Origin of the sequence: Bifidobacterium stellenboschense (genome assembly GCF_000741785.1) — a bacterium.
Classification (GTDB): Bacteria; Actinomycetota; Actinomycetes; order Actinomycetales; family Bifidobacteriaceae; genus Bifidobacterium; species Bifidobacterium stellenboschense.
This window is the reverse complement of record NZ_JGZP01000028.1, coordinates 1-50,310: the sequence shown is the minus strand read 5'-3', so window position 1 is coordinate 50,310 and position 50,310 is coordinate 1. Positions and strand designations below refer to the sequence as shown.

The following is a 50,310-nucleotide window of genomic DNA, read 5'->3' as shown; positions in this document are numbered from 1 at the left end:
GCCAGTCGCGGATCGGAAGCCAGTCGCGGACCGGCGGCCAGTCACGGACGGGAGGCCAGACGTGGACGGGAAGCCAGACGCAGACCGGAAGCCAGTCGCGGACGGGAGACCAGTCGCCGCCGGGAGGCCAGTCGCACACCGGCAGCCAGCCACGGACGGGAGGCCAGTCTCGGACCGGCGGCATTGCCGGCCCAACCCGGCAATGCGGCCCTCCCCCTGTGACGCCAACCTACCCGGCGATGCGGGTGCTACATGCGCAGGATGTTGTCGCGCGCATAGTAGACCGCGCCCGGCCGCGGGTATTCGCCGGTCAGCTCGGGAATGGTGACGAACTCATACCCTCGGGCGCGCAGCTCGTCCAACAGCTCAGGCAATACGGCTGCGGTATGCGGCTGGATGTCATGCAGAAGGACGATCGAGCCGGGCCGCACCTGAGCGAGCACCTTCTCCTTGACGGTATGCGCGTTCGCGCCGACGCTCCAATCGTAGGAGTCGACGTCGTACAAGGCGAGCCCCGCACCCATTCCCTCCGCATACGCGCGGCTCGGCTCGTCAAGCGCCCCATGCGGCGGACGAATCAGGTTCACCGGACGTCCGGACGCCTGCGCGATCACGGCGGAGGCATCGTCGAGCTCATGATGCTGCGCGCCGGAGGCCATGATCTGCGGCAGATCCACATGCGACCACGTATGGCTCCCGTATGGGAAGCCGTCTTTGTTCGCGCGGGCAAGAAGCTGACGGGTGTCTTGGGTGACGGAGCCACCCACCGCGAAGAACGTGGCACGCGCGCCGCGGCCTTGCCGCCCCTGATACCCCTGTTCGCGACGCCCCTGTTCATGACTCCCCTGCGCGGCTACGGCACGCTCCAACGCATCGAGTACCTGCGGCGTGGTCACGGCGTTGGGCCCGTCATCAAAGGTCAGGGCGATGCAACGCGAGGAGGCGGCCTCGCAATCGATGCCACGCGCCCGATTGGCCGCCTTCACGGCCGTGTCCGCGGCGTCGAGCAGCGCTTCACGCGCGCGACGATAGTCGGCGAGCGCGGACCGCGGGGCATCGGAGATATCGGACGGCATAGTGCCGGACGAACCGGTGCTGGACGGACCGGTGCTGGACGAACCGGTGCCGGACGAACCGGTGCCGGACGAACCAGCGCTGGGCGAACCAGCGCTGGGCGAACCGCCGGCGAGAAGCGCCCGCGCCTCATCCAACGCCGTCTTCGTGGTGGCGTCATGCAGCGCCTCGACGCCCGCAACAAGCGCCGACAGCTGCGCGCGGGCCGCGGCGATCGCCTGCGGATAGCGCGCGAGACGCTCGTCCATCAACGCATCGGACGCCTTGTGGACGGCGGCGATACGCGCTTCGGAACGCGACGTCAACGCGCGGAACCGTTCGGCCTTGTCGTGCAACGCACCGGGCCATTGCCTCGCGGCACAACCGGACGCGCCGAACAATGCGGGCGTCCGCGCGGCGTCCGCGTCAACCTCCGCGCGCAACCGCGGCACGACCGAAGGCACATCGTCCTTGATCACCTTCGTGGCCTCGTCCGCAAGGCCGCGGAACCGCTGGACGCTCAACGCGTACGAGTTCGACCATTCGATGCAGTCCGCAATCGCCCTGCGGTAATAGTCGTACGCCGGCCGATACGCGGCGGCGACAGCACCCACCAACAACAGCACGATCACCGCGCACACGCCGAAGACGCGCAACCGCCGGACATTCCGGACGCGTCCCGCATCTCTCGCATCCTCCGCGCCTGCGAAATGGCCGCCGTCGCGCGCGTGCGCCTGGTTCCAGGCACCGGTCGCATCCTCCGCGCCTGCGGAATGACCATCGGTCCCCACAACGTTCCCGGCGGTCTCCTCACGAGGACCATCGCCGTCTGATGGCAGACCGGCACGGACGGTGCGGGCGGCCTCCCCCGGCCTGTTCGGTTCCTCGCGCCGATCTGGCATATGTCGTCTCCGTTCACGAGTGCTCGAATCACTGCTGCCGATGATATATGACCAACGCAAGCACCCATGCACGCGGACCCAAGCCCTCAGCAACCGTTCATGCACCGTTCATGCCAACCGGCACACGGCGGACCGGGGGCAAGCGGCGTCCCCATCCCATTCCCCTCCTCGCGCCGGCATGCCATGCTGCGTCCCCATTCACGATGCCGCAATTGCTGCCGCCGATGACATATGACAGAAACGAGCATCGATGCGCGTAAAGCCAAGCCCTCGGGAATCGTTCATACGGCGTTCACGATGCGGCACACGGCGGTTCCGTCCGAGACTATACAGTAGGACGAGCGCAACCGCCGGCTGTTCCACAGCGCCACACAGCACCATGAGGAAGTCGAAGAGAACATCGATGACCACACCCGCACGAACCGCGACCACCCAAGCCGCTGCCGCTCGAACCACCGACGAGTCACGGACCTCATCCGGCCTTCCCGAAACCAAGACCCCTGCATCACGGGCGCTGCAACGACTGCTGCCACTGCTGGTCGCCATCGCCACCCTGATCATCGGTGGAGCGTTCATGGCGGCAACCACACCCGGGCATACCCCGGACATATGGGCGCACGTATACCGGATCGATGGAATACTCAACGGAGACGTACTCGCCAGACCGGTGACGTCATTGAGCAAGCTCCACAACAGCCGTGAAAACGTGGGCGGGCACGTCGACTGGGAGTGGATCGACTACTCGCACAAGCAGGACGACGGCTACGACCCCAACGCGGTGCTGGTCGACACCATCACCGCATCGGACGGCAACGGCGCGGACGTCCCGTACAACAACACGGCGATCAACTCGCCGATCGCGTATCTGCCCCAACTCGCCGCGTTCGCGCTCGGCAAGCTGGCAGGCATCCCCGCGCAACCCACCTACTACCTCGCCGAAGCATTCATGCTGGCGGTCTACGCATGCTGCACCGCCGTCGCGGTGGCGTTGCTGCCCAAATGGCGCATCTTCGCCGCGCTGATCATGCTCAGCCAGCTCATGCTGTACCGCTACCCCTTCGCCATCTCCGCCGATTCGATGACGCAGGCGATCGCCATCCTGCTGTCCTGCATGCTGATGCGGGCGTTATACCGCCGCGCGACGCCCCGGTATTACACGGCGCTCGCGGCGGTGTGCCTGCTGCTGGCGATGTGCAAGTTCGTCTACGCGCCGCTGATACTGCTCGCACCGCTGATTCCATGGATACAACAAGGGCACGGAAACCCGGCTCAGGCAAAGGGAGGCATGTGGATTCCGGCGGTCGGCGATCTGATGGCACTCGGCTGTTCGGCATTCTGGATGAAGGCGAACAGCTGGTTCGTCACCACCCCGATGATGGTCTCCTATGACGAGATGGCCGGACGCAAGCACGCGCTGCTCACCGATGCTCCGTTCATGTGGCGCACCATCAAGGCGATATGCCTATCCGCCGTCACAGGGCACGCGAACCTGAACGTCAGATCCGACACACTGATCATCCGATGCGGTTGGATCGCGATGCTGCTGATGGGCGCCATGCTGCTCGCCGCAACCATCGCCGCAACCGTCAGGCATACCCTGCGGAAACGTGAGACCGTGTTCTGGTGGTGCGCGTGCATCATAATCATCGGCATCATCCTGCTCACCTATCTGGCATTGTGGCTGCAATACACGCCGTCGGGCTCCGCCATGGTCGAAGGCATGCAATACCGCTACTTCCTGCCGATGACGGTGCTGGGAGGATTATGCTTCGCGCAAAGCGCATCCACGGTCTTCGGCGCCCACGTTCAGCCCGCACAGCCGAAGCGGTAGAGCGCCCAGCCCTTGGCGTACCCGGCCCTGTCCGAATAGTCCCGCACCTTGACGAGCGTGCCGTCGGACACATATTCGGCGACGAGGTCCTCGCGGTGGAACGGGTCATACTGCTGACGGAACGTGAACATCTCCAGGCTCGGAGCCTGCCCGCCCATCACGAGGAAGTACTCGGGCTTGCCTTGTTCGATCGGGCAGACCGTATCCAGTACGGTCGTCTTGTCGCCGGAGCCGAACGCACGCTCGACCGCGCCGAAGATCGCGCCGTTCTTCTCGACCATCGGGTTGTAGATCGGGTAGAGCATGTTCACGTCGAACGCGGCCTTGCCGTACATGGAACCGTTGAGCGGATCGGAGATGACGGCGGCGCCGGGCTCCACCGTGCGCGAGACATCCTCCAGAATGGCGTACTTCGTGGTCGTGAGCTGTTCCTCGGGCTGGTCGTCGCGTTCCGGCGTCATGGCCTTGACTTTGCCGGAGGCGATGATGCGACGGCCGAAGAAGTGTCCGATGAAGTAGTTGCACTGGTCGCCGATGATCGGCGCGCACCACACGACCGGCAGCAGGTACTGCAGCGGCAATGCCACCTTGCCGGTGGCCGCGTCGGGCGCGGCGAACACGCCGGCGGCGAACAGCAGCGAATCGCCCGGCAGGAACGGGAAGAACACGACGCCGGTCTCGATGAAGACGATGAGGAAGATGAAGCCGAGCGTCGGCGCCACGCCCATCGCGATCCATCCGGCGATGGCGGCGCGCGGATCCTTCAGCAGTTCGACGATAAAGTGAATGAAGCCCATATGAGTGTGAGTCCTATAAGTCCTGATACCTTACGGAAATACCTTACGAATCGGCCTGCCGGGTTGCCGTGCGCGGTGTTGCCGCCCGCATCGCAGGCCACCGACGCATCGGATGATCGCCCGGCAGACACGCATCCGAAAACCGTCAATCACCCTACCAGTAGCCCGGTAAGAAGACGCTTAGGAAGCGCACTATGCGCTACGGCGACTATGGCGATCACGCCGCGAGACGGCGACGCACGTAGCTGTCGATCACGTCCACGGTGATGCCCGCGTAGCCGTCGATCGAATCGAACTGGCCGAGGCCGGTCGTGTCGGTGCGGATCGTGCAGGTCTGCGCGATCACGGTCGCACCGGAGGCGACGCCGGCGGCGATGCCGACGGGCGTGTCCTCGAACACGACGCAATGATCCATGTCTTCGCGCGCGATGCCGAGTTTCGACGCGGCGAGCAGGTAAGGCGCCGGATCCGGCTTGTGCTTGGCGTCGTCGTCGCCGCACACGTACCCGGCGAACAGGCCGTCAGACTGCTTCATGATGTTGTCGGCCATGCGGCGCGGCGACGTGGTGACGAGCATCGAGGGGACGCCCGCGTCCTTAAGCGAGCGCAGCACGTCGAGTACGCCGTCGATCCACGGCAGGTGCGCGATTTCGGCGTTGAACACGTAGTCCTTGAGCTGCTTGTCGATCTCCTCGACGCTCAGCGTGCAACCGTGTTCGATCATCTTGCGCGCCACGTCGGGTACGGGCGTGCCGGAGCACTGCCAGCCGAGGTCTTCGCTCCAATGGCCGCCGTTGGCTTCGGCGAGTTCGAACTCGCCCGCATGCCACAGCGGCTCCGAATCGATGAGCGTGCCGTCGAGATCCCAGAACACGGCTTTGAGCTGCATATTTCCTCCGTCCGGTCGACCTGTCGGCGGCTGCCGGCGACAGGTGCGCGCCGACGGCCGTTCCGCTTCCCATCTCACCAAATCAGCGCGACAGGCACGACACGGATCGTTGCGGAATCATTCGGAGGACCGCCGGAATCGTGCAATCCGCGAGTCCGAGCGGCCTCAGGCTCCGAAACCGTACAGCACGACGGACTTCGAGTCCGGGTCGATTCCGGTGCGGCGCGGCGCACGCCCCGGCAATGCGCGCGTCTGCGTGCGGATCGCGCGACGCCACATGCGCGCGGAGTTCGACCGTTGCATTTCGACGATGTCGCCGTCGCGGCCGGCGGTGAACACGCTCTCCTCGCCGGCCGCCTGCAGACGCCGAATCTGCCGGCGCAGCTGCCGGTTCTCCTCCTGCAGATTCAGGATGCGCGTGACGCCGGCAAGGTTGATGCCTTCCGACTGGCTGAGCCGTTGCGCCTGCACGAGACGGTCGATGTCGCGCAGGCAGTAGCGCCGCGCGCCGCCTTCCGTGCGTTGCGGCGTGACGAGACCGACCCGGTCGTACTGCCGGAGCGTCTGCGGGTGGATGTCGGCGATGTCGGCGGCCTGCCCGACGGTGAACACGGGCAGTTCGAGGTCGAAGCCGGCTTCGTCGGCGCCGTCGAGGTCGGCGCGGCCGAGTACGAGCGCCGCCGCGCACATCGCGTACAACTGGCGTATCTCACGTGCGATTCTCGCCATCATTCACCTCCTGAACCTGTGTATATGTGTATACCTGTGCCGTTGCCGGCCCGTCAGCGTTCGACGTAGTCGCCGGCGGCCTTGTCGAACTCCTTGGCGGCATGCCTGACGACCAGTCCCGGCTTGGCGGGCACCTGGATCATCACGCGGCCGACGAGGTCGCCGGGCGTATTGCCGGCCTGCACGCCCTTGCCGGAGACGCGCACTTCGGTGCCGCTGGACGAGCCTGCGGGCACCTTGAACGTGACGGTCTCGCCGTCGATGTCCTTCGCTTCGACCTTCGCGCCGGCGACGGCCTCGGCCACGCTCACGGGCAGGTCCACGACGAGGTCGTGGCCGCGCATCGTGAAGCGGTCGTCGGGCTTGACGTTGACCTGCAGATACAGGTCGCCGTGCTTGCCGCCGTTGACGCCCGCGTGACCCTTGCCGGCGAGACGGATCTTCTGGCCGTCCTTGACTCCGGCGGGGATGTGGGTCTTGAACTTGGAGCCGCCCACGGACAGCGACACAGTCGCGCCCTTGGCGGCCTGACGCAGGGTCAGGGCGATCTTCGAGTTGCGGTCCTTGCCGCGTTCGGGCCGAGGGGCCTCCTCGTAGCCGCCGGCATCGCCGTACGCGCCGTAGGGTGAACCGGCCCCGGCGCCCGCGCCGCCGAACATCGAGAAGATGTCGTTGAGGTTCGGGTTGCCGCCGCCGGACGTGGAGAAGCGGATGCGCGAGCCGTTGCCGCCCATGCCGCCGGTACCGGCGCCCGCGCCGAACATCGAACCGAAGATGTCGGAGAATCCGGAGGCGTCGAAACCGCCTTGGCCGGAACCGCCGGCGAAGCGGGCCCCGCCCATGCCGAACTGGCGAATCGCATCGTACTTCTGGCGGTTGCCCTTGTTGCTCAGCACGTCGTAGGCTTCGGAGATGTCCTTGAACTTCTCCTCCGCCTCCTTCGTCTTGTTGAGGTCGGGGTGGTATTTGCGGGCCAGCTTGCGGTAGGCCTTGGTGATTTCGGCGTCGGTGGCGTCCTTGGAGACACCAAGGACCTTGTAGAAGTCTTTGTTCAGCCATTCGTTCTCAGCCATTCATGTCTCCTTTCGTGAGTCGTATGAGTCGTATGTCGTATGAGTCTTATGAGCCGTATCTCGTATGAAATGGCTCCCCTCTGTTGCGAGGGGAGCCGAATGGTCAGTTGCTCGGGGAGGCGACGACGACGCGGGCGGCGCGGATCACGCGGTCGCCGATGCGGTAGCCTGCCTCCACGACCGTGTCGACGGTTTCCTTCTCGGCGGACGCGTCCGGCTTGTGCAGGATCGCGTCGTGGCGGGTCGGGTCGAAGTCCTCGCCGGCCTCGCCGAACTTCTCGACGCCGAACTTCTCGAACGCCTTGTCGATCTTCGCGGCGACGGCCTTGAAGGAGTCGTCCATCTCGCTGTTGGCGCGGATGCGGTCGATGTCGTCGAGCGCGGGCAGCAGCGCGGTGAGCACGTCGATGATGCCGTGCTGGCGGAAGCGTTCCTGCTCCTTCTTGGCGCGATTGCGGTAGTTGATGAACTCCGCACGCTCGCGCTGCAGCGCCTCGAGGTAGTCGGCGGCCTCCTTCTTGGCCTGCCCCAGCGGGGTCAGGGTGTTGTCGGAGTCGTCGCCCTTGTCCTCGGCCTTGGTTTCGCCTTCGGCCTTGTCGGATTCGGCGGCATCGGCCTTCGTATCGCCCTTGGCGGCGGCCGCGTCGGCGGAAGCGTCGGCGGCACCGTTCGCGGCGGCGGCCGCGTCGGCGGGGGTGTCGGCCGGGGCCGACGACGCGGAGGCGTCCTTCGCGTCGTCGGCGTTCGGCAGGTCGTTCAGGTAGTCGTCCTTGTTGAACTCAGCCATCGGACGGGACCTTACTTGTTGTCCTTGTCGTCGTCGTCCACGACCTCGGCGTCCACCACGTCGTCGTCACCGCCGTTGGAGGCGGGACCGGCGCCCGCGGCACCGGCAGCGCCGGCCGCACCGGCGGCATCCGCCGCGCCCTGCTGGGCGTAGAGGGCCTGGCCGATCTTCTGGGCGGAGGTCATCAGCTCGGTCTGAGCGGTCTTGACCTTCTCGATGTCGTCGCCCTTGAGGGCTTCCTTGAGGGCGTTGACCTTCTCGGTGACCTCGTTCGCGACCTCATCGGAGAGCTTGTCCTTGTTGTCGGCGACGAGCTTCTCGGTCTGGTAGGCGAACGACTCGGCCTGGTTGCGGGTCTCGGCGTCCTCCTTGCGCTTCTTGTCCTCGGCCTCGTGGGCTTCGGCCTCCTTGACCATGCGGTCGATCTCGTCCTTCGGCAGGCCGGAACCGCCGGTGATGGTCATCGACTGCTCCTTGCCGGTGCCCTTGTCCTTGGCGGACACGTGCACGATGCCGTTGGCGTCGATATCGAAGGTGACCTCGATCTGCGGGACGCCACGCGGGGCCGGAGCGATGCCGGTCAGCTCGAAGGTGCCGAGCGGCTTGTTGTCGCGCGCGAACTCACGCTCGCCCTGGTAGACCTGGATCAGCACGGACGGCTGGTTGTCCTCGGCGGTGGAGAACACCTCGGAACGCTTGGTCGGGATGGCGGTGTTGCGGTCGATGAGCTTGGTCATGATGCCGCCCTTGGTCTCGATGCCGAGGGAGAGCGGGGTCACGTCGATGAGCAGGACGTCCTTGCGGTCGCCCTTGATGACGCCGGACTGCACGGCGGCGCCGACGGCGACGACCTCATCCGGGTTGACGGACTGGTTCGCTTCCTTGCCGCCGGTGAGCTCCTTGACGAGCTCCTTGACGGCCGGCATACGGGTGGAACCGCCGACGAGCACCACATGGTCGATCTGGCCGACGGAGATGTTCGCGTCGCGCAGCACGTTGTTGAACGGCGTGCGGCAGCGGCCGAGCAGGTCGGAGGTCATTTCCTCGAAGTGCGCACGGGTCAGGGTCTCGTCCAGGTGGACCGGGGTACCGTCGGGCGTCATGGCCAGGTACTGCATGGAGATGGAGGTGGAGGTCGAGGAGGAGAGTTCCTTCTTGGCCTGCTCCGCGGCTTCCTTCAGACGCTGCAGGGCGATCTTGTCCTTGCTCAGGTCGATGCCGTACTTGTTCTTGACTTCGGTGACGAGCCAGTCGATGATCTTCTGATCCCAGTCGTCGCCGCCGAGGTGGTTGTCGCCGTTGGTGGCCTGCACCTGGATGGTGGAGAAGCCGTCCTCGTCCTTGCCGATCTCCAGCAGGGAGACATCGAAGGTGCCGCCGCCGAGGTCGAAGACCAGGATGCGCTCGTCCTCCTTGCCCTTCTCGAGGCCGTAGGCCAGCGCGGCCGCGGTCGGCTCGTTGATGATGCGCAGGACGTTCAGGCCGGCGATCTTGCCGGCGTCCTTGGTGGCCTGACGCTGGGCGTCGTTGAAGTACGCCGGGCAGGTGATGACGGCGTCGGTGACGGGCTCGCCGAGGTAGGCTTCAGCGTCCCTCTTCAGCTTCATCAGGATCTGCGCGGAGATCTCCTGCGGGGTCCACTTCTTGCCGTCGATCTCGACGGTCCAGTCGGTGCCCATGTGACGCTTGACGGAGGAGATGGTGCGGTCGACGTTGGTCACGGCCTGACGCTTGGCGACCTCGCCGACGAGGATCTCGCCGGACTTGGAGAACGCGACCACGGACGGCGTGGTGCGCGCGCCTTCGGCGTTGACGATGACCGTGGGCTCGCCGCCTTCGAGGGTGGCGATGCAGGAATTCGTGGTGCCCAGATCGATACCAACTGCACGTGCCATAATGTGTGCTCCTTTGTTCTTGTGTTCGTTCTTACGTTCTTCGCTCAAGTTCCGGATGCGATCGGTGCGGCCCGACCGCCCGGCCCTTTGCCGTTCCAAAACTTGAGCCTACACCACTCAACTTCCACTCCGCAAGTTTTATTCCCACTTTCAACACAAAAACCTGAGCGAAGTCCGCTCAGGTTTGTGAAAAGAGGTTTCGGTGACACGTATGCCGCCGCAAGTGCGGTCGATACGTCTCCATTCACCCCCATCGAGTGCATACGTTTGCAACAATGTGCAGTACTTACTGCATCACGCTCGGTATGGCGACCCGCGACGTTTCGCAAACGTTTGCAGCGTATGATGGTCATGTCATCCGACGACACACCGAAGTATCATCGCCCACAGGTACGGGCGGCACGGACGGGACGACACGGCGCAACCGCACGCGCCGGCAGACGCGACCACGCACCCGCACGCACCGCACGGCAAGGAGGAGCACCATGGCCAAGTCAGACATCCACGAGGTGGCGAAGGAAGCCGGCGTCTCCATCTCCACGGTGTCCCGCGCCTTCACCCGCCCGGAGCTCGTCTCCGCGAAGACCCGCGCCAAGGTGCTCGAAGTGGCCGACCGGCTCGACTTCAACATCTCCCGCTCCGCCACCGCGCTCAAGTCCGGGCGCACCAACCGCGTGGCCATGCTCATGAACGAGGAGATCACCAGCTGGTTCAACACGCAGACCTTCGCCGGCATCGAATCGGTCATGCACCCCGCCGGCTACGACATCTCCCTCTTCCAGCACATCGACACCGAGGCCAACCGCCGCGAATTCTTCGGCGACCTGCCCATCCGGCGCAACGTGGACGCCGTGTTCGTGGCCTCGTTCGCCATCGACCCGCACGAGGTGGAGCAGCTCAAGCGCATCCACGTGCCCATCATCGGCATCAACACGCCCTCCTCGGACGGCTTCGACGCGACCATCAGCATCGACGACGAGCAGGGCATGTTCACCGCCGCCCAGCATCTCATCAATCTGGGCCACAAGCGCATCGTCTACCCATGCTCGGAGGCCGCCCTGCTCGACTCCTCCATCGACGCGCGCAGCCGCGGCTTCATCCGCGCCTGCAAAAGCGCGCAGGACAAAGGCAACACGGACCTCGACTGGCGGGTGCTGTCCGTGCCGCGCGGCCCGGCGTTCGCGGACTCCGCGCTCTCCGCGCTGCTCGCGCTGAACGAATTCCCGGACGCCATCTGCTGCCAGATGGACATGATGGCCATCCCGCTCGTCATCAAGCTCGGACGCTACGGGCACCGAACCCCGCGCGACTATTCGATCGTCGGCTTCGACGACAGCCCCTACGCGGACACCATCAACCTCACCACCATGCGCCAGGACCCGTACGCGATGGGCCGTTCCGCCGCCGCCAAGGCGCTGAAGCTCATCGACGGCAAGACGCTGCTCAAGCCGCACGAGGTGGTGGAGGCGCAACTCGTGCTGCGAGGCTCCGACGCCCCGGTGGAGGACTAGCCACAGATCAACGGCCGCCGCAGGTCACAGCATCAGGCAACCGGCCGCAAGCATGGCCGGGTAGAGCGCGTAGAACACCCACTTCGCCCACGCGTGCCGCCAGCCGGGCTCATCGTTGCGGTAGTGCAGGAACGCCACGCCCACGCCCGGCGTGATGCACATCACCGCGCCCAGCAGGCCGGCGGTGAACATCATCGTGTTCTCATGGGCGCCGAGATAGCGGAATACCAGCGAGAACGCCAACGTGAGCACGCCGGTGTACATGACCTGCTGACTCACCCCCACGCGCAGCAGCAGATCCCACAGCACGCCGGCAACGACCACCGCCACGGTGAGCAGCACGCGCGGCGCGCCCGCGTACCGCTCCGCAATCCGGTCGGCGGCCACGAGCACCACGAGCGTCACCAGCAGGCCCCACACCGGGTTGTGGGCGCGCATGTCGAACCAGTGCCCGGTCATGAGCCGCATGTACGGCGCCTCGCACACCACGGCCAGCACGAGCAGCCGCAGCGCGTAGCGGGACACGCTGCGCGTATGCCTCAGGCCGTTCACCAGCAGCCACGCGTAGATCGGCACCGCGCACCAGGAGGCCACCTCGCACACCACGGCCACGGTCAGGCCGGTCATGTTGTCCGCCGTGGGCGGGCCGACCAGCAGCGGCACGAGCGTGGTGGAGGCGACGGACAGGGCCATGAACACCGCGGCGACCACCTTGAGCCGGAACACGGATAGGCCCTTGCGGCGCCTGCCGCCCGCGGCCTGCCTGCGCTGTCGTTCCATTTCGATGTCGTTCATCGTTCCTCCATTGCGTTCATACGCCCTTTCGGCATCGCCCGTCCGACCGACACGCCCCAGGGCGCTCAGACGCCCAGAAACTCCATGAGCCCAGCATAATCGGGGCCGTCCAAGGATAGGACGGCGTGCGTGCTGGCCTGCGGATCGTCCTGCGGGGAGATCGCGGTGCGCAGGTAGACGCCGTCGATGCCCGCTCCCTTCGCGCCGAGGATGTCCGCGCGCTCGTCGTTGCCGACCATCACCGTGCGGCCCGGATCGGCCAGGACCCCGTCCAGCGCGATGTGGTAGATGTCCGGCGACGGCTTGCGCACGCCCACCTCGCTGGAGATGACGATGCCGTCGAACAGCGGCTCCAAGTCCAGCCAGCGCAGTTCCGGCCGCGTGTAGCCCGATTGCGCGTTGCTGACGAGCACCACCGTGAGGCCCGCCTCGCGCAGCCGCGTGAGCATGGCCGCGGCGCCCGGGTAGAGACGCAGCAGGTTGGTGCTGGCGCGCCGGAACGTCCACGCCAGCCGCAGGGCCCACGGCAGCACCGTCGGCCCGAGATTGGCCAGCTCGCCCACGTCGGCCATCGCGACCGCCCGCGGACCCCTAGAGGCGGGGTCGACGACCGTCCGCTCCGCCGCCAACGCCGCATATACGGGCAGCAGGTCGGGCTCGGCGTTCCCGCCGCGCGCGTCGGCCGCCCGTGCCAGCACCGGCGCGGCCAGCGTATCGAACCAGGCCTTGAGCGCGGCCGCGTCACGGAACGTCACGCCGGAATGGTCCTCCAGCACCTCGCGCAACGCCTCCCACGCGGCCGGCGACTCCTCGTCGGTGCGGATGTCCACCAACGTGCCGTACAGGTCGAAGAACACCGTGTCATAGCGGCGTTCACGAACGGGCTCAGGCATGACGTCTTCTCCTCCACACGGTGATGCTGTACGGGGGCAGCGGCATCTCGCGATCCTCCACGGACGGCAGCGGCAGGGCGGCCGCGTCGTCGGACGCCCGCTCGGCATCGGACGGAACAGCCCAATCGCATGCCGCGGCCGGACCGGACGCGAACCCGTCGGCGGCGCAATAGAGGCACCGCCAGTCGTCGGGGGCGATTCTCGTGACCTCGTCGTACGGGGCGGGCGTCTCCAAGGCTACGGTCGGCTGCGTGCGCACGTCGTCGGTCGGGTTGACGGCCACGCAGTCGTCGCCGACGCGGAACACGACCACCTCGTCGTCGCGCGGCACGATCGTGCGCGCGCCGCCGAAGTACGCGGGGTTACCGCGTCGCAACGCGATGAGCGTGCGATAGTGCTCGACGAGGCGCGCGAGCCGCCGCGCGCGACGCCAGTCGAGCCGGTTGAGCGCGGCGGGGCTGCGGTAGGAGTCGGAGTCGCCGTGCTTGGTGCGGGCGAACTCCTCGCCGGACAGCAGGAACGGCACGCCGGCGGCGGTGAACACGATGCCGGCGGCCAGACGGTTCGCGGCCATGAGGTCCGCGCACGCCTCGCCGTCCGCCGCGTAATCGGCCTCGGCAGGCAGGCGGCGCATCGCGGCGCACAGCTTGTCCCACAACGTGAGGTCGTCGTGGGCGGAGACGTATTGGATGACCTGCGCGACGGACGCGGTCTCGTGCGGCGTGCCGCGCCACGCGTCGGCCGCATGGCGGATGTCGTCGGCGTAGTCGGCGGCCGCGCCGGACAGGTACCCGGGTTCCTTGTGGAAGAAGATGTGGCCGCGCACCGCGTCGCGCGTCGTGTCGCAGAACGCGCCGATGCGCGGGCTCAGATACGGCAGGCCGCGCTTGTCGGCGAGGACGACGCCGGCGGCCGGGTCGAGCGCGGTCTCGCGCGCCGCCCACGGTTCGCCGTGCATGAGGATCGTCGCGCCGCCCGGCAGCTCGTCGAGCGCGGTGCGGATCGCGTTCATCGTGTCCACGTCGATGAGGCCCATCAGGTCGAAGCGGAATCCGTCGATATGGTATTCGCGCGCCCAGTAGGCGACGGAATCGACGATATACCGGCGCATCATCGGATGTTCGGTGGCGACGTCGTTGCCGCAGCCGGAGCCGTCGGCGAGCGTGCCGTCGATGCGGCGGCGCAGCGCGTATCCGGGAATCATGCGTTCGAACCAGTTGTCGGCGGAGAACATGTGGTTGTAGACCACGTCCATGATGACCTTGATGCCGGCGGCGTGCAGCGCCTGGATCATGCGCTTGCATTCGCGGATGCGCACTTCGCCGTGGAACGGGTCGGTGCTGTAGGAGCCTTCAGGCACGTTGTAGTTGAGCGGATCATAGCCCCAGTTGAACCCGTGGCGCGGATCGTCGTGCGCGAGGGATTCGTCGATGGAACCGTAGTCGTAGAACGGCATGAGCTGGACGGCGGTCACGCCGAGATGCTTCAGGTAGGCGACGCAGGTGGGGAATTCGCCGTCGCCGTCGACGCTCGTGTCATCGTAGGTGAACGCGAGATACGTGCCGCGATGCTCGAACGGGACGCCGCTGTGCATGTCGTCGCTGAAGTCGCCGACATGCGTCTCCCAGATGACGAGGTCGTGGCTGGCGACGTGCGGGCGACGGTCGGACTCCCAGCCGTCCGGGTCGGTGCGCGCGAGGTCGACGACCATGCTGCGCCGGCCGTTCACGCCGGCCGCGCGCGCCCACGGGTCGGCGGTGCGGTTCGTCGTGCCGTCGGGGAAGCGGACGACGTAGTCGTAGTAGACGCCGTGGCCCACGCCGTCACAGCGCACGGCCCACGTACCGGCCTCGCCGGGTGCGAGTTCGTGCGAGGCGAACGGGCCGGGACGGTCGCCTGCGGACATCGTGTCGTTGTCGACGGATGTCTCGGGCTCCTCGACGGCGGACTCGGCGTCCGAACCGTAGCGGAACAGCCGCAGCGTCACGCCGGACGCGGTCGGCGCCCACACGCGGAACGTGGTGCCTGCGGCGTCCGGACGCGCGCCCAGATCGTCGCCGGCGTACACCGGCAGATCGGGGCACGGCGGGGCCGGCTCGGCGGGTGTGCCTGCGTACTGTGCCATGGTGGTTCCTTTCGCGCTCAGCCTTTCACCGACCCCGCCATGGATTCCTGATAGAAGCGCTGCATGACGATGAAGAGAATGGCGATGGGGATGGAGATCAGGACGGCGGCCGCGGCGAAGCGGGCGTACCAGTTCTGAATGTACTCCTTCTGCAGCATGAGCCACAGTCCGAGCGCCACCGTGTAGTTCGACTGCGTGCGGCAGATCACCTTCGCCATGACGAAGTCGAGCCACGGGGTGAGGAATCCGATGATGGCCTGGTAGACGATCATCGGCTTGCAGATCGGGACGATGATCTTCGTGAACACCTGCAGGCGGGTGCAGCCGTCGAGCAGCGCCGCCTCGTCGAGCGAGGTGGGAATCGTGTCCATGTAGCCTTTCATCACGTAGAAGCCCGCGCCGGTGCCGGCCGAATACACGAGAATCAGCGCGAGGATCGTCATGCCGTCGCCGGTCAGGCCCATCGCCTTGAGGATGAAGTAGATCGCGGAGACGGCCATGATGCCGGGGAACATGCCGAGGATGAGCACCACGTTCATGAACGTGCGGCGCGTGCGGAAGCGCAGACGGCTCATGCAGTACGCGACGGACAGCACGAACGCGATCGAGATCACGCACGTGAAGCATGCGACGATGAACGTGTTCGCGAACATCTTCGGGAAGTCGAGCACCGATTTGTCGGTGAACAGCGCGATGTAGTTGTCCAGCGAGAACTCGGTCGGGAAGAACGTCTTCGTGTACGGCGCGGTGTTCTTGTTGAAGCTTTCCGCGAACACCCACACGATCGGGATCAGCCAGATCACCGCCATGACGGCGAGGAACAGGTGCGCGAGCACGTCGCCGAGGATGCGGCGCTTGCGCGAATCGTGCATGAGGCCGTGCGATTCGGCCTTCACCATGCCGCCGGTCGCATCGTCCGTGACGGCGGTTTCGCTGTGCTTGCTCATCGGAACGCCTCCTCGTTCTTGTAGGAACCCGAATTGCGGTAGGTGACGAGCGACACCACCGCGAGGACGATGAACGTCATGATGCCGATGACCGCGCCGAGGTTGTAGTCGCCCTTGTCGACGGTCAGCTTGTACAGCCACGTGATGAGCAGGTCGGTCTTGCCTGCGGACGAGCCGATCGGCGTCGGGTCGCCGCCGGACAGCAGGTAGATCACGTTGAAGTTGTTCACGTTGCCGGTGAACGTGGTGATGAGGTACGGGGTGAGCACGAAGATGATGTACGGCATCGTGATCTGCGTGAAGATCTGCCACCAGTTCGCGCCGTCGAGCCGCGCCGCCTCGTACAGGTCGGCGGGGATGTTCTGCAGGATGCCGGTGATCTGCATGATCGTGTACGGGATGCCGACCCACAGGTTGATGATGATGACGGTGACGCGCGCCCACGTGGCGTTCGTGAAGAACGGCAGCGCGGAGTCGATCCACCCCCATTCCATGAGCAGGCGGTTGACGGCGCCGGTCGGCTGGAGCATCGTGCGCATCACGAGCAGCGAGACGAACTGCGGCACGGCGATGGACATCGAGAAGCAAGCGCGCCAGAACCCCTTGAACCGGGTGGTCCTGCGGTTGATGACCATCGCGAAGAACAGCCCCAGGAAGAAGTTGAGGAACGTGGCGAAGAACGCCCACACGAGCGTCCAGACCAGCACGGACACGAACAGGCCCGCGTTGACGGTGCCGCCGCTGTTGGAGAACACCTTGCCGAAGTTCTCGAAGCCCACCCAGTCGAACAGGACGAGATGGTCGTGGTCGTAGCTGGTGAACGCCATCGAGATCATGAAGATCAGCGGCAGGACGGTGAACACGAGGATGCCGAGCGTCGGCAGGAACATGAGCAGCTGATGCGCGCGGCCGTCGGTCAGATCGTGCAGGTCCTCGCGGAAGGTCGGCGCATGGCCGTGCTCGCGGGCCTCACATTCGGCCCGGTAGGCGCTGCGCACGGACACCGCCCACAGGACGATGAACGCGGCGATGAGCACGACGGTGCACACGCCGTACAGGAGGATGACCACCGAGTTGTCGCCCTTGGTGTACACCCAGAAGCCGTCGACGAGCGTCTTGCCCTGCTTCTGGTCGCCCAGGCCGGGCAGCTTCGACAGGTAGCCGGCGCCGCTGACGGCCATGAACACGATGAACGCGATCTCCAGGGCGAGGAACAGCGCGCCCTTGACGAATTGCTTGCGCACGAGATTACCCAGCCCGAAGACCAGAGCGGACAATTTCGTGAACACGTCGCCGCGGGTCAGCGCGTTGCGCACCGAATACGGCGACGGTGCCACGTAGTCCGCGCCCATCCTGCGACGGCGTTTCATCTCGCGCGGGGAAAGGGTTGCCGAAGTCATTGCACCCTACCGCCTCTCAACATGGTTGTTACGTGTGGAATTGATACGTGTGAATCGATGATCGATGGTCGACTGTTCGACGATTGTCGTCAGCCGACGAGGGAACGGGGCCGGGCCCCGAAGGAGGGAGGGCCCGGCCCCGTGGGAATCACTCGGCGTAGGCGCCGACGGACTTGACCCAGGCATCGGTCTTGGCGGCGGCGTTGTCGGCCGTGACCTCCTTGTTGACGATGGCCTTGCCGAAGGTCTCGGCCGGGGTCCACCAGTCGTTCATGCCGGCCAGACCGGACTGCAGGATGGCGGTGTTGGCCATCGTGTCGGACTGGGCCTTGGCGACCGCGTCATCGGTGGTCAGCGAGGCGAGGGACTTGTCGGTCGGGATGATGCCGCGGGTCGTGTAGTGCAGCTTCTGGGCCTCGGTGGAGCCGAGGTAAGCGGCGAACTGCGCGGCGGCCTTCGGGTTCTTGGCGTTCGGGTTGTAGGCGGCGGCCTTGGTGGCGGCGAAGGACTTCATCTGCTTGGTCTCGCCGTTGACGGTGAAGGTCGGCAGCTGGGCGACGCCCATGTCGTCGCCGAGGGCCTTCTTGATGTCGGCGGCGGACCAGGAGCCGGAGAAGAACGCGTCGGCGGTGCCGGCCTGAATCTCGGACAGGCCGGAGTTGTCGGCGCTGTTGTGGAAGTTCGGGTTGGCGGCCATGTTCACCAGGTACGTGGTGATGTCGGCGGAATCCTTCGGGAAGACCATGCCGGCCTTCTCGTCGTTGCCCTTCTCGCCGAAGAGCGTCAGGCCGTCGTAGAAGCCGCCGAGGTACCAGGAGTCGGCCAGCGGGAAGGAGACGACGCCCTTGGAGAGCATCGTGTCAAGGCTCTTGACGTCGTCGTCGGAGAACTTCGCCTTGTTGTAGTACATGAACCACGTGTTGTCGGTGTACGGCACGCCGTAGTACTTGCCGTCGGAGCCGGTGACGGAATCGACTTCGAGGCTGCCGTCCTGCTCCTTGATCTGCTTAGCGGCGTCGGTGCCGAGCTCGCCGATCGCACCCAGCTTGATGAACGTGCCGAGCTGGTCGGAGGCGAACATGTAGACGTCGGCCGCGGCGGACGGGTCGGTCTGCACCTGCTTGGAGGCATCGCCCTCGGAGACGACGTCGTTCTTCCACGTGATCTTGTACTCGGGGTGGGCCTTCTCGAAGCCCTTCTCGACCTGGCTCAGCCAGGAGTTGTCGCCGTCCTGGTCCTCCTGCGGGGCCCACACGCTCAGCGTGATGGCTCCGCTGTCCGAGGAGTCGCCCTCGGAGGCGTTGTCGGAACCGCAGGCGGCGAGCGGCAGCAGCATGGCGGTGGCGGCGGCAAGGCCGATGGCCTTCTTCCAGTTGATCATCATTGATCCGTTCCTTTCTCAATGCGGGTTGATGTCCAACTCCGGATGTTCACATTTTCAGTGCGTTCTGAAAACACCGCGTTGCATACGTTCACATTTGGTTACTACTGATTCAAAATGTTTCGTTTGCAACGCTGCGGAACATCGCTGATTGCAAGTGTAGCGTAGTTTTTGCATACGTTGGCATATGATGGGAAGCAACAGCAGGAGCACATGCCACGCAATGGCGCGAAACCGCACGAACACAGGAGTTTGCCATGACCGAACACACACGACACGCCCAATCGGACCACCCCGACGACACGCCGCCGGCGCCGGCTTGCACCCCGATCCGACACGCCGGACTGCAAACACCAGGCAGCAGCGGCACCGCAACCGACGCCGACAGCACCATCGACTCCAGTTCCACGCCCTCCACTACCCGGCCGCAATGGCTGGGCGACGCCTGCTTCTACGAGGTCTACCCGCAGTCGTTCAACGACTCGAACGGCGACGGCATCGGCGACATCCCCGGCATCACCGCCAAGCTCGACTACATCCGCAGTCTCGGCTGCAACGCGCTGTGGATCAATCCCTGCTACGATTCGCCGTTCAAGGACGCCGGCTATGACGTGCGCGACTACACGAAGGTCGCGCCTCGCTACGGCACGAACGGCGACCTCATCGCCCTGTTCCACGCGGCGCACGAGCGCGGCATGCACGTGCTGCTCGACCTCGTGCCCGGACACACCAGCGAGGAGCACGCCTGGTTCCAGGCCAGCGCACGGCCCGACCCCGCCGACCGCGTCATCGACGGCCGCATCATCGCCGACCGCGAAGTCGAAGAATCCGGCGAGCGCGCCGCGACGGGCGAACCGGGAATCCGCACGACGGCCGGAGACGGGCGAATCGGAGGAACCGAACACGTCTCCGAACGCTACATCTGGACCGACTCGTGGATCGCCGGCGGCGACGGCCTGCCGTTCGTCGGCGGAGAAACCGAACGCGACGGCACCTACATCCTCAACTTCTTCAAATGCCAGCCGGCGCTCAACTACGGTTTCGCACACCCCAGATACCCGTGGCAGAAGCCGGCGCTCGGACCGGACGCCCTCGCCACCTGCGAGGCGCTGCTCGGCGTGATGCGCTTCTGGCTCGCCCGCGGCGCCGACGGCTTCCGCGTGGACATGGCGGACAGCCTCGTCAAGCATGACGACGACGGCAAACCATACACCATCCGCACATGGCGGTACCTGTTCTCGAAGATCCGCACCGAATACCCGCAGGCGGCGTTCGTCTCCGAATGGGGACGGCCGCACGAATCGATGCAGGCCGGATTCGACATGGACTTCTACCTCGATTGGCGTTGGAACGGCGAGCCGAACGGATATAACATGCTGTTGCGCAACACGGACATGCCGCTCGCCCACGAAGGCGACGCCAGCTATTTCAACGCGGACTCCGGCGCGTCCATCGCGCCGTTCCTCGAACAGTACGTGCCGCAGCTGCGCGACTGCGAGCGCGCGGGCGGCCGGTTCGACCTCATCACCTGCAACCACGACACGCTGCGTCTCGCCCAGCGGCTCACCACGCGCGAGCTCAAGGTGGCGTACGGCATGCTGCTGACGATGCCGGGCTGCCCGTTCGTCTACTACGGCGACGAACTGGGCATGCCCTACCGGCCGCTGCCCACCAAGGAGGGCGGCTACACGCGCACCGGCAGCCGCACGCCCATGCAGTGGGACGCGGGCGAGCCGAACCTGGGGTTCTCCACGGCCGATGCCGACCTGCTGTATCTGCCGGTCGAAAGCGGCTCGCCCACACCGGGCACCACCGACGAACCGCAAGACGTCGACGGACCACATGCCGACGGCATTCCAAATGCAGATGCCGGATCATGGACCGCTGCCGAAACGGACATGGCATCTGTGACGGCCGCCGGCGCCATGGCCGATCCGGATTCGCTGTGGCATTGGATGCAGGCCGTGCTGCGGTTCCGCCACGCCACGCCGGCCCTGACCTCCGACGCCGGTTTCGAGGTGCTTGCCGGCGATGGGCGCCTCTTCGCCTATCGCCGCACGGCGAAAGACTCCTCCGACTCGGTCATCGTGGCGATGAACCCCGGTCGGGACATGTTGCGCCTGCATCTCGACGACTCTGACCGCACCCGCATCATCCAACTGGCGGTTGGCGAGCCGACGATCGAGGCGACCGAGCTGGTTCTACCTCCCCAATCCTTCGCGATCCTGCGCTAACTGTTTGCGCACCCCGTGCCTTCGCCCGTGCCACACCCACCGTATTGCAAACGATGTCAATACGCGGTATGGTCGTATGCAACAGCAGCAATCCACACCCGGATGCCGTCGTGTCGCGCAGTAGCGGCACGACGGCCGACGCGCGACGCAGCGCGTCCGGGGCCGCACCCAAAGGAGCATGTCCAATGAGCGAACAGACGATCATCAACCCAGCGACCCCGCCGGCCGACGACACGCAGACCATGGTCGGCACCGCCAACCGCAAGGAATCGACAGGCAACCAGCGCACCGAAAGCGCCGAGCGGCTGGCCCGCCCGCTGATCCGGCTCGCGAAGGCGAGCGGGGTGGCCACCTCGTACATCGACCAGCTCGGCACCTACGTCGAGATCGACGATGACGTGCTCGTCAACGTGCTCGGCGCGCTTGGCGTCGACGCCACGTCGGACGAGGCGATCGCGCGGTCAGAGGCGGCAATAGAGGAGGAAAACAGCAAACGTTTGCTCCCATCGTCGACCATCGTCGTCATGGTCGACGGGCCGGACGGCGACTCGGACGGTGACTCAGGCGCCCCCACGCTCAGCCCCACCACCATCCGCCTGCATTGCCCGGAAACCGCCGACACCGTCCCGGACACCGACGAGGAGCCGACCGTCACCATCACCCTCGAGGACGGCATCGAACTCCACAGCGACCCGGCCGACATCCTGCCCGATTTCAACAGCGGCGACCGCATCCTGACGCTGCCGACCGACCTGCCGATCGGCTACCACACCCTGCACGTCGAGATGGCCGGGCAGACCGCCGACGCCACGCTCATCGTCGCCCCGAGGCGCATCGCCCTGCCCGAGGCGGTCCGGACCCGCCAGCGCTGGGGCTGGATGACGCAGCTGTACTCGGTCCGCTCGCGCGACTCGTGGGGCGTGGGCGATTACGGCGACCTGAAGCGCCTCGCCGCCGACGCCGCCGCGAAATCCGGCGCCGACTTCATGCTCATCAACCCGGTGCACGCGGGCGCGCCGATCCCGCCGCTCGAGCCGTCGCCGTACCTGCCGGAATCGCGCCGATTCCTCAACGTCACGTACATCCGCCCGCAGGACGTGCCGGAGTACGCCGACCTCGCCCCCGCCGATCGCAGCCGCGTCGACGCCCTGCACGCGCGGGTCGCCGACCGCAACGACGACCCGAATCCGTTGGACCTCAACGCCTCGTGGTCCGCGAAGCGCGAGGCGCTGCGTCTGATCTTCGACGCGCCGCGCACGCCGGAGCGCGATCGCGCGTTCGGGGAGTTCAAGCGTCACGCCGGTCCGGACCTCGACGCGTTCGCCGCATGGTGCGTGGCGTTCGAGGTATGGGGCGCGCCGTGGGAGCCCGATTCCTGGTTCTGGCGCACCGATCGCGACTCACCCGAGGTCAAGGCGCTCGTGAACGAGCATCACTATTTGTTCGAGTTCAACCGCTGGCTGCAATGGATCGCCGACGAACAGCTGACCGCCGCGCAGCAGGCCGCCAAGCGGTCCGGCATGGCGATGGGCCTCATGCTGGACATGGCGGTGGGCGTGCACGCGCTGGGCGTGGACGCCTGGTGGAATCCCGAGCGGTTCGCGGGACGCGGCGTCACCGTGGGATGCCCTCCCGATTTCTACAACCAGCAGGGGCAGGATTGGGGTCAACCGCCGTTCCATCCGCGGTATCTGGAGGAGAGCGGCTACCGCGTGTACCGGGAGATGGTGCATGCGATGTTCGCGCATGCAGGCGCGGTGCGCATCGACCACATCCTCGGCCTGTTCCGTCTGTGGTGGATCCCACGCGGCAAGGGCGCTCGGGGCGGCGCATACGTGACGTACGACCACGAGGCGATGCTGGCGGTGCTTGCCGTCGAGGCGACGCGCGCGAACGGCATGGTCATCGGCGAGGATCTAGGCACGGTGCCTGATTACGTGCGTCGCATCCTGGCCGATCGCGGCGTGCTCGGCACCGATGTGGAGTGGTTCGCGCGCGTCGACGATTCGCCGAACGCGGGCGACCCGTACAAGCCGCCGACCGACTACCGCCGTCAGGCGCTGGCGTCGGTCACGACGCACGATCTGCCGCCGACCGCTGGCTATCTGGAGTTCGAGCACGTCCAGCTGCGCGAACGCCTGCACCTGCTGTCCGAACCGGCAGAGGTGTTCGCCGCCTCAGCGCGCGCGGAACGTCAGGCGATGCTGGATCGTCTGGTCGAGGACGGCCGGCTCAGCGCCGAGGCCGCCGCGGACGTGCCGGGCCATGAGCAGGAGATCGTCGAGGCGATGCACGCGATGCTGACCGCCACGCCCTCGGTGCTGCGTCAGGCGGCGCTGGTCGACGGCACCGGGCAGCATGCCTCGGTGAACCAGCCGGGCACCTCGGACCAGTATCCGAACTGGCGCATCCCGCTGCAGGACGCCTCGGGGCGGGTGGTGCACACGGACGAGGTGTTCGCCGATCCGCGCGTGCTCTCGCTGGCCAAGGTGATGAACAACTAGCCCATCTCGGCTCCCCTTGTCAGGACGTTGCCGTGAAAACAAACAGCAATGCTGTTTGTAGGCAACGTGCGAGCCGACATGCGGGCCAGTCAGCTGCGCGCGCAGCGCGTCCGCAGTTGCGGGACGAGCTGGCCCGTGAAGCGGGTCTGAGGGGTAGTCATTCATCTAGAGAGATACACCTTCATCGCCCGCTCGAACACCGGCACGTGCAGCATCGTCGCCGTGCCGTACCCCATCACGACGAGCAGGAACAGCCCCTGCGGCAGGTAGAACCAGCAGGCGACGAGCAGGGCGATCCACACCGCGTCGATCGCGACCATCGACAGCGTGTAGCCGAATCGGGTCACACCGAACACGTACGCGTTGGCGAAGGTCCGGCCGACCGGGTTCTCGAATCGCGACTGCAGCGCGAACGCCCATTCGAAGCCGATGACCCAAAGCACGGTCAGGCCGAACTTCGGCACGAGCAGCGGCGTGATCCGCAGCACGATCCACGAGTAGGCGACTCCGGCGCCGATGACGAGGAACGGCAGCCACAGGGCGGTCGCCTTGACAAGGTTCGCACGGAACGCACGGAAATAGTTGCGGGTGACGCCACCGCCCTCGCCGGCCAGCGACCGCCGCGCCGTGTCGAATCCCGCGGACAGCGCGGCGCCGATCGTGACCAGCGGCAGGCTGGTGACCAGCATCAGGATGTTGATCCAGATCGCGTCGACGAGGTCGCCAAGGCCTCGCATGAGTCCGGAATCGGGTGACAGGAATCGCATCGTCGAACCTCCGTCGATCACTCGCGCGTCCGCTTTGCCGCGGACATCACATCATTACGCGCCCTATTGATGAATTATCAGACATCTTACTGATGAATCTGCATGCAAGGCATGCGCCCATGCCACTGCATGAAGCGAGGATGCCGTCGCTCCCCAAAAGGAGTAGCGACGGCATCCTCGTCATAAGTGCCGCGCCGCACCTGAAGAGCGTCAGGAACGCGGCACGGCACGAACCGGAACCAGCCCGGATTGGATCAGGCGTTGCGGCGACGCAGCACCGTCAGCGCGGCACCCCCGCCAAGCAGCGCCACGACGGCCAGCACCGCGACCGTCACCGAAGCACCAGTCTTCGACAGACCCGCACCCGGCTTCTTGCCGTTCGGCTTGGTCTCGGGCTTCGTCTCCGGCTTGGTCGTATCCGGAGTCGGCGTCACCGCGGGCTTCGCCTTCACCGTCACCTTACGGGTGGCGGTGGCCTTGTTGCCGGCCTTGTCGGACACCGTGTAGGTCAGCATGTAATCGCCGGCCTTCGAGGTGTCCACAGCGCCCTCCACCGTGATCGAGGAGGTCACGTCACCGTCGACATCATCGGAAGCGGTCACGCCCGCCAACGGGTCGAACGCAGCACCGAAGTCCACGGTCACGTCGTCCACACCCTTGAACACCGGGGCAGTCGTATCCGTCGTCTTGTCCGCAATCTGGCTGACACCGAGCCACGAGATCAGCGGCTTCTTGCCGCCGGTGCCCGCGACGTTCGCGTACGTCACGACCGCGTCCTCAGGCAGGTCCACATCAAGCGTCAGCAGGTAATCCTCTCCCTTGGTGGTAATGACGCTGTCTGCGGAGACGGTCTTCTCCTCCCCGGCTGCGGTGGTGTACGTGATCTGCGGGCCCACATACCGGGTCTCCCACCATTCACGCACGCCGGCCGTGAAGTGGTACCGTCCCTTCTTCAACGGCAGCCGGTACCGAATCGCATCGGAATGCGCACCGTCAGCCGCATACAGGCCGGTTTCCCACTTGTCGTCACTGGTCGCCTTGTTGTAGGTCGCAACATCAGGCTTGCCGTTGTCGGTGGTGTTGATGTAGCCCCACTGGCCCTCGGCGGTGGACTGTCGATCCGGCGCATCGGCGTTCAACAGCTCCGGCTGCGAATCCTTAACCAGCTTCCACTGCTTCGACTGTTCGCTCGTCGCACCGGAATCAATGTAGTAGACCAGACCGTCGGGAACGATCTCGAAGTCCGCCGTCACCGGGACCTTCTCGGCATCCGCACCGCTGCCGATCGTCGCGGTGCCGACTGCCGTGTAGGTGGCGTAGGCGCTGCGCGCGGCATCGGAGTCGTTCCATGCCACCGGGACCTTGGTGCCATCGATCTCGACTTGGTCAGGCAACTGGCCGTGTTCGGCGACTGCACCCACCAATCCCAGCGGACGGGGCGTGGAGGACACGCCGAGCCATGCGATGTTCGGCGCCTTCGTGTTCTGGGAGATCACCTCATAGGTGACGGTGGTGTCTTCGGGCAGCGTCACCACGATGTCACCGGTGGCGCGTTCGCCCTTCTTCAGGCTCCAACTCTTGCCGGAAACCGTCTTCGTCTCACCATCGATGGTATAGGTGACCTGCTCCCGTGCGGACCGGTTCTCCCACCATTCGTTGATGCCGGAGGTGAACCGATAGGTGCCCTTCTTCAGAGGGATTCGGTACTGCAACGGCACATTGCCATTGGCATAGAGGCCGCTGCCCCACTTGTCATCGCCATCGTGCGTGCCGACGGTGCCGACGTATCCCCACTGATTCTCACCCGATGATTGACGGTCAGGAGCCTGCGTGTTGGACAGTCCGGGAACCGCCGCCACGACCGACTTCCATTCCGCGCCATTGGACTTGTCCGCGGAGCTGCCGGAATCGATGAAATACACCAGGTCATCCGGCACGACGTTGATCGTGGCGTTCACCACGCGACGCTTGCCCTCGGCCGTCGGTTGCGTGACATACCCCTGCGCGGAGAACTGTTCCCATGCCGTACGGCTGTGGTTCTTCGCGGAGTCGAACCACGTCACCGGCGTGTCCTTGCCGTCCACAGGCAACGTCGCGGGCAGCTTATCGTTGGAATTCACGGTGACCAGACCGGCGTCCACGGCATGGTCGAAATCGAACGGCTCATCGCTGCTGACCACGCGGATCAGCTGGCCCTGCTTGATGGTGAAACTGCCGTCCTCGGCCACTGCGGGCTTGGACGTTTCCTTCCACTGACCATTGGCGTCGTAGCTTCCCTCGGAAACCTCGACATGGCTCAGACCTTCGAGACGATAGCGCGCTTCGCCCTGTGTGTCGGAGATGAGATTGTAGCTGTGGTCGTCGGCGTTGTAGACCGCCATGCCCACGGATGCGTCATCAGCGGTGTATCCCACCAGCGTGCTGCCCAGGCGCTTCTGCTGGGCATACGACTGCTGCGGGGCATCGGTCTCGTTGTTGAACGCGGCCATGTTCTCCGGCAACGCGACGGCCACGAGCTGGTCCATCTTGTGCAGTGCGGGAAGGAACCCTTGCAACTTCAGCACCTGCTTGGTCGGCTCGGGCTGCACGCCCAGCTTCCATTCCTTGTACTCGGCCTTGTTGGGGTCACGGTTGCCCCACAGCGCGTACTTCGGCTGAGCCCACGAATCATTGATCTGCCAGAAGTCCACGAAACCGCCGTTGACGAGAATCGTGGAAAGAATCGACGTGATGTTCTCGTTGCCGCTATAGGTCTCCGGAATGTACGCGAGGTCGGACCTCTTAGCGGTGTCCCGCACGATCTCCGCCATCGTCTCGACGCTGGTGGTGTACGAATCCGGACCATAGAAGTCGATGTAGTCGTACGAATCGGGGTCCCCATCATCGTCGCTGAGCCAGGTTCCCGAGTAGTTCATACGGGTCGCCACGGAATAGTCGGATTCCTTGATGACCTTGCCGATCTGGTTTGCCAGATCGAGCATGATGTCCAGATGCGTGTTCTTGCTGTAATCGGGGTGCCAGTTCGGCTCGTTCCAGATTTGGAACATGATCGTGCGGTCGTTCTTATCGGCCTGCCCGAGATGCTCGAACAACGCCTGCACGGCCTTGCGCTCCTGAGAGAACATGTAGGCGGCGTCCTTGCGGTGGGGATAGCTCGGGTCCTTCGTGTCGGTGTCGGAAACCGGAATCCACGGACGAGACATCTCCTTGGCGCTGGTGCCGCGTCCGAAGTATTTGCCTTGATCCCAGAGGTATTCAGGCACGTTGGTCATGTAGCCGTGTTCGGTGACGCCTCCGGTGGCCGCGCTGGTCTTGTCGTTCGGCAGCACTGCGCCGGTGCATCCGAGCGGGCCAAACCACACCCAGTCGATGCGCAGATCGTATTTGTTGGCCCATGCGATGTATTTGTCCACCAAGGTCCAGTCATACGCCGGGTCATCGGCGTGCCCGTTGCCCGGGGTCTTCGCTTCGATCTGGTTCCACATGAACTCGATCTGGATGGTGTTGAACCCGGCCATCTTCACCTTTTCAAAGGTGTTCTCCAACCAATCCTGGTCCAGGATGCGATTGCTCTGGTCGGCGTAGATCTCGTTCTCGTTGCCGAAGGTCTGCCATTCGGCGAACGACTGCGTGCCGACCATGGTGAACGGCTTGCCGTCCACTTCCAAGTAGCCTTTACCCCCGTTGTTCTTGACTACTTTGGAAACGACTTTCTTGCCGGAGGCCTGTACCGTCTGCGCCGAAGCCCCCTCCATTGGGTTCTGCGGCAGTTGCCGTCTGGGCACCGGCGAATGCCGTCAGCGTCATGCACGCCGCGACGCACAGGGCCACGGTTTTGGCCCCGAATGTTGTGTGCCGTTTCATAATCTCCATTGCTCCTTACTCTCTGATGTTCCTGACTGTTGCATGCTGTTTCATATCTACGAATCCCCTTTCACGGAATGTCGCATGCCGTCTGTTGACTCGTGTATCTCTTGCCTTGTATCTCCTTTCACTACGCTTTTCCAAAAGCCCGCTGTCCGTCACGGCATAACGATGGCCGCGGAGACATCCACGAACGCGCCGACCGAGCCGTAGCGCTGGCCGGTTTTGTCATCCCACTGCGGAATCTCGCCGGTCACTTGCACGCGAAGCACATAGTCGCCTTCGGGAAGCCGCGGAGACACATACCGGTAGGCGGTATCCGGCGATTTCGCATAGAAGCTCACGTAGATCGGATCTGCGACCGTCGTACGCTTTCCATCGTCCGCAATCCGGTCTATGGAGATGCGCGCATACGAACCCCACGGGTCGGCGCGCCCCTCGAGCGCAATCCGGCTTCCATGGAACGGCACGCTGAGTTCATCCCCCGCCGCATTCGACCGGAAGCCCAGCGGGATGCGCTCGCCCGCCAGTTGCTCGGGCAGCCCGGTTCGAGGATTCCATGAGGGCCAATACTCGGCGATACGCAATCGCCCGCGATCATCTACGGTCAGCGGCTGCCAAACATAAGTGGCGGCGGATGCCTGATGCGGATACGACCAGCGATCGCCCATGAACATCGGCACCACACGTTCCGCCGCAGACACATTCAGCACAAACAACGACTGAGAATTGCAGGTTTGCGTGCCTTCGGGCGCGAACAGGCCCTGATAGGACCAAGGCCCGTGCATCGATGGTGCCGAAAGGCAGTAGTTCTCATTGCAGTCCCACGAGGTCTTATTGGAGAACAGCATGTAGTAGCGCCCCCCGATATGGGCGACCGTCGGCGCCTCGCCGCCGAGGGCGATCTCGTCGGCGATCTTCTCCTCGGCGTACGTCCTGTCGTCGGACATGCGGTAGATGTCGCCTTCATGCACCAGCAGGTACGCCGAACCGTCATCATCCTGAAACACGCCGAGATCCCAGCGGTGGATCGGCTCGCCCTGATAGGTGACGGGGCCCACGAATTCATACTCGCCGTCGATGGTGTCGCTCACCGCGTAGCAGATGTGCGGATCGCGGTATTCGAGGTCGTCCGAATGCATGTACATCACGTATTTGCCGGTCGACGGTGATTTGACGACCTTCACGCGTTCTCCGATGCGTCCCGGCCCCATCAGGCCGTCGGCCTGCTGCCGCAGCACAAGACGCTTGAAGGTCCAGTCGACCAGATTGACCGACGAGTAGCAGGAGAATCCGGCGAAGTGGTTTTCGTCATCGGTCTTGTATTCGCCGAACAGATAGTAGACGCCGTCGTCCTCGACGATGCAGCCGCCGTGCGCGTTGACCGTGCGTCCTTGATCGTCGAACCACGGGACGCCGCTGACGATGAGGGACGGGGAATATGAAGAGCTCATGAAGGATGGTTCCTTTCCGTTTCGTTGGCACGTCATACGTATTATCTGTGCATCGGCATCGCGCACACAGGACGTACCCGGCACAGAGGCGGACGCGCCGTATGACACGAAGCCCGATTGTGAAGAAAGATGCGGCAGGGATTGGCAAGTCGGAGTCATTCCCTGCCGCATCACCGGTGTTGCCGTTCGTGGACGGTGCTATCCGTCACCTGCCGGAACGGCGCCGGATCATGAGGGCGGCGACGCCCGCCGTTGCTGCGACCATCATGGCCGCGGCCGCCATGGCGATGGCGCTGCCGGTCCTCGACAGCTCATCGCGCTTCTTGCCGTCGGCGTTCTGGTCGGCGCCACCGTTCTTTCCGCCGTTGCCGTCAGGGTTCGACGGGTTCGACGGGTTGGACGGGTTGGACGGGTCCGTCGGACCGGTCGGGTCGCCGCCGTTGCCCGGCTTCGACGCCCTGGCGAACGTCACGGCGTAGGTCTTCGCCGCCTCGGCGTTGCCGTCGGCCGGGGTCACGACGACCGTGGCCTTGCCGCCGTTCGCCTCGGACGCCTGATCGATCGTCACCTTGGCAGCGGTGTCGCGCGAGAGTCCCTGCACCAGCGGGTACTCGGCGTCATGGGCGATGGTCACGTCGTAGCCGGTCTTGTCGGCGTCGAAACCTTCGACGCTGGAACCGTCAACTCGCAGGTCGGCCAGGGAGGCGTCAGACGCTGGCAGCGCAGTGCCGTCCTTCGCGTAGATCTCGACTTCGGAGAGGGACACATAGCTGTCGGCGTCTCCGTGGATTTCGACCCCCTTGGCCTCGATGGGCTTGTCCACGGTGAACTCGGCCACCGGGGCGTCACCGTCCTGCGTGTAGGACGAAAGGTCCACGGTCGTGCCGAACGGCACCCAGGCGTTGTCCGTCACGCTCCATACGTTGACCGACACGTTCTTGGACCACGAGGCCCTGCCGCCGTCCTTGTAGAAGTAGACCTTCACCTTGGAGATATTGTGCGCGTCGGCGTAGTCGGGGCGCAGGGAGAAGTTCGAGTAGCCGCTCGACTTCCAGGTGGTGTAGCCCTTGTTCGTCGTATTGCCGTCGAACGTGGCCCCGACGTCGGTGCTGTCGTGGCCGTCGTCCCAGATGTTCTTATAGGAGCCGGCGATGTTCGTCTCGTGCTCAGCCGTGGCGTACACGGTGAGCGTCGCGTCCAGCGTGGTGCCATCGTCAAGGGCGACGGTACCCGGAACCGAGACTCGCCCGCCTGCGTTCGCCAGCGGCGACGTATCGACGTTCTGCCAATTCCATGTCACGTCCTTGCGCACCGGGTTCGAGGCTTTGGCGCGCACGTTCACCTGCTTGGGGGCATTGCCTTGGATGGCGTCGCCGGCGGTGCCGGCGATGACCGTCAGGGAGGCGGGGTCGACGACCGTCAGCTTGCCGGACGGCACGAGCGCGTCCTGGGCAGCGGAGAGCGCCTTGGCAGCGTCGTTCAGCTGGTTCTGGGTTGCGTTCGGGTCGGCTAGGACCTGTTCGGCGTCCTTGCGCTCCTGAGCGTACGTCTTCCATGATTCAGGCGTGTAATCGGCTTCCTTGAGCGACTTTCCGGCGTCCAGCGCCCCAGACAGCGCCGAAGTGTCGATCACGCGGATGAGTTCGCCCTCACCGATGGAAATCGTGCCGTCGGCCGCCACCTCACGGGGTTCGCCGGTCCAGTTGCCGTCGTCATCGAACGACCCGACGGATGCCACGGCACCGGCACCGAGGTTGAACGTCGAGGCACCAGTGGAGTTGGATGCCAGCAGGAACGCACCGGTGTCAGCGTCTCGCAGCGCGAAACCGACGGCATCGGAATCCGCACCGCTGGAGAAGGTGACATCCTTGCCGGCAATGGTCTTCGTACCCTGATAACCCTTGACTGCGTTATCGGTATCGGCATTGAACGCAGCCATGTTCTCCGGCAACGCCACCGCGATTTCCTCACCCATCTTGTTGATGGAGTTGTTGAATCGCGCCAGCTTCTGTGCCGGTTCAGGCATGGTGGGGATGGTTCCGAGCTTCCAATCGGTGTACTTGGCGTATCCGTCGTCAGGCACGCCGTACAACGCATAGTCCTTGCTGGCCCACGATTCGTTCAGCTGCCAGAAGTCGACAAATCCACCGTTGGCCAGAATCGTGGCGGTGATCTCAGTGGGGTTGCTCTTGCCACTGAACGTTTCCGGAATGTAGGCGATATCGGACTTGGCCGCGGTGTCCTTGACGATGTTCGCCATGGACGACACGCTCGTGGTGTAGGCGTCCGGACCGGAGAAATCAATGTTCTCGTACTTGTCGAGCACGGAACGAGAGTCAATGGAATTGCCGCGATAGTTCAGACGCGTGGCAACCTGGTAGTCGGAGTCCTTGACGGCCTTGCCGAGTTCATCGGCCAGTCGCAGCCATTCGTCCTTCTGCGTCTTGTTGTGGCCGTCCTTCCAACCGTTCCAGTTCAGCTCGTTCCAAATCTGGAACAGGATGGTCTGATGGGTGGTGTCCACTTTGGCGAGATGGTTGAACATGGCGGTCACGGCCTTGCGCTCCTCGCCGAACAGGTAGTCGGCATCGGCTGCGCGGGTCGGGTCGGAATCGTTGGGCAGGTACGGCACCTCATTCTCGCCACCGTTGTTCTTGAAGCCCCAGTACTTGTCCGCTTCGAGATAATCCGGGATGTCGGCCATGTAACCATGCACCGTGTTCTCGCGGATACCGCCGCCGCATCCATTGAGTCCCCACCAGACCACATCGATCTTCAGATCGTATTTCTTGGCCCACTGAACGTACTTGTCGAGCAGCGTCCAGTCATATTGGCCTTCGGAGGTTGGCTGAATCTGGTTCCATGCCAATTCGATCTGGATTGTGTCGAAGCCTGCGGCCTTGGTTTTCTCGAAACCGTTTTCCAACCAGTCCTGAGGCAGAATCGGATTCTTCTGATCAGTCGGGATCGGCGCCGCATCACTGCCGTAGATCTGCCATTCGCCGAAGAACTGCACGCCGTGCATGAAGAACGGCTTGCCGTCCACTTCCAGATATCCCTTGCCATCCTGGTTGGCCACCTGGGACACCACTACTTTGTCGGCCGACTCCGCGGCAGTGGCCGCGCTGGCGCCTACTGCGAACATGGAAACCATCGTGGCTGCGGATGCGGCTATGGCCACCGCCTTACGCCATCCTTGCGAGGTGAAATGTAAGGTCATAACTCTCCCCCACTCGTTATCGAGTATTGATATTGAATAGTGCTTCTTCGCGTGTACGCAACGCTTCTTCGCGTTTGCATTGTTGTTCACGTTCTGTCGTTGGTCACCCGCAAGCGCCGCGAATCGCAAACCGGGCCGCGCAGATCAGGATTCAACAAACGCAATGGCGTTCCGAATCCTTCCGCGCACCAACCCACCCCCTCTCTCACACAGACATGTGCGCTGTTGCATCTGCCGCTTTTGGGCACACATGCGTTCACGTATGCCCAAAAACAACGATGCGGGAGAAGCATTCGACTTCTCCCGCAAAACCGATCAGCCCTTGACCGAGCCGGCGACGAGGCCGGAGACGATCCAACGCTGGCAGAAGATGAAGAAGATGACGACCGGAACCAAGGCGATGACGGTGATGGTCATGAACGCCGGCCAATCGGTGGTGAACTGGCCCATCGCGTTGTACACCTGCAGGATCACTGTACGCAGATCGGTCGAGGTCAGGAAGATGTTCGGCAGCATGAAGTCGTTCCACGTGGACAGCGTCTGGAACACGACCACGGTGGCCAGGATCGGCGTGATCATCGGCAAGACGATCACACGGAAGATGCGGAACGGACCGGCGCCGTCGATGCGGGCCGCCTCGAGGACCTCCATCGGCAGCTTGCGCATGTAGCCGACGGTCAGCATGTAGCAGAAGATCGAGTTGGCGAGGTACAGGATGATCAAACCGAGGAGGGAGTCCACGAGGCCGACCGACGCTTCCATCTTGTACAGCGGGATCAGCGTTGCCTGCACGGGGATGCAGAAGGCGATCATCAGCACGGCGCCGACGGCCGCCGTGAACTTGCTGTTGCGCAGGATCATGCCGTAAGCGGCGAGCGCCCCGATCATCACCTCGAAGAACACGGCGAACACAGTGACGATGATCGAGTTGATGAAGCTCTGCACGATGGGCAGGGTGCCGAACACGTCGACGTAATGCTGCAGAGACCAGTGCTCGGGCAGTCCGAACGGGGACTTGGCCATGTCGAGCGTGGTTTTGAAGGTGTTGATGACGATGTAGTAGAGCGGGATGGCCATGATGATGGCCAGGCCATTGATAAGCACGGTGCGGACGATCTTGCCGACCTGTGCACGTTGCGACGGTGTCATGCGAACCTCCTAGTGATGATGCCGGTGAGGAGCTGCTGGCCGAGCACGACGATCATGCAGGCAATCGTGAACAGCACGGCAAGCGCCGAGCCCAGACCGTATTGGGATTGCGAAATACCTTGGACGATGATGGCCTGCGTGATGGTGTTGGTGGCGTATCCGGGGCCGCCTTTGGTCATGCCGAAGGGCAGGTCGTAGACCTTCAGACCGTTGGTGATGAGCAGGAACGTGGAAACCACGATGCCGGGGACCAGCTGCGGCAGGGTGATGTGGATGAACTGCTGGAACCCGTTGGCTCCGTCGACGGACGCCTGTTCGTACAGATCCTTCGGCACGGCCTGCAGATAGGCCAGATACAGGGTCGCATGCCAGCCGACGGCGGCCCAGATGGCCACGAAGATCACGGCGCCGCGTGCGAGGTTGCTATCCGAAAGCCATGGCACCGATTTGAGGCCCATGGAGATCAGCACCGAGTTCAATGCACCGGTCTTGAGCGGGGAGAGGATGTACTGCCACACCAGACCGAGGACGATCAGCGAAGGCACACCAAGGAAGAAGAACAGGGAGCGGGCGAACGAACGTCCATAGAACTTGGAGTTGAGCGCCACTGCCAGCGGGATGGCCAGCACGGTGGTGATCAACGTGGTGAGCACTGCGAACAGCACGGTGAATCCGAGGCCGACCAGCAGGGAGGGATCGGTGAACACCTTCTGATAGTTTTGCAGGCCTACGAAGTTCGGGTGCGCCTGGAAACCGTTGAAATCGGTGAACGAGTAGTAGATGGTCTGTACCAGCGGTACCGCGGAGAGCACGAGGAAGACCACGATGATGGGGAACAGGAATCCTGTGGACGCTGCGGATTCCGCGAATTTGCCGGTTTTGTACCAAGGGGTTTTGGCATCGGGCGCGCCAGCCGATGGTGCACCGGCAGGCACTTCCTGCGACTGGTCATGACGAGACATGTCAGCGTTGCCTTTCTGGGGATTTCAAAGTCACAAGTTGGAGGGAGTCCGTCCGTTCGGGCGGGCGACGGCTGGTTGTCGCACCCGCCCGAACGATCGGAGAAGAGGAAGAGAAGGAAGGAGGTTTTAGGGTATGTAGAGGCAATCCGGGCCGGCAGTCGGCCTCTCGACTAGCCGCCGAACAGCTGACGCCCGCCGGCCCGGATCCGATGATTGGATTTGTAGGGGTGCGATTGAGTCGCACCATATGGCTTAGATGCCTGCGGTCAGATTACTTGGATTCGGTCCACTTGGCGTCCAGCGCCTTGGTGACGTCGTCGACCGAAGCCTGACCCTGCACGAGCAGCTGGAACTGGGAGGCCATCTCCTGACCCATCACGTTGCCGTCACGGCTCCAGTTGGACCAGTAGAAGTCGCCCTTGGTGATGTACTTGTCGTACAGGTCCTTGAGCTGCGGAGCCACATCGGCCTTGTATTCCGGAGAGACGGAAATCTGGTTGATGTACTTCTCCTCGAGCTTGAGGCCGGCCTCGCTGTTCATGAAGGCGACGAACTTCTTGGCGGCGTCCAGCTTGGCGCCTTCGGCCTTGGAGCTGATCACGAACGGGGAGTCAGGGCCACCGCCGACGTAGGGCTGACCGCCATCAACCGCCGGGAAGGCCGCGACACCGTAGTCGACGCCGGAGGAGTCAAGGTCGGCGAAGTCCCACGGGCCGGAACGGAACATGGCCAGCTGGCCGGTCATGAAGTTCTGCTTGATCTGGTCGGCGCTCACGCCAACGGTCTCCTTGGGCAGGGTGCCGGAGTCGACGAGCTTCGTCCACTGCTTGAGCACCGGGGTCCACTGCTCGGAGAACTTGCCGCCCTCATCAAGCTCGGGCCACTTGGAGGTCTCGATGCCCTGCTTGGCGTAGTAGCCGCCCAGCATCGGCTGGAAGGATCCAGAGACCACGCTCATGTCTTCCATGTACGGGGTGATGTTCTTTTCCTGCAGCTTCTTGCCGAGGTCGATGAATTCATCGAGGGTCTCGGGGACGGAGTCGTAGCCGACCTCCTTCAGCAGGTCCTTGTTGTAGACGATGCCACCGATCCAAGCGGTCGGGGACATGCCGTAGACCTTGCCGTCACGGGTGTACAGGTCGGTCTGGGACTTCGGCAGGTTCTTCACGAAGTCCTCGTTGGTGATGTCGCGGGCGAGTCCGGCGTCGAGCACTTCGTTGCGGGTCTCAATGGACATGTGGAACACGTCCGGCACCTGGCCGCCGGCCACGCGGGTGGTGAGGGTCTGCGCGTAATCGGTGGCCTGGCCCTGGGCGGCGCTCATCTCCACCTTGATGTCGGGGTTGGCTTCCTCGAACGCCTTGACGATCGGGCTCATCATCTTCTCGTTGTTCCATGAGAAGTAGGTGATGGTGGTCTTGCCACTGTCGGCAGCACCACCGCCGCAAGCGGCGAGCGGCACAATCATCGCCACCGTTGCCGCCGCGGCAACTAGCATCTTGGAGAACTTCATGGTCTTTCCTTTCCTAAGGGACCGATGTCTGCTCCGGCATCGGACAATCGTCATGGCATTCCGAAGCGCTCCGGCATCGACGCCTTTGGCTTCAAAATAACCTTGATGAAGTTTTGTTAATACGTATTGATTTGTACGTGGCTTCAGTATGCCACCCGCATCGCGCGCACGCAAGAATCGGCGTGTCACACAGCACAACACGACACAAACCGTTGCAATTACAGTGATTAAAAGCATGTCTACACAATCGGGAAAACAGCAGACAGTCACCCAGACAGTCAACAGCGAGCCGCGCCACGCCGATAGTTGCGCGCTCATTTCATCAAATACATAATACGTATTAAATCCGTAACAGCGGGGCATAGCAGCCTGCTCAGCACATCGACGTCCACCGAGGGAGCACACAACATGAACACCACAACGCAATACTCGTTCGCCACGGACCTTCTTCCCGGCGAACGCTGGTGGGGAGGGAAAGTAGCCGACGGCAGGTTCATGCCTTACGGCACCGCAACCATCACCCGCAACCTATCCACCTGGAAGCATGAACCAGGACAACTGCCGGAGGCCTCCAACCAAAGCGCGCCGCTGCTGGTCTCCACCAAAGGCCGATTCGTCTGGAGCGAGCAACCGTTGACGTTCTCCTTCCATGAAGGCACGCTCACAGTGGCCTCCGATGCCGAAATCATCAGCGAAGCAGCCACGGAGACCAGTACCGGAGAGGGCACGCTCCGCGCCGCCTACCGCGCCGCCTGCGGGCGATTCTTCCCCCCTTCCGGCAAGACCCCCGCGATTGAGATGTTCACCAAGCCGCAGTACAACACGTGGATCGAGATGCCTTACCGGCCCACCCAGCAGGCGGCACTCGACTATGCGGACGCCATGCTGGACGCCGGCATGCCCGCAGGCGTCATCATGATCGACGACAAATGGAGCCCAGACTACGGCACATGGACGTTCGATCCGGCCACGTTCCCCGATCCGAAGTCGATGCTGGACGTCCTGCATGCCAAAGGCTTTGATGTGATTGTGTGGCTGGTGCCGTTCGTCAGCCCGGATTCGGCCGTGTTCCGAGAGCTGGAGGAACAAGGGCTGATGCTTCAGGACAAAAACGGACGCACCGCCATCCGCCGCTGGTGGAACGGGCTGAGTGCCGTGCTCGATCTGAGCAATCCACAAGCCACCCAATGGGTCCGAGAGCGTCTCGACGCATTGTGCGAACTCGGTGTCGACGGATTCAAGTTCGACGGTGCCGACCTGTACGACTTCCATGAGGACGACCGCCCATACGCACCCATGACTTCCAACGACTTGTGCGAGCAATGGGCGAGAATCGGCGTACACTACCCGTTCAACGAATTCCGCGCATGCTGGAAGATGGGCGGCCAGCCATTGGCCCAACGACTCCAGGACAAGCCGGCCACATGGGACGCCAACGGCATCGGCTCGCTCATCCCCGAAATGCTCGCTCAGGGCATGATCGGACACGCCTTCGTCTGCCCGGATATGATCGGTGGAGGTGAGGTCAACAGCGCCAAGCATTCGGGCGTCGACCAGGAGTTCTTCGTCCGCTATGCGCAGATCGCGGCACTGTCACCGATGATGCAGTTCTCCGTCTCGCCCTCGCGCGTGCTGGACAGCGAGCATCTGGAAGCAGTCAACGAGGCATTGCACATTCGCGAACAGCATATGCCGCTTATCGAGCAACTCGCCCACCATGCCGCCGAAACCGGTGACCCAATCATCCGCCCGATGGCCTACCACTATCCAGCGCTGACGGAAATCACCGACCAGTTCCTGCTTGGAGACCGCCTGATTGTGGCACCATGTCTGCAGCAAGGTGTTTCAAACCGTACTGTCACGATTCCGGAAGGCCATTGGCGCTCTGACACCGGCGAATTGGTCGAAGGACCTGCCGAGATCCGCACCGACTGCCCGCTCAACCGCATACCTCGGTATATGCGCGAGGATTAATCGTCATCGGACATTACCTACCCAGCAGGCAGTCTCGGTAGACTGGCATCAGCAATATCTCACTGAAGTACCAAGCAAAGGTCATCATGAACGGCAAACGCAACGGCAACCGACCGCCGACCAGTAAAGACGTGGCGGCTCTGGCCGGAGTCTCGCAAAGCACCGTGTCTTTCGTCATCAATGGTAAAAGCACGGTGGCCGAAGCGACACGCCTGCGCGTGCAGGAGGCGATGCGCAAGCTCAATTACCAGCCGAACGCAGGCGCGCGAACATTGCGGACAAGCCGGACCAACATCATCGCCCTGTTCGTCGAGATGAACGAAATCACTGATGCGAACGAGACCACGCCGTACATCGACGCCATCGTCAAACTAGCGCGCGAGCGCGACTACGATGTCATCATCAACACCACGCATGAGGGAACGACCGCGCTCCAGCGTCTCGCCGGTAAGTCAATCTGCGACGCGTTCATCCTCATGGATGTGCGTAGGGATGACGAACGCATCCCCACTGCCGCCGCATTGAACCTGCCAGTGGTGCTGATCGGCCGCCCCGACAACGCCATGGGCCTTGACGTACTTGATTTCAACGCACGACTTGCCGCGCAGCAAGCGGTGGACGAACTTGCCGGCACAGGGCATCGTCATATCGTGATGATCGGTGACGTGCTCAATCAGGACAGCGGACGATTCCGGTTCGTAGACGACTTTTATGAGGGCGCCCGTGACCGCGCACATCATTATGGCTTGTCCATTGCCCTGGTGACCCGTCTGGGCAATGGACAAGACGGCATCCGCCGCACACTCCAGCAGGTATTGGCGCAGGCCGACGACCGGCTGGGCATCATCGTAAGGCAGCCTCGCCCTACCGGATGGCTGTTGCAAGAACTGGCCGAGAGCGGCATGATTCCCGGTCAGGACGTCTCTGTGGTGTCGCACTGTTCCGACATGGCCGCGCAATCCTTCCAATGGCCGGTGACCAACGTGTCCACCAGGCCCGAAGAGCTCTCCGAGCGCGCCATCGAAGTACTGTTCTCGCGTCTGGATGGCGACACCTCCGCGCCATACTGCGAGCTCATCGATCCGACCGGCATCACCCGCCGCGAAACGGTCATCGACTGGAACGCGCGGTAGTCGATAAGGCAGATATCATAAGGCGGGCATCCGTGTGAACAGATGCCCGCCTTTCGCTCCCTTCAGTCAGCTTTCGCCGCCCGGGCGGGTCCCCCTCAGAGAGGGAAGCCGACTTGACCTGAGCAGGTTTGGGCCGAGTCGGAGACCTGAGCCGCTTTAGGCCGAGTCGGGAGCCTGAGCCGGCTTAGGCTGAAGCGCCCGGCACCCGGCACCCGGCATCCGGCATCCGGCATCCGGCATCATTGAATGCTATCGTTATCATCAATGGCGAACGGCGTCACCGGCCCACCCGTATCCTCCGCCCTCGCTCCGCTCGAAGACGCGGGGGTGAGAACGGCGGACGACGGTGATGGAGAGCGCTAATCGTCGACGCCCATCGACAAAGACGATTCGCGAAGCGGATTCGCGAAGGCGATCGGCTGCAACGATCGCCGAAGACGGAAAGGACTGTCATGACCGCGAACAACGAGCGCGACGACTGGTGGAAGCAGGCCGTCGTCTATCAGGTGTACCCGCGCAGCTTCAAGGACGTGAACGGCGACGGCCTGGGAGACATCGCCGGCGTGACCGAGAAGATGGACTATCTCAAGGACCTCGGCGTGGACGCCGTGTGGCTTTCGCCGTTCTATCCCTCGGACCTCGCCGACGGCGGCTACGACGTCATCGACTACCGCAACGTGGACCCGCGTCTCGGCACGATGGCCGATTTCGACGCGATGGTCGCCGCCGCGCACGGGGCCGGCATCAAGGTGATCGTGGACATCGTGCCGAACCACACGGCGGACAAGCATGCGATGTTCCGCGAGGCGCTGGCCGCCGGCCGAGGCTCCGCCGCGCGCGACCGCTACATCTTCCGCGAGGGCCGCGGGGAGCACGGCGAGCTGCCGCCGAACGACTGGCAGTCGTTGTTCGGCGGGCCGGCGTGGCAGCGGGTCGACGACGGCCAGTGGTATCTGCACATCTTCGCCAAGGAGCAGCCGGACCTCAACTGGAGGAACCCGGACGTGCACGAGGAGTTCAGGAAGACCCTGCGGTTCTGGTCCGACCACGGAGCCGACGGCTTCCGCATCGACGTGGCGCACGGTCTGGCCAAGGACCTGGAAAGCACCCCGCTTGCGGACATGCCCGCGGACGCCGTGCAGCAGGTGCTGTGCCACGATTTCACCAGCCCGCTGTGGGACCGTCGCGAGGTGCACGAGATCTACCGCGAATGGCGCAAGGTGTTCGACGAGTACGATCCGCCGCGTTTCGCCGTGGGCGAGGCGTGGGTGGTGCCCGAGCACCAACACCTGTACGCGGCGACCGACGAGCTGGGACAGGTGTTCAACTTCGAGTTCGCCGAGGCGAACTGGGACGTGGACGAGTTCCGCGCGGCCATCCGCCACGGTCTTGAGGCCGCCGCCGAGACCGGCGACTCGACCACCACATGGGTGATGAACAACCATGACGTGCCGCGCAGCCCCTCGCGCTACGGCCTGCCGCAGGTGAAGGGACCCGTCTACCATCAGCTCGCGCACGACTGGCTGCTGCGCGACGGCGCCTCGTACACCGAGGACCGCGCGCTCGGCACGCGGCGGGCACGCGCCGCCGCGCTCATGGAGCTGACGTTGCCTGGCTCCGTGTACATCTACCAGGGCGAGGAGCTGGGCCTGTTCGAGGTGGCGGACATCCCGTGGGACCGTCTGGAGGATCCCACGCCGTTCAACACGCGCCGCAACTTCACGGACAAAGGCCGCGACGGCTGCCGCGTGCCGCTGCCGTGGGTTGCGGACGACCGTGCGGGCGCATCGGATTCCACGTCAGGCTCCACGCCGAACTCCACGCCGGACGCGTCAGATCCTGCGGCGGCCGCTCAGTCCGGCACAGCCCCGGCGGACGCATCTCCCACCGGCCCGGACCACGCCGCATGGTCGCCGCGTTTCGCCGCCGGCACCTCGTTCGGCTTCTCCCCCGCCACGCGCGCCGACGGCACGCCGGCCGCCGAACCGCATCTGCCGCAGCCGTTGTGGTTCAAGGACTACGCGGTGGACGTCGAATCCGCCGACGAGGGGTCGATGCTCAACCTCTACCGTCGCGCGCTGGCGTTGCGCGCGAAGCTCCTCACCGCGACCGGCGACACCTCGACGGTCGACTGGCTGGATCGCGGGGACGAGGACAACACCGCCGACGGAACGTTCGGCTTCGGCGATGACGTCATCGCCTACGCGCGCCCGGCGGCCGAAGGCCGCACGCTCACCTCGGTGACCAACTTCGGCGCCGAACCGGCAGCCCTGCCCGACGACAGCGCGGTGATCCTCTCCTCCGCACCGCTCACCGACGACGGCCGACTTCCGCAGGACACCACCGCCTGGCTCGTGCGCTAAGGCGCCGGGGCGGCGACTTTTACAAGCACCGCTCCACCGTTTGGGCGTCTGGCGGACATCGTCGTTGCCTGTTGTTGTCCGTCAGACGCCCAGACTCCTCAATCATTCAGCCGAAAGCACCCCTCGTAAGCGAGCTAACTCGCTTACGGGGGGTGCTTTTCCGCATTTGCATACCTCTATCTGCGTTATGAGGGGTACCAGCCCAGACTATGCATGCCCCGAAACGGCTCAACCGCAACGCCATCAAGCCGTTTTGAAGCACTGATAACGGACCCGCCTTACGGCGAGACCCAACACCAGCCTCGGCGCTGCCGCACCTCGGCCTGGCGCCTGATGGAAGCCCACCGGGCTTCCATCCAAGGATGATGACACGAGTCATCATCCCTTGACGGCACCTCCTCCGGCCCCGCAACCACGGACCGCCCTACGGGCGGACCCAGATCTGGTCTCGGCCTAAAGGCCCTCGACCGGGAACGGCCGGAAAGCGCACCGCGCTTTCCTGAAGGGCTTTCAGCCCTTCACCGCTCCCGCCATAACCCCCTTGACGATGTACTTTTGGCAGATGAGGTAGAAGATGATGATGGGGATGATCGCAAGGACCAAGCAGGCCATCATGGCGCCCATGTCGACCGAGCCGTAGCCGCCCTTGAGGTACTGCACGGCGACCGAAATCGTCTTGTACTTGCCGAGGTCGAGGGTCAGGTACGGCAGGAGGTAGTCGTTCCAGATCCACATGGCCTCGAGAATCGCGACCGACACGATCGACGGCTTCATGATCGGCACGACGATCTGGAAGAAGATGCGCGGCACGGACGCGCCGTCGATCATCGCGGACTCCTCCAGCTCGACCGGGATGCCCTTGATCACACCGGTGAAGATGAACACCGCGAGACCGGCGCCGAAGCCGAGGTACACGATGCACAGTCCCCACGGGGTGTTGAGCTTCAGCATGTCGGCGATCTTAGAGAGCGTGAACATGACCATCTGGAACGGCACGATCATGTTGAACAGGAACAGCGTGTACAGCAGCTTGGCGGCCCAGTTGTTGACACGCACGATCCACCACGCGCACATCGACGTGCACACGAGGATCAGCAGCACCGATCCGACGGTGATGAGCAGCGTCCATCCGAAGCTCGCGAAGAAGTCGGTGGTCTCCACGCCGCGCGCGTAGTTCTCGAATCCGACGAACGCCTTGCCGGCGGGCAGGGAGAAGGCGTTCTTCGAGATGTACGCCTTCTGCTTGAACGAGTTGATGACCACCAGCACGATCGGGAAGACCCATGCCAGCGAGACGACGGTGAACAGGGCGGTCCAGAGCCCTCCGTGCTTGACCTTGTCGGCGTTCATCAGGCCGCCACCTCCTTGCTTGTCGTGAGCTTGTTCTGGATGAGCGCGATGACCGCCACCAGGATGAAGAACAGGACGGCCTTCGCCTGGCCAACGCCCTCCCAGCCCATGCGGCCGTAGAACGTGCGGGTGATGTTCATCGCGAGGCCCTCGGACATGTTGCTCGGGGCGCCGTTGGTCAGGGCGAGGTTCTGGTCGTAGAGCTTGAAGCCGTTGGTCACGGTCAGGAAGGAGCACACGGTGATCGAGGGCATCATCAGCGGGATGATGATCTTGAACATCGTCTGCGTGCCGCTCGCGCCGTCCACCTGCGCGGCTTCGAGCACGTCCGTGGGCAGGGCCTGCATGCCGGCGATGTAGATGATCATCATGTAGCCGATCTGCTGCCAGCACACGAGGATGACCAAGCCCCAGAAGCCGTACGTGGCGGAGTAGGTCAGGGCGCGCGACCAGTGCGCGAGGATGCCGTTGAGCAGCAGCAGCCAGATGTAGCCCAGGATGATGCCGCCGATCAGGTTCGGCATGAAGAACACCGAGCGGAAGATCGTCGATCCCTTGATCGCCTTCGTGAGCATGTACGCGATGAAGAACGCGACCACGTTGATGACGATCGTGGTGACGATCGTGAACGCGGTGGAGAAGCCGAGCGCGTGCAGGAACTCCTTGTCGCCAAGCGCCTTGACGTAGTTCTTGAGGCCGACGAACTCGCCGTCGGTCACGGTGGTGAACTCGCAGAAGCTCAGGTAGACGCCCATGATGAAGGGCACCACGAACCCGATGATGAACGCGGCGAACGTGGGGAGCGCGAATAGCGCCCACCACTTCCGTATCGCCTTGCCGGCCATGCTAACCATGATGGATAATCCTCCTCCTTGAGCGCAGTGCACCGCTGCGTGCCACAACTTCCGCCGACCCGCGGCCGGCGAACGAATCCGTTGTTGTAGTGACATCGTAACCGCCCGGCGCCATGATGTCAAACGTTGTCATTTGCGGCGTTTCGCATTACCTCGCCAATCACCCCAGCAACAGTCGTTCATCGCCGTATATTGGCTGTTTTTTGCGATTTTCCATATTCCGAATCGTTTTTGCAAACGTTTGTAATGCAATCGTCGTCATCGCGAGTCAACAGTTCTAGAACGTGTAAGCTGAACGATACGCTGTTTTCCTACGCGGGAAGTCTTTGCAGTAAGCGCAGCAAGCGCGCAGTAAACGTGCAGTAAGTGCGGTGACCGGGCATCCGGCGCGATCGGGCGGTACGCCCCATCGGCCGGCGCACCCCGGCCGGCGCGGTACGCCCCACACATCCGAACGACAAGGTGGTTTCATGAGCAGCAGCATCCAGGACGTCGCCAAGGCGGCGGGCGTCTCCATTTCGACGGTGTCGCGGTCCTTCACGCGGCCCGATCTGGTCTCGGCGAAGACCCGCGAGCGCGTGCTGGCGATGGCCGGCCAGCTCAACTTCTCGCTCTCCCGTTCGGCCGCGGCGCTGAAGTCCGGGCGCGCGCTGCGCGTCGCCGTGCTGATGAGCGGCCACATCCGCCTGTGGTTCACCGCCTCCGTGATCGAGGGGCTGAACGACGTCTTCCACGCGGAGGTCTATGACATCTCGATCTTCCAGATCTCCTCGATCGAGGAACGCCGCGAGTTCTTCGAGATGCTGCCGGTGCGCCGCAACGCGGACGCGGTGATCGTCGTCTCGTTCGACATCGACGACGAGGAGACCAGGCAGCTGGCCAGCGTGGACGTGCCGATCATCGGCATCAACACGGCGGAGTCGTCGGCCCACGGGTTCGCAGCGGCGGTCAACATCGACGACGAGCAGGGTTCGACGCTGGCCGCGCGTCACCTGATGAACCTCGGGCATCGCGACATCGCGTACATCAGCACGGACCGCGACATCTCCCTGAGCTTCTCGGTGCGGGGCCGGTTCAACGTGTTCATGGACTGCTGCCGGCGCGACGGCACCGAGCCTCAGGTCATCGTGTGCAAGGTCGACGCCGACGGACACTACCAGATCGGCGACGTGGTGACGCAGCTGATGAGTCTCGGCACGATGCCGACGGCGATCGCATGCCAGGAGGACGGCATCGCCCTGCCGCTCATGTTCCAGCTCGAACGCAACGGGCTGTCCGTGCCGGGCGACATATCGCTGATCGGCTACGACGACAGCTTCTACACCGCGGACATCGGGCTGACGACGATCCGTCAGGACCCGGTCGAGATGGCCCGCGCGGCCGCCCGCATGACGATGGACCTCATCAACGGGCGCGAGGTGAGGGAGCCGTTGCGCAAGGTGCCGGCGCAGCTGGTGGTGCGATCGAGCACCGCGCGCCGGCGCTGAACCGGCAGGACATGACGATGCCCCGGCGACGGGCCGAGGAGGAGAACGGCCGTCACCGGGGCATCAGGTTGTTGGAAGGGGATTGAGGGACAGGAACAGGATCAGTGGGTCGCGGAGTACTCGGAGGCCCAGCCATCGACGAACGCGGTCTTGACGGCGTTCCAGTCGCCGGTGCCCTGCGCGTACTCGAGCAGCGCCTGGCCGAGCTTGTTCTTCCACTCCTCGGACGGCATCATCGTGAAGTTCCAGCTGACCTGCGTCTTGCCGGACTTCTGGTCCTCGACGGCGGCCTCGGTCAGCGGGTTGTCGGACTTCACGTCATCGAAGGTCTTGAACGGGGTGGTGAAGCCCATGTCCTCGGAGAGGGCCTTCTTGCCGGTGTCGGAGGTGATGACCCACTTGAGGAAGTCCTCGGTGGCCTTCTTGTCGGCGTCGGACGCCTTGTCGTTGATGCACCAGTAGTTCTCGGAGCCGGTGACGAGACCCTGCTTCTCCTCGCCCTTGACGCCGATGTAGATCGGCATCATGCCGACGGACTCGGCCTTCATGCCGGCCTTCGCGAGATCGGTCCACGCCCAGGTGCCGTTCTGGTAGAAGGCGGCCTCGCCGAGCGCGAACTCGGAGTTGGCGTCGTCGCCGGTCTTGGCGCTCAGCTGCGTGCGGTCGGTGGTGGAGTCGGTGATGTACAGGTCGAAGATCTTCTTGTAGTTCGGCAGGTACGTGCCCTTGATCGTGGCCGGCTGCTCGGTGACCTTGTCCTTCTGGAACTCATAGTAGAGCGGCAGGTTGGCGAGGTGGGTCTTGAAGCGCCAGTCGGAGCTGGAGTCGAAGCCGGCGGAGGTGAACGCGCCCTTGATGCCGAGCTCGTCCTTGCGCGCCTGCATGTCGTCGGCGACGGCTTTCAGGGTGTCGAAGTTGTCAATCTCGTCGACGGACTTGGCCTTGGCGCCGTCGAGCGCGAAGTACTTGTTGAGGATGTCCTTGTTGTAGATGATGCCGTAGGTCTCCATCACGTACGGCACGCCGACGACCTTGTCGCCGTCCTTCAGGGCCACGTCCTGGTTGGTGAGCTCCTTGTACACGTCGGTGCCGGACAGGTCGGCGGTGTAGCGCTTCCAGTTCTGGTAGCCGACCGGACCGTTGACCTGGAACAGGGTCGGCGCCTCGGTCTTGGCGATCTCCGACTTCAGGGTCTGCTCGTAGGTGTTGGACGCGGCGGTCTGCACCTTGACCTCGATGCCGGTCTCCTTGGTGTATTCCTTGGCGAGAGCGGTCCACTGGTCGGCCGACTCCGGCTTGAAGTTGAGGTAGTAGACCTTGCCCTTGGCGTCGTCGCCCGACGTGCTGGAGCCGCACGCGGCGAGCGCTCCGATGGACATTGCTGCGATGGCGACCATGCTGATCGTCGACTTCAGTGTGCGATTCATCAACGAACCTTTCTCTTTCCTTGTTGTTCCTCGGACGGTGTGGCCGACCGGGGTTGGTGGCGTCGGCTTTGGCGCCTCGAAGTTGTTCCGACGCGATTCATTATGACGCATGTTCACCGTTTTTGCAAACGATGGCAGTATTCGGGGTGTTTCATTGCGCCAGAAATGACATATCGTCGTCATCTGTCTATAAAACCGCGTGGTTCCGGCGATTGTCTGAATTGCCGACAATGCAAGCGTTCGCAACAATGAGAACGCTCACATCGATTTTGACATCAAAAACGATAGGCACGGCATGTTTTCGCGCGATTGCGCGACACGCCGTGCCTATCGTTTGCAGTGCCGGTAATGCCCTAAAGCCGGTCTCTCCCCCGTCACTCGGGCAATTGCGATACGCTCGCTAGCAGTTCCAGCGCTCGATGACGTTGTCGCCCTTGTACCGGCTCAGAATCGAATAATGGGCCGTGTCGAGACGCAGCAGGCGCGCGAAGTGCGGGTCCACGCCGAGCCACTGCGAGGTGAGGATGCGCAGGATGTGCGCATGCGCGACGAGCAGCACATTACGCCCGGATTCCAGCAGCGGCGTGACCTGTTCGATGGCGCCGCGCGCGCGGGCGGCGGCCTCCTGGACCGTCTCGCCGGCGCCCGCGTGCACGGGCACCGTGCCGCCGTCCGGCAGCGTCTCGGTCCAATCGGCGTCCATCGTCTCGGGCAGGGTCTGCGGGCCGTCGCGCCACACGTCCCAGTCGAAGCCGCTCATCTCGCGCACGCGCTGCCGCGTGCGGCCCTCGGCGCGCCCGTAATCCCATTCCGCGATGCCGTCCAGCGTGCCGTGGTCCGGGAATCCGGCCAGATCGGCGGTCTGCTGCGCTCGAATCAGCGGGCTGGAGAAGACGCATCCCGGCTCGAATCCGCCGGGGAAGGCGGCGCGCAGGCGTTCGCCGGCGGCTTGCGCCTGCTGCCTGCCCGCTTCGGTCAGGGGGATGTTCGTGCGGCCGGTGTGCTGCCCCGATACGCTCCACGCGGTCTGTCCGTGCCGCAGCAGCACCAGGAATCCGGTGCCGCCGCGCGCGTCGACGGCCACAGTGCCGTCCGTTGTGTGTTCGCTCATGGCTTCCACTGTACCCGCGAACGCAACCGACTCCAACCACGTTGCGCCCTGTTTCGCCCGGCGCCGGCGTCCGCGTGGGCGTCGGCGCCGGAGGCGTCCGGGAATCGGGGCGGAGCCTATACGGGACAGCGGTTCCACGCCGGCACGTCGGACTCGGCACCGGGGCCGCGCACGAATGCCGGACGGGCTAGACTGGGGAACCATGAACGCAGCGAAACACCGTTCCAGCAACACGCCGTCCGAAGCGGACAGCGCCGTCGAGGCGCTGCATCGCATCGACCGCAAGGTCGACGCGATGCGCGAGCGTCGGCTCAACGACCCGGACACCTTGGGAGACAAGCTGCTCACGTGGGCGCTGCCGTCCATCGCCGGACTGGTGGCGGGCAAGCTGCTGGACGGCGTGTGGCAGCGCGGGGTGCGCAGGAGCAATCTGCGACGCGGGCTCGACGCCGACGCCCCGCAGGGGCTGCTGATGAGCATCGCGTTCGCCGCGGTGTCCGCAGCGCTTGGGGCGGCCGTGTCCCAGCTCGCCGACCGTGGTTCGAGGAACATGGTCGGGCGCATGCAGCGCCGTCGGAGGCGGCATCGGCGCGGGTGACGCACCCCCTATTGGTCGTGGATGGCCATGGATGGCCGTCGAATCCCGCTCTTGGGCGGCCATCCCGGTTGTTCCCCAAGTCCCCTCGAGAAGACACAGACCGGTCTTCCGCAATCGGGGGATGCATCGGCGCGGGTGACGCGCTTGTTGAATCGTGCCCGAATCGACCGGCACTGAATCGATCTGCACCGAATCGATCTGCACCATGGCGACACGCCGGGAGCATAAAACCGGAAACATCCTGCCGACGGCAACAACCAGGTGCGAGAATGGCCGCATGATCACCAACAGCACCATCGAGACATTGCTCAACCGTCGCTCCATCCGCGCATTCAAGGATGAGCCCATCGACGCCGAAACCGTCGCGACGCTGGAGACCGTGGCGCAGCACGCCGCCTCCAGCCAGTACCTCAACGACTGGTCCGCCATCCGCATCAAGGATCCGGACCTCAAGCGCACCTTCGCCGAGTTCGGACATCAGCCGTACATCGCGCAGGCGCCGCTGCTGTACCTGTTCGTCATCGACGAGCATCGCAACGCGCGCATCGCCGAGCGCAAGGGCGTGGACGTGCACGGCGAGGAGTGGAAGCTGACCTCCAGCTACCGCTTCACGCAGGCGCAGAACGACGCCGTACTGGCCCTGCACGCCATGGAGACCGCCGCCTACTCGCTGGGGCTCGGCTGCGTGATCCTCGGCTCCGTGCTCAACAACATCCCCGGTCTCATCGAGTCGTGCCACCTGCCGGAATACACGTATCCGGTGCTGGCGCTGGCCATCGGCAAGCCGGACCAGAAGCCGGCGCTCAAGCCGCGCATGCCCCGAGCCATGCAGTTCTTCGACGACACCTACCCTGCGGACGACGACCCATCCCGCGACCCGCTCGCCGGCCTCGGCGAGTTCGACGCCACCGTGCACGAGTACTACGACCTGCGCAACACCGAACGCCCCGTGGACGCGTTCAGCGACCAGATCGCCTCCGTGGGCCGTCAGGACGTCAGCGGCAAGACGCTGCTGGACAAGGCCGCCGGCCAGGGCTTCCATCTGGAACGGTAGGCGGGCGACTCGCCGCCGGGAGGCCAGTCGCAGACCGGAAGCCAGTCGCACACCGGCAGCCAGTCGCGGACCGGAGACCAGTCACGGACGGGAGGCCAGTCGCGGATCGGAAGCCAGTCGCGGACCGGCGGCCAGTCACGGACGGGAGGCCAGACGTGGACGGGAATCCGCCAGACGCGGATCACGGCGACGACGAATCCGATCGCGATGCTCACGACGAACGGCACCGCGATGAGCAGCAACGTCTGCGGGATGAAATGGCTCGCGGCGACGAGACTGTCGAC

35 protein-coding genes are annotated in these 50,310 nt (G+C 64.2%); 10 read left to right on the top strand and 25 right to left on the bottom strand.

Features of this window, described 5'->3' with window-relative positions:
- Positions 1 to 248 precede the first annotated feature (248 nt).
- Positions 249 to 1,679, bottom strand: a complete 1,431-nt coding sequence (locus BSTEL_RS11575; RefSeq protein ID WP_156963297.1) for a polysaccharide deacetylase family protein — start codon at positions 1,677 to 1,679, stop codon at positions 249 to 251.
- A gap of 679 nt (positions 1,680 to 2,358) precedes the next feature.
- Between BSTEL_RS11575 and BSTEL_RS10735 the strand changes: the two genes are divergently transcribed.
- Complete coding sequence (locus BSTEL_RS10735; protein ID WP_084686289.1) at positions 2,359 to 3,786, top strand: DUF2142 domain-containing protein; 1,428 nt, start codon at positions 2,359 to 2,361, stop codon at positions 3,784 to 3,786.
- Here BSTEL_RS10735 and BSTEL_RS13080 read toward each other — a convergent pair.
- The 6 genes from BSTEL_RS13080 to dnaK form a co-directional block, all read right to left on the bottom strand.
- Positions 3,762 to 4,583, bottom strand: a complete 822-nt coding sequence (locus BSTEL_RS13080) for a DedA family protein (protein ID WP_084686288.1) — start codon at positions 4,581 to 4,583, stop codon at positions 3,762 to 3,764. The two genes, BSTEL_RS10735 and BSTEL_RS13080, sit on opposite strands and share 25 nt — an antisense overlap.
- A gap of 217 nt (positions 4,584 to 4,800) precedes the next feature.
- The gene (locus BSTEL_RS10725) at positions 4,801 to 5,472 is read right to left on the bottom strand and encodes an HAD family hydrolase (RefSeq protein ID WP_034530294.1); all 672 of its coding nucleotides are present in this window, start codon (positions 5,470 to 5,472) and stop codon (positions 4,801 to 4,803) included.
- Between the two features lie 165 nt (positions 5,473 to 5,637).
- On the bottom strand, positions 5,638 to 6,201 hold the full coding sequence (locus BSTEL_RS10720) for a heat shock protein transcriptional repressor HspR (RefSeq protein WP_034530309.1): 564 nt from the start codon (positions 6,199 to 6,201) through the stop codon (positions 5,638 to 5,640).
- A 53-nt stretch (positions 6,202 to 6,254) separates the two neighbouring features.
- Complete coding sequence (locus tag BSTEL_RS10715; protein ID WP_034530293.1) at positions 6,255 to 7,274, bottom strand: DnaJ C-terminal domain-containing protein; 1,020 nt, start codon at positions 7,272 to 7,274, stop codon at positions 6,255 to 6,257.
- A gap of 103 nt (positions 7,275 to 7,377) precedes the next feature.
- On the bottom strand, positions 7,378 to 8,061 hold the full coding sequence (grpE, locus tag BSTEL_RS10710) for a nucleotide exchange factor GrpE (RefSeq protein WP_034530291.1): 684 nt from the start codon (positions 8,059 to 8,061) through the stop codon (positions 7,378 to 7,380).
- Between the two features lie 11 nt (positions 8,062 to 8,072).
- The gene (gene dnaK, locus BSTEL_RS10705; RefSeq protein ID WP_034530290.1) at positions 8,073 to 9,956 is read right to left on the bottom strand and encodes a molecular chaperone DnaK; all 1,884 of its coding nucleotides are present in this window, start codon (positions 9,954 to 9,956) and stop codon (positions 8,073 to 8,075) included.
- A 485-nt stretch (positions 9,957 to 10,441) separates the two neighbouring features.
- Between dnaK and BSTEL_RS10700 the strand changes: the two genes are divergently transcribed.
- The gene (locus BSTEL_RS10700; RefSeq protein ID WP_034530289.1) at positions 10,442 to 11,467 is read left to right on the top strand and encodes a LacI family DNA-binding transcriptional regulator; all 1,026 of its coding nucleotides are present in this window, start codon (positions 10,442 to 10,444) and stop codon (positions 11,465 to 11,467) included.
- A gap of 24 nt (positions 11,468 to 11,491) precedes the next feature.
- Here the strand turns inward: BSTEL_RS10700 and BSTEL_RS10695 are convergent, their stop codons facing one another.
- The 6 genes from BSTEL_RS10695 to BSTEL_RS10670 all read right to left on the bottom strand — a co-directional run bounded on the left by BSTEL_RS10695 (position 11,492) and on the right by BSTEL_RS10670 (position 19,011).
- A complete protein-coding gene (locus tag BSTEL_RS10695; protein ID WP_034530288.1) occupies positions 11,492 to 12,262 on the bottom strand; it encodes a TraX family protein in 771 nt (256 codons plus the stop codon).
- A gap of 65 nt (positions 12,263 to 12,327) precedes the next feature.
- Entirely contained in the window at positions 12,328 to 13,155 is an 828-nt protein-coding gene (locus BSTEL_RS10690) for an HAD family hydrolase (RefSeq protein WP_034530287.1), read from the bottom strand.
- Positions 13,148 to 15,280 (bottom strand): type I pullulanase, encoded by a 2,133-nt coding sequence (gene pulA, locus BSTEL_RS10685; protein ID WP_034530286.1) that lies wholly within the window; start codon positions 15,278 to 15,280, stop codon positions 13,148 to 13,150. Before pulA ends, BSTEL_RS10690 begins: the two co-directional genes overlap by 8 nt.
- 17 nt (positions 15,281 to 15,297) lie before the next feature.
- Positions 15,298 to 16,179 (bottom strand): sugar ABC transporter permease, encoded by an 882-nt coding sequence (locus tag BSTEL_RS10680; protein WP_034530308.1) that lies wholly within the window; start codon positions 16,177 to 16,179, stop codon positions 15,298 to 15,300.
- Positions 16,180 to 16,223: 44 nt separating this feature from the next.
- Positions 16,224 to 17,597, bottom strand: a complete 1,374-nt coding sequence (locus tag BSTEL_RS10675) for a carbohydrate ABC transporter permease (protein ID WP_156963300.1) — start codon at positions 17,595 to 17,597, stop codon at positions 16,224 to 16,226.
- A gap of 178 nt (positions 17,598 to 17,775) precedes the next feature.
- A complete protein-coding gene (locus tag BSTEL_RS10670) occupies positions 17,776 to 19,011 on the bottom strand; it encodes an extracellular solute-binding protein (protein WP_034530284.1) in 1,236 nt (411 codons plus the stop codon).
- 254 nt (positions 19,012 to 19,265) lie between these two features.
- Between BSTEL_RS10670 and BSTEL_RS10665 the strand changes: the two genes are divergently transcribed.
- The gene (locus BSTEL_RS10665; protein ID WP_084686286.1) at positions 19,266 to 21,242 is read left to right on the top strand and encodes an alpha-amylase family glycosyl hydrolase; all 1,977 of its coding nucleotides are present in this window, start codon (positions 19,266 to 19,268) and stop codon (positions 21,240 to 21,242) included.
- Positions 21,243 to 21,484: 242 nt separating this feature from the next.
- Positions 21,485 to 23,746, top strand: coding sequence for a 4-alpha-glucanotransferase (gene malQ, locus BSTEL_RS10660; protein ID WP_034530305.1), 2,262 nt, complete (start codon positions 21,485 to 21,487; stop codon positions 23,744 to 23,746).
- Between the two features lie 161 nt (positions 23,747 to 23,907).
- Here malQ and BSTEL_RS10655 read toward each other — a convergent pair whose 3' ends face one another.
- The 7 genes from BSTEL_RS10655 to BSTEL_RS10620 form a co-directional block, all read right to left on the bottom strand.
- On the bottom strand, positions 23,908 to 24,513 hold the full coding sequence (locus BSTEL_RS10655; RefSeq protein WP_034530283.1) for a DUF624 domain-containing protein: 606 nt from the start codon (positions 24,511 to 24,513) through the stop codon (positions 23,908 to 23,910).
- Positions 24,514 to 24,767: 254 nt separating this feature from the next.
- Positions 24,768 to 28,298, bottom strand: a complete 3,531-nt coding sequence (locus BSTEL_RS12820; RefSeq protein ID WP_238567703.1) for a DUF5011 domain-containing protein — start codon at positions 28,296 to 28,298, stop codon at positions 24,768 to 24,770.
- A 237-nt stretch (positions 28,299 to 28,535) separates the two neighbouring features.
- Entirely contained in the window at positions 28,536 to 29,939 is a 1,404-nt protein-coding gene (locus BSTEL_RS10640) for a glycoside hydrolase family protein (RefSeq protein WP_202962089.1), read from the bottom strand.
- A gap of 97 nt (positions 29,940 to 30,036) precedes the next feature.
- Entirely contained in the window at positions 30,037 to 32,976 is a 2,940-nt protein-coding gene (locus BSTEL_RS10635) for a beta-galactosidase (RefSeq protein ID WP_162179002.1), read from the bottom strand.
- 390 nt (positions 32,977 to 33,366) lie between these two features.
- Positions 33,367 to 34,200 (bottom strand): carbohydrate ABC transporter permease, encoded by an 834-nt coding sequence (locus BSTEL_RS10630; protein ID WP_034530278.1) that lies wholly within the window; start codon positions 34,198 to 34,200, stop codon positions 33,367 to 33,369.
- A complete protein-coding gene (locus BSTEL_RS10625; protein WP_084686285.1) occupies positions 34,197 to 35,162 on the bottom strand; it encodes a carbohydrate ABC transporter permease in 966 nt (321 codons plus the stop codon). The genes BSTEL_RS10630 and BSTEL_RS10625 overlap by 4 nt, the downstream gene beginning before the upstream one ends.
- 271 nt (positions 35,163 to 35,433) lie before the next feature.
- A complete protein-coding gene (locus tag BSTEL_RS10620) occupies positions 35,434 to 36,675 on the bottom strand; it encodes an ABC transporter substrate-binding protein (protein WP_051923079.1) in 1,242 nt (413 codons plus the stop codon).
- A gap of 408 nt (positions 36,676 to 37,083) precedes the next feature.
- Between BSTEL_RS10620 and BSTEL_RS10615 the strand changes: the two genes are divergently transcribed.
- The 3 genes from BSTEL_RS10615 (at position 37,084) to BSTEL_RS10605 (ending at position 42,145) form a co-directional block, all read left to right on the top strand.
- Positions 37,084 to 38,649, top strand: coding sequence for a glycoside hydrolase family 31 protein (locus tag BSTEL_RS10615; protein WP_084686283.1), 1,566 nt, complete (start codon positions 37,084 to 37,086; stop codon positions 38,647 to 38,649).
- An 86-nt stretch (positions 38,650 to 38,735) separates the two neighbouring features.
- Positions 38,736 to 39,782, top strand: a complete 1,047-nt coding sequence (locus BSTEL_RS10610) for a LacI family DNA-binding transcriptional regulator (RefSeq protein ID WP_084686282.1) — start codon at positions 38,736 to 38,738, stop codon at positions 39,780 to 39,782.
- 452 nt (positions 39,783 to 40,234) lie between these two features.
- Entirely contained in the window at positions 40,235 to 42,145 is a 1,911-nt protein-coding gene (locus BSTEL_RS10605; RefSeq protein WP_034530277.1) for a glycoside hydrolase family 13 protein, read from the top strand.
- Positions 42,146 to 42,655: 510 nt separating this feature from the next.
- Here the strand turns inward: BSTEL_RS10605 and BSTEL_RS10600 are convergent.
- Both BSTEL_RS10600 and BSTEL_RS10595 read right to left on the bottom strand, forming a co-directional pair.
- A complete protein-coding gene (locus BSTEL_RS10600) occupies positions 42,656 to 43,495 on the bottom strand; it encodes a carbohydrate ABC transporter permease (protein ID WP_034530276.1) in 840 nt (279 codons plus the stop codon).
- Positions 43,495 to 44,349: a carbohydrate ABC transporter permease gene (locus tag BSTEL_RS10595; protein ID WP_034530274.1), complete on the bottom strand. Its 855-nt coding sequence runs from the start codon at positions 44,347 to 44,349 to the stop codon at positions 43,495 to 43,497. The genes BSTEL_RS10600 and BSTEL_RS10595 overlap by 1 nt, the downstream gene beginning before the upstream one ends.
- 470 nt (positions 44,350 to 44,819) lie before the next feature.
- Here BSTEL_RS10595 and BSTEL_RS10590 point away from each other — a divergent pair, with 470 nt between their 5' ends.
- Entirely contained in the window at positions 44,820 to 45,836 is a 1,017-nt protein-coding gene (locus tag BSTEL_RS10590; protein WP_034530272.1) for a LacI family DNA-binding transcriptional regulator, read from the top strand.
- 101 nt (positions 45,837 to 45,937) lie between these two features.
- Here the strand turns inward: BSTEL_RS10590 and BSTEL_RS10585 are convergent, their stop codons facing one another.
- Positions 45,938 to 47,263 carry an ABC transporter substrate-binding protein gene (locus tag BSTEL_RS10585; RefSeq protein WP_034530270.1) on the bottom strand — a complete coding sequence of 442 codons (1,326 nt, stop codon included), beginning with the start codon at positions 47,261 to 47,263 and terminating at the stop codon, positions 45,938 to 45,940.
- A 400-nt stretch (positions 47,264 to 47,663) separates the two neighbouring features.
- Positions 47,664 to 48,374 carry a histidine phosphatase family protein gene (locus BSTEL_RS10580; protein ID WP_034530268.1) on the bottom strand — a complete coding sequence of 237 codons (711 nt, stop codon included), beginning with the start codon at positions 48,372 to 48,374 and terminating at the stop codon, positions 47,664 to 47,666.
- A 202-nt stretch (positions 48,375 to 48,576) separates the two neighbouring features.
- On the opposite strand from BSTEL_RS10580, the gene BSTEL_RS10575 reads away from it, so the two are divergent.
- Positions 48,577 to 48,972: a DUF4235 domain-containing protein gene (locus tag BSTEL_RS10575; RefSeq protein WP_034530266.1), complete on the top strand. Its 396-nt coding sequence runs from the start codon at positions 48,577 to 48,579 to the stop codon at positions 48,970 to 48,972.
- Positions 48,973 to 49,249: 277 nt separating this feature from the next.
- Positions 49,250 to 50,026, top strand: coding sequence for a nitroreductase family protein (locus BSTEL_RS10570; RefSeq protein ID WP_034530264.1), 777 nt, complete (start codon positions 49,250 to 49,252; stop codon positions 50,024 to 50,026).
- Here the strand turns inward: BSTEL_RS10570 and BSTEL_RS12395 are convergent.
- On the bottom strand, positions 49,960 to 50,310 hold a 351-nt coding region (locus tag BSTEL_RS12395), incomplete at its 5' end, for a hypothetical protein (RefSeq protein WP_034530262.1). The genes BSTEL_RS10570 and BSTEL_RS12395 overlap by 67 nt on opposite strands.

Coding starts and splice junctions, on each gene's coding strand:
- BSTEL_RS10735 (WP_084686289.1), top strand. CDS start 2,359: ATGACCACACCCGCACGAACCGCGACCACCCAAGCCGCTGCCGCTCGA.
- BSTEL_RS13080 (WP_084686288.1), bottom strand. CDS start 4,583: ATGGGCTTCATTCACTTTATCGTCGAACTGCTGAAGGATCCGCGCGCC.
- BSTEL_RS10725 (WP_034530294.1), bottom strand. CDS start 5,472: ATGCAGCTCAAAGCCGTGTTCTGGGATCTCGACGGCACGCTCATCGAT.
- BSTEL_RS10720 (WP_034530309.1), bottom strand. CDS start 6,201: ATGGCGAGAATCGCACGTGAGATACGCCAGTTGTACGCGATGTGCGCG.
- BSTEL_RS10715 (WP_034530293.1), bottom strand. CDS start 7,274: ATGGCTGAGAACGAATGGCTGAACAAAGACTTCTACAAGGTCCTTGGT.
- grpE (WP_034530291.1), bottom strand. CDS start 8,061: ATGGCTGAGTTCAACAAGGACGACTACCTGAACGACCTGCCGAACGCC.
- dnaK (WP_034530290.1), bottom strand. CDS start 9,956: ATGGCACGTGCAGTTGGTATCGATCTGGGCACCACGAATTCCTGCATC.
- BSTEL_RS10700 (WP_034530289.1), top strand. CDS start 10,442: ATGGCCAAGTCAGACATCCACGAGGTGGCGAAGGAAGCCGGCGTCTCC.
- BSTEL_RS10695 (WP_034530288.1), bottom strand. CDS start 12,262: ATGAACGACATCGAAATGGAACGACAGCGCAGGCAGGCCGCGGGCGGC.
- BSTEL_RS10690 (WP_034530287.1), bottom strand. CDS start 13,155: ATGCCTGAGCCCGTTCGTGAACGCCGCTATGACACGGTGTTCTTCGAC.
- pulA (WP_034530286.1), bottom strand. CDS start 15,280: ATGGCACAGTACGCAGGCACACCCGCCGAGCCGGCCCCGCCGTGCCCC.
- BSTEL_RS10680 (WP_034530308.1), bottom strand. CDS start 16,179: ATGGTGAAGGCCGAATCGCACGGCCTCATGCACGATTCGCGCAAGCGC.
- BSTEL_RS10675 (WP_156963300.1), bottom strand. CDS start 17,597: ATGAAACGCCGTCGCAGGATGGGCGCGGACTACGTGGCACCGTCGCCG.
- BSTEL_RS10670 (WP_034530284.1), bottom strand. CDS start 19,011: ATGATGATCAACTGGAAGAAGGCCATCGGCCTTGCCGCCGCCACCGCC.
- BSTEL_RS10665 (WP_084686286.1), top strand. CDS start 19,266: ATGACCGAACACACACGACACGCCCAATCGGACCACCCCGACGACACG.
- malQ (WP_034530305.1), top strand. CDS start 21,485: ATGGTCGGCACCGCCAACCGCAAGGAATCGACAGGCAACCAGCGCACC.
- BSTEL_RS10655 (WP_034530283.1), bottom strand. CDS start 24,513: ATGCGATTCCTGTCACCCGATTCCGGACTCATGCGAGGCCTTGGCGAC.
- BSTEL_RS10635 (WP_162179002.1), bottom strand. CDS start 32,976: ATGTTCGCAGTAGGCGCCAGCGCGGCCACTGCCGCGGAGTCGGCCGAC.
- BSTEL_RS10630 (WP_034530278.1), bottom strand. CDS start 34,200: ATGACACCGTCGCAACGTGCACAGGTCGGCAAGATCGTCCGCACCGTG.
- BSTEL_RS10625 (WP_084686285.1), bottom strand. CDS start 35,162: ATGTCTCGTCATGACCAGTCGCAGGAAGTGCCTGCCGGTGCACCATCG.
- BSTEL_RS10620 (WP_051923079.1), bottom strand. CDS start 36,675: ATGAAGTTCTCCAAGATGCTAGTTGCCGCGGCGGCAACGGTGGCGATG.
- BSTEL_RS10615 (WP_084686283.1), top strand. CDS start 37,084: ATGAACACCACAACGCAATACTCGTTCGCCACGGACCTTCTTCCCGGC.
- BSTEL_RS10610 (WP_084686282.1), top strand. CDS start 38,736: ATGAACGGCAAACGCAACGGCAACCGACCGCCGACCAGTAAAGACGTG.
- BSTEL_RS10605 (WP_034530277.1), top strand. CDS start 40,235: ATGACCGCGAACAACGAGCGCGACGACTGGTGGAAGCAGGCCGTCGTC.
- BSTEL_RS10600 (WP_034530276.1), bottom strand. CDS start 43,495: ATGAACGCCGACAAGGTCAAGCACGGAGGGCTCTGGACCGCCCTGTTC.
- BSTEL_RS10595 (WP_034530274.1), bottom strand. CDS start 44,349: ATGGTTAGCATGGCCGGCAAGGCGATACGGAAGTGGTGGGCGCTATTC.
- BSTEL_RS10590 (WP_034530272.1), top strand. CDS start 44,820: ATGAGCAGCAGCATCCAGGACGTCGCCAAGGCGGCGGGCGTCTCCATT.
- BSTEL_RS10585 (WP_034530270.1), bottom strand. CDS start 47,263: ATGAATCGCACACTGAAGTCGACGATCAGCATGGTCGCCATCGCAGCA.
- BSTEL_RS10580 (WP_034530268.1), bottom strand. CDS start 48,374: ATGAGCGAACACACAACGGACGGCACTGTGGCCGTCGACGCGCGCGGC.
- BSTEL_RS10575 (WP_034530266.1), top strand. CDS start 48,577: ATGAACGCAGCGAAACACCGTTCCAGCAACACGCCGTCCGAAGCGGAC.
- BSTEL_RS10570 (WP_034530264.1), top strand. CDS start 49,250: ATGATCACCAACAGCACCATCGAGACATTGCTCAACCGTCGCTCCATC.